The following is a 55,763-nucleotide window of genomic DNA, read 5'->3' on the forward strand; positions in this document are numbered from 1 at the left end:
ACGCCAGCACCAAGCCCGCATCAGCCACTACAAACGACGCGGACACAGTCCCTGAAACTGCCCAGCAATCAGAACAAGCACCGTTGCAGTACTAGTAGGCCCGACGCACGGCCATGTCACAACAGGGACACATGACCTCCAACCACCGCCCCATATGCGGTCATGATGCCCCGTAGTACGGATCGCCTTGGGGGGAACCATGCGCCGCACCATCACCGCCCTATCCGCCGCCCTGATGCTCACCCTGGCAGGCTGCGGCTCCAGCGACGACGGTAGGCCGGCTGCCAAGGCGAGCCCCAGCGTGAACAGGGCAGGCCAGTTCATCACCGCTTCGCAGGAGCTGGAGTTCACCACCATGCGGCCGTCGAACGACGAACTGCTGACGTACCCGCCGCGTTGGTGCAAGGAGTTGGAATCGGGGCACAGCGTGGAGTGGATGTTCGGGGGTGGCGGCTTGTATCCGATCAGCGAGGAGTGGGGCACGCAGAGGACGGATGCGAACGAGCTGCTGGTCGCTGGGGTGAAAGCATATTGTCCGAAGCGTCTGCCTGCGGTGCAGGACGAGTTGCGGGCCACCGTCTACACCAGCGACGACTGCGCAGAGCTGCTGGAGAGGAACTACCAAGAGGACAACGTCCAGGACGCATCGGACGACGTGGAGTGCCGTGGCCTCACGGAAGAGCAGTACCGGTCGGCGGTGAAGGACGTTCTGACCGGGCACGTGAACGACATCATGGACGACGCGACCGACGAGGTCATGTACGACGAGATCTGGGGCTCGCTGGACACAGAGACTCAGCAGACGGCGCGCGATTTGATGCTGGCTGACGGTCCAGAGCCTGTGGGGATTCTGTTGGAGAACATGGTGAACGATCCGTCAGTGGGTACGACGGAGATGGCGGAGTACTTCTACGACGAGAAGTGCTGAGCTGAACCGTTGCGGCCTGCTTCGGTGGGGCTGCGGCAGGCGTTCAGGCTGCACCCGGTGTGCGTGGCAGAGGTCGTGGGCCCGTTCCAGCCGAGCGAGTACGCATAGATCACGGCACTCGCCTACCCATGGGGGTGACCCATGAGGTAACAGGCTGGATGCGACACGCAGTTGTAGGAGACTGCCCGGATGGTTGATCCGATCAGCGCCGCTGGTCCATCCGCGGCGAAGGCCCTGGCCTCCGCGCTCACGAAGCGACTCCAGTCCCGGGCCGGGGTACGCCTCGGGAGCCGAGACGAACGGCGCCAGGTGTACGACCGGTTCCAGGCATCGGTGATGGACGCGAACCTTGTAGTCACCGCTGTGCTGCTGGAACAGCAGCTGTACACGACCTGGGTGGGCAAGCGGCGTTGGAGTTTCACGCTCCAGCCGTTCGAGGCGCAGCGAGCCGCCAAGGAAGGTCTGCACAAGCTGGCCCACGCCCAAGGCCAGGTTCTCCACGCCTACCTGGACCTGCGCCTCGTTGCCAACCCTGATCCTCTCCGCGCGGCAGACGCCGTACTGGAGCAGGTCATCGAACTGTTCGATCATGGCTCGTCCAGCACGGCCGACGAGGTGATGGAGGCGACGAACAAGGTCGTGGAAGCACAGCGCGAGTTCACAGACGTCTGCCGCGATGACCTCTGGTACCTGCCCCAGAAGTGGCAGATCTACCGTCGAGGATGGTGGGCAGCCCGCCAGTGGCGTCGGCGCCGGGCTACTTGATGGTGCCGGTCCAGTTCGGGTCTTCGCCGAGGAAGCTGCCGCGCTCCAGCCACGCATCGTCCGTGCGGCTCATGGTGAACAGGACCTCCTTGCCGTCGCTCTTGGCGAGGGAGTACTCGGAGGTGAACGTCGCGGAGCGGCCGGCGGCGAGGCGCCCGGTCGCCTGCTTGGAGCTGACCTCGACGTACAGGAACTCGGTCTGTCCGCCGGTAGTGGCGCCCTCGGCGTTGTAGCCGAAGCCGTCCAGGTCGTACGCCTTCTTCGTGCCGTTGGTGATGGTGAAGGTGACGCGGAACGGCGTCTGGTCGGCGTCGGGCTTCGTGTCGTACTCCCCCCACTTGGTGATGGTGCGGATGCTGTCGACCTACGTCGCCGACGTCTGGGAGTCCGAGGAGGCGTTCCGCCGGTTCAGTGAAGTCGTCCTGCCGCTTTTACGGGGGGCCGGTGCTCCGGAGGTGGAGCCGAAGATCTACCCGGTCTTCAACTTGGTGACCCCGTAGTCGTCGGTCTTCTGGTACACGACGGGCTGAGGCATGCCCCTCCGCCCCCGTCCTCAAGGAATGCTGCGACTCAACAAGGCGGATCGCCACTGGAGCGATCCACAAAATCACAGGTCAACGCAATTTCTGCGGTAGCCCTCCCGCGACCAGCGGCCACGCTGAAGGGCTCACTGACAGTTGGCATGTAGACCATCTGTGATCAGCGGGTGGGCACACCCGGTCGATGGGGAGAAGGCGATAGACGTCGTCATGGATTCCCCTGGGGCCCAATCAGGTAGGTGTGAGCCGACCAACCCGGTGTGGCTGCGGCTGCCTGGCTGGCTTCCGGTTACGTTCGCGGGGGCTAATACTCCAGCCGTAGTTCGTGATCTCGATCGTGAGGGGCGCCGAGGAGGCAGCTGGCAGCGTCGATCATCTGGACGAGACCGACCACGCTGTCGCGGGCGTTCGTTTCCTTTGCGCGCCAGAGGCCGGGCCAGGCACGGGGCCGGGGGCGCACGAAGATACCGAGCGGCAAGGCCGTATGCTGCAGTGGGCGAGGCAGGCGCTGCTCACGCGTCGTCTCCATTCTTTGCAGTTGGGTGACCCCATTTCGTATCAGGTACCCGACGAACGACCTGGAGGTTGACCGGTGATCACTCTGACCGCAGTCGGAGGAGTAGCACTGGTCGAACTGGGCATGGCTCTGACTCCGGGACCGAACATGGTCCACCTCGCCTCCCGCGCGATCACCCAAGGCCGCAGGGCTGGCCTGGTTAGCCTCAGTGGTACCGCCGTGGGATTCGTGTGCTATCTGCTGGCCGCGGCTGCGGGCCTGTCCGCGTTGTTCGCCGCCGTGCCGGTGGCATTCACGGTGGTCAAGCTTGCCTGGGCCGCCTACCTGGCCTACCTCGCCTGGGGCATGCTCAAGCCCGGCGGCCGCTCGCCCTTCGCCCCGGCCCAAGACCTGCCTCCGGTCTCCGATGCCCGCCTGTTCTCGATGGGGCTACTGACCAACCTGCTCAACCCCAAGATCGCTCTTATGTACGCCGCCCTACTGCCCCAGTTCTTGGACCCGCAGGCAGGTCCGGCCTGGGGACAACTCCTCCAGCTCGGTGGTGTGCAGATCCTCGTCGGCATCTCCGTGAACGCTCTGATCATGCTGGGCGCAGCACGGGTCTCCGGGTTTCTGGCCGCCCGGCCCCGCGCCATGACCGCCCAACGGTTCACAGCAGGCGGCCTGCTCGGCGCGTTCGCGCTGCGCACCGCCCTGTCCCGCACTGCTGTCTCCACCTGAGGTTCCCCCTCTGCGCGGGGGGTGGCTGACTAGGCCCTGTCCGGGCGCTTCAGCCGAGAGAGATGAAGCGGTCCAGCCGTGAGACGACCTGCCGCAATGCATCAACGGATCCCGCGGCGTCATCCGCGAGCTCCAGGGCGTGATCCGCTGAGCGGAACTGCGACTCGCTCAGGGGCACCGTCGAAGCGGGTGGGGACCGCGAACGGGGAGGGATCCGGCCGCAGGCTACTAGCCAGCCGATCATGTGACTGGCGTCCTGTCGGATCGCTGTTCGGGGCATGGGGCGAGGTGATCTGACGGATGCGGAGTGCGAGCGGCATGAGCTGTTCCTGCCGGTCAGCAATGGCCGTTGTCGCCCGGCGACGGGAGCACCGGCAGGCGATCGACGGCATTTCGCACCGGGTGCGGACCGGGGTGCAGCGGCGGGATGTGCCCGAGCGGCTCGGGCCGTGGAAGACGGTCTACGAGCGCCATCGACTGCCCGATCCGCGATGCCGCCAGGGCCGCCGCTACCGGCTCGGTGCACTGCTGGCCCTGTGCGCCCTCGCCGTGCTCGGCGGGGCCTCGACGCTGGTGGCGATCGCCCGATTCGCGACCGGGGCACCCGAGGAGGTCCGGACCCGCCTGGGTATGGCCGGGCGGGTGCCGCGCGCCTGTACGCTCGGCCCGCTGCTAGCTCGCATCGACGGCGACGCGCTCGATGCGGCCGTCGGCTCCCGGTTGGCCTGCCAGCTTGGTTCGTCGCCGGCAGTGCCGCCATCAGGCAGGCGATCCTCGACCGGCAGACGGAACAAGATCAGCCGGGGCTGCCATGACGTCAAGGCTCATCCTGCCGGCCTGTGCGTGCTCAGCGGACGAAGGACCGGACGGATGTGCAGACGTAGGCCAGCAGGACGAGCAGGAAACTGGCCCCCGCCAGTAGCCACTGGAGCACACCGGCCTCGTGCCCCAGCAGCGTCGGACTCCAGCCCCAGAACACCGCCACGGCCAGCGCGGCACGGACCGTCTGGACCGGCGCCGACCCGGCCAGCCGCTGCAGCACGTCGGCCTGCGGTGCGAGAGTGAAGACAGCGCCCGGAACGCCCCCGAAGAAGACCATGATGACGATGAAGGCGAGCAGGGATGCGACACCCAGCTCGTCGTCCGCGAAGGCGTTCCAGCGTGCTTCGGCGAGCACGCGCAGGTTCTTGCTCTCGTTGACGTAACCGCCCAGCCCCGGTGCCGATCTGGCCCACAGCACGTCGACCTCGGTGCCGGCACGGGGCCGGTCGTAGGTGTAGGCGCCACGCACGGGGAGCCGTCCGGGGCCGCCGGGCACGGAGACCACGAGCCGTGAGACATACCCCTTGACGGCATGCTCGTCGGTCAGCTCTTCGCGGATCGCCTGCGGCCCGCCCACGACGGTCGCCGTGCTGGCCTCGGCGCCCGCCGTGCGCAGGTCGTCGAGCTTCTCACCCGCGTTGGCCGACGTCAGCAGCGCGACGAAGAAGGCCCCCGAGGCGAACGCCACCAGCGCCCAGACAGCGCCGGTGCGCAGTTTGATCCACGCCCGGGCATCGTCGAGGTCGCTGAAGGAGAACCCGAGGGCCTCACTGAGCGACACGGATCCGGACACGGACCGCCGATCAGCCACCTTCGACAAGGACACCGGCTCTCCCGGCGTCCTGTTCTCCCGGGGCAGCACTCGCAGACCCCACAGCGCCAGCACGCGTACCACCGCACACGCCACGGCGACGGCTCCCCACACATACGCCTCGGTCCACGGCCGAGGCATGGCGGTGGCGCCCAGCAGCCAGAAGCATGCGACCGCGGTCGCGACCCAACCCACCAGCGCACACAGCCGAACTACCCAGGTCAGCAGGGAACGCATGAACCCTCCCCCGTCGTTCGGCGACCCGTTCCCCGCACCGCCGAGCGCCTCTCGCGGCATACAGGTGCCAACGCCACGACGCACACCGGGAGGAGGCTGGGATCCAGGCCGCCGGCTGCCCTCGAAGATACGGGCGCCCTCCAGCGGGGAGGCACCCGGGCGGAATTTCCGGACGACGTCGTTGAGCGAGGAGCCGCAGCCGGTCGACGCGTGACATCTGACGCGCGCTGGCGTGGAGCAGCACGAGTCGGAATGCCGGCCCCCGGGGACGTCTTCTCCCCGGTGCCCTTAGTACGCCACGCAGGCCAGGCCCCTGAGCACCTTCGGGGCGCGCCCGGGGACGGGGTCAGCAGCAGGGGCCAGCATGGCGGTTCCCTAGTCCAGGGCTTTGAGAGCCGCCAGGAGGCGTGGGACCAGGGGGTTTGAGTCGTTCTTGCGCCAAGCGACGGCGACTCGTGTGCGCGCTGCGTTGGGCTCGATCCTGCGAAAGGCAACGCCTTTGAGGCGGATACGGCGGATGCTCTCCGGGGCCAGTGACACGCCCAGGCCCGTTTCCACCAGGGCGCAGACGGTCTGCCATTCCACGGCGTGCTGAGTCACCTGGGGTGTGAAGCCTGCCGTGATGCACAAGTCGGTGATCTGGTCGTACAGCGAGGGGCCGACGGTGCGAGGCATGAGCACGAAGGGGCAGTTGGCCAACTGCTCGACTCGGACGGCTCGCTGTGTCGCGAGTGGGTGCGAGGAGGGCAGGACGGCCACGAAGGGTTCGTCCAGCACGGTCTCGAATCCGAGTTCCGTATCATGGGCAGGCGGTTCGCGCAACAGGCCGATGTCGATCGCCCTTTCGCGCAGAGCAGCCAGTTGCGGTGTGGTGGTCATCTCCCGGATATCCAGGTCCACGGCGGGAAGTCGTCCCCGGAAGGTTCGCAGCAGGCCGGGGAGGACAGTGAGGGCGACGGAGGCTGCGAAGCCGATCCGCAGGCGGCCGGCCCTGCCGCTACCGACCTCTCGGGCTGCGGTCAGGCCGTCCGCGAGGTCGGTCAGGGCATGCCGGGCGGCGGGGAGAAGCTCCCGGCCCGCCGGGGTGAGTCCGATGCGCCCGGGTTCGCGGCTGAACAGCGCGTAGCCGACCTTGTCCTCCAGACGGCGGATCTGCTGGCTCAGCGGCGGCTGGGCGATGCCCAAGCGGGTAGCGGCGTGGCCGAAGTGGAGTTCCTCGGCAAGAACGACGAAGGCGTGCAGTTGCGGAAGGGGAAGTTCAGGGCGCTCCATACGCTCAGAGATATCACTACATACGTGAGGCCGTATTAGACGTATCGGTCCTGGTCACCTAGCGTTCGGCGCATGACGGAGCGACGTTCAATACTCAGCGGCTCGACGTTCGAGGAACAAATCGGCTATGCCCGCGCTGTGGTCGACGGCGACTGGGTCCATGTGTCCGGAACGACCGGATTCGACTACACCACCATGACGATTTCCGACGACGTGGTGGAGCAGGCGGAGCAGTGCCTGCGCAACATCGAGGTCGCCCTTACCGAAGCGAAGTGCACCTTCGCTGACGTGGTGCGGGTGCGCTACCTGCTGCCCGACCGGGCGGACTTCGAGCCCTGCTGGCCGGTGCTACGTCGCACGTTCGGAGAGGTCCGGCCGGCCGCCACCATGCTCATGTGCGGCCTCGCCGACCCCCGCATGAAGATCGAGATCGAGGTGTACGCCCGGCGGATCACCGCGTAACCGCCCGCGTGATGCGATCTCTGCGCCAGCTCCCACAAATCGCGGAGGAGTTCAAGGAGTTTTTCCTTGGCGACGCGGATGCTAAGCGCGGACGCGTGCCGCGCACCCGGTCGGCCGGCCAGACATGCCGCGATGCCGGGGCTAGTGACTGACGGGGAATGCATCGCGGTGCCGGGCGCCAATACCTTTCCCTGGCTCGACCCGCAGGCATGGTCCGACCCAGTGCGGCGACTCACGGCACGAGTCGGGCCGCGCCGGTGAACGTCAGCCGGGTGGGCTCACAACCCGGGCCTGACCTCGAACCGGGACCCCGTGTCCGGGCTGTCGGATCCGGCCAGTTCAGTCGCGGTGCCGTGCACGGTGACCAGGTCGTCGAGCAGCCCAGAAGTCTCCTCGGGAGGCAGCCCAGAGGCACGCGCCACCTCGTCCAGGTGGACCGCTTCGCCCGTGTGCGGACCGCAGCCTCAGGTATAAGGCCGGGGATCGATCCGCCGGTCCGCTTCGGGGCCACTCAACGCCTGCCTGCCGGGGCACCGTGTTCGTGCAGTGCTTGCATGACCTCCTCGTCGCTGACCTGGTCGAAGTCGTCGTACCACTGTCCGACTGCGCGGAAGTCCGGCGGCTGGTGCAGACAGACGACGTCATCGGCTTCCGAGCGCATCGCTGCGGCGGTGTCGGGAGCCAGACGGCGACGGCAAGGATCAGCTGCGCCGGGCCCTGGCGGCGCAGGTGGGGCAGGGCGGCGCGTGCGGTGGCGCCGGTGGCGAGCCCCTCATCGATGAGGATCACGGCCCGGTCCTTGATTTCGGGCCTGGAGCGATCACCTCGGTACCGCAGTTCCCGACGGTGCAGCTCGGTCCGCTCGCGGGCCACGTCCGGGGCGAGTCGGTCCTCGCTCAGGCCGAGCATGTCCAGTGAATGCCGGTCGAACAGCGGCGGATCGTCACCCACGATCGCTCCGATGCCGGTCTCCGGGTGGCCTGGGACGCCGATCTCCCGTGCGACCAGCACATCCAGCGGTGCCTTTAAGGCTGGCGGCTTCGCGGCGTTGCTAAAACTCACCGACATTCTGGCGGCTGAGCACCCTCACTCGTTCCTAGAACTCACCGACACGTGTTGCTGCTTCTCACCGACACAATGAGCGTTCCTTATCTCGCTGAGCTTCGCGGTCGTCGCCGGGGTCCACTCCTTCGCCTGCTCACCGAGACGGAGGGCGTTCTCGATCTCGCTGAGTTTCGCGGAGGACAGGGCGCCCGCCCGCTCGATCAGGTCGTCCCGGGACACGGTGGTCAGCCACGTGCAAGGGGTAAAGCCCGGACGCGGGAACGCGAACCGAAGCACGCCTTCAAAGGGCAGTCCTTCCACGGCGCCTACTGCCACTTCGACGCCCAGACCGGTGATGTCGACACCCGCCCGAGCGACGACCTGCATCACCCGGATCCCGGACGCGTCGTCTCCCGACAGCAGCACGACCGGCCGCCGCTCGTCGAACTCCACCCACCAGACTTCGCCACGTTGCACATGTCCTCCTGACACAGGACGGCGGGCGGACGCTGCGCGACCCCGACGCGCTGTGGAGACGGGTGCCGCCACCCGTTGATCATCGGTGTGTGAAGACAAACGATGACGCGGTGGCCGCAGGTCACAGCGTAGACCCTGCCCGCTGGCAGGAGGCGTTCGAGGGCCTGATGAGCCGGACAGCGGGACGGTTCACACGGGTCGAACCCCGGTTCCGGGTCCGGAAGTTGGTGGGCGCCGACCGGGTCCGCGACGATGTGTGTGACTACGTGGTGGACCACCTGCACGACGACCAGGCGGTACTGGTGGTCGACGAGACGGGGACGTGAAGAAGGGCACCGGCACGGTCGGCGTCCAGCGCCAGGACACCGGTACCGCGGCCAGGATCGAAAATGCCCAAGTCGCCGTCTACCTGGTCTACGCCGGCCGGCGCGGGCACGCGGCATTGGACCGGGAACTGTACGTCCCGCGTTCATGGACCTCCGACCCTGACCGCTGCCGGGATGCCGGCCTCGACCAGGACACCGCCTTCGCCACCAAGCCGGAACTGGCCACTCGTATGGTTGCCCGGTTCCTGGACGCCGGCCACCAGGCCGCATGGGTCGCCGGCGACGAGGTCTACGGCGGCAACCCCAGGCTGCGAACCGCACTGGAGGAACGCGGCACCGGCTACGTCCTCGCGGTGGCCTGCTCGCACGAAGTCACCACCGGGGCGGGGAGGTTCCGTGCGGACACCCTGGCCAAGAAGGCGCCCAAGCGGGCCTGGCAGAAGCTCTCCGCAGGGGCCGGGGCCAAGGGCCACCGTTTCTACGACTGGGCCGTCATCGACCTCGCCGACCCCCGACCCGGGAGTCGTCAGCTGCTGATCCGCCGTAATCGCAGCACCAGCGAACTCGCCTACTACCGCTGCTACTCGCGCGCACCCGTGCCGCTGACCGTGCTGGTCAGAGTCGCTGGATCAAGATGGCGGGTAGAGGAGTTCTTCCAGTCGGGCAAGGGCCTGGCCGCATTCGACGAGCACCAGGTCCGCCGCTATGCCTCCTGGTCCCGCTGGGTCACCCTCGCCATGCTCGCGCACGCCTTCCTCGCCGTCGTACGCGCAGACGAGCACACCCGCCCCGCACCCGATGCCCTCGTTCCGCTCACCTGCAACGAGATCCAGCGCCTGTTCATCACACTCGTTGTCCGACCCGTCCACGATGCCGCCCACCGGCTCGGTTGGTCCCACTGGCGGCGCCGCCACCAGGCCCGATCCCAGGCCAGCCACTACTGTCGACAAGCCACTCAGGCATGAAGATCACGATCTACGGCTGGAGTACTAGTTGGAGGCTGATCAGCATCTCTCGCCGCACCCGCGAGTGGTTCATGGCCTGGCTGGGCCGTGAACACCCGCATCTGGTGCGCCGCTACGAGCGGCTGTACGCGGACGGCGCCTACGCGCCGAAGTGGTACCAGCGCCGGATCACCCGTCAGGTCCACGATCTGGCGCAGGAGTACGGCATCGGCCCCACACGCGCGGTGATGCCACGACGGATCCCCGAACCCCAGCCGGCCGAGCCCGCGGCAACCGAACCGACCCAGCTTTCGCTGATCTGAGCGCATCAGGGAGCAACAGGGAGTATCGGGGCGCATCGGGGAGCATTGGAGCGCATCCCTCGACCCGATCGGGTCATGTCCTGATGGAACGAGTTCTTCCGGGCACCCTCTCCGGGACTATGCGGCCAGGACCGTGACGCTCACGGTCCGATCCCTCCGTCCTGGGAGACCCGATGGGAAAACGCGCAGCCGTTCTCTGCGGCACCGCCGTCCTCATGGCCGGGACCGTGACGGCCGTCCCCGCACAGGCGCGCGCCGCACACCCCGCGGAATCCGTTCTATCCGCGTCCCTCACCTGGAAGCAGTGCGGCACCCAGAAGTATCCGACGCTCCAGTGCGCGTCCCTGAAGGTGCCGCTCGACCACACCGATCCGCACGGGCGGCAGATCACCATCGCGCTGTCCCGCGTCCCGCACACCGCGAAGAAATACCAGGGCCCCCTGCTGGTCAACCCCGGCGGCCCCGGAGCGAGCGGGCTCACGCTCGCCGGCTTCGTCGCCGCCGCGCTGCCCGAGGCGGTGGCGACCCAGTACGACGTCATCGGCTTCGACCCGCGCGGGGTCGGCAGGAGCAGGCCGGCCCTCGCCTGCAAGCCCGGCCACTTCGCCCCGGTGCGCCCCGACTCTCTGCCGAGCGACGCGCGGACCGAGCAGGCCAATCTCCTGCGCGCCAAGGCCTTCGCGCGCGCGTGCGCGAAGAAGTACCCGGATGTACTGCCCTACATCGACACGGTCAGTGCGGCGCGTGACATGGACCGGATCCGTACGGCACTCGGCGCACCGCGGATCAACTACTTCGGCTACTCGTACGGCACCTACCTCGGCGCGGTCTACGCCAAGCTCTTCCCCGAGCGGGTGCGGCGCGCGGCCCTGGACTCGGTCGTCGACCCGACCGGGGTCTGGTACGAGGACAACCTCGCGCAGGACGTCGCCTTCGACGACCGGCACCGCGCCTTCCTGGCCTGGGTGGCCAAGCACGACGCGACCTACCGGCTCGGCACCGATCCGGCGAGGGTCGAGGCCAAGTGGTACGCGATGCGGGCGGCGCTGGCCAGGAGGCCGGCCGGCGGGAAGGTCGGAGCGTCCGAACTGGAGGACACCTTCGTCCCCGGCGGTTACTACAACGGCTTCTGGCCCCATCTCGCCGAGGCCTTCGCGGCGTACGTGAACGAGGGGAAGGCCGCTGCGCTGATCGCGGCGTACGAGAACTTCGGCGCCTCCGACGCGTCCGACGACAACGGCTACAGCATCTACACCACCGTGCAGTGCCGGGACGCCGCCTGGCCGCGCGACTGGGACCGGTGGCGGGCGGACAACCGGGCCGTGTACGCGAAGGCGCCCTTCATGACCTGGAACAACGCCTGGTACAACGCGCCGTGCGCGTTCTGGCCGACGAACTCGCCGCGTTCGGTGGACATCGCGAACAAGAAGCTGCCGCCGGTCCTGCTGTTCCAGGCGACCGACGACGCCGCCACCCCGTACCAGGGCGCCGTCACGGTCCACCGGCAGCTGGCCCGCTCCAGTCTCGTGGTCGAGCGGGGCGGCGGCAATCACGCCATCACCCTGGGCGGGAACACCTGCCTGGACGAACACCTCGCGGCGTACCTGGCCGACGGCACGGTGCCGCGCGGCGCGGGGACGGTCGACGCGGTGTGCGGGGCACAGCCCGATCCGAAGCCGCTGAGCTCCAAGGCCACGGCGAAGGTGTCACGCGGTGCCGAACTGCACGGGCTGCTCGGGTTCCGCCCTTGAGTGCCTGAGCGACCTGACTGCCCGTCGGGGGCGTTGTCAGTGCCATGGTCCACGATGGACCCATGAGTGAGCTGACCAGGATTCCCGCCCCCGACGGGGTCGCCCCCGCCGCGCAGTACTCACACGTCGTGCTCGGCACGGGCCGTTTCGTCGCCGTCTCCGGCCAGCTCGCCCTGGACGAGGCCGGCGAGCTCGTCGGCGTGGGCGACCCCGCGGATCAGGCCCGCCAGGTCTTCGAGAACCTCAGGCGCTGCCTGGCCGCGGCCGGGGCGACCTTCGACGACGTCGTCAAACTCACCTATTTCGTCACGGACATGGCCCATATGCCGGCGATCCGCGCGGCCCGCGCGCGGCACATATCCGACGACCGCCTTCCGGCCTCGTCGGCGGTGCAGGTGGCAGGGCTGGTGCGGCCGGAGTTCCTGATGGAGGTGGAGGCGTACGCGGTGCTGCCGGGTTAATGGGACGCCGACCCCTGGCTGCCCGACCTAGGGTCCCCTCATGGACTACGACGGCATACGGATCCGCCCCATGGCCCAGGCCGACTGCGACCGCGTCGCCGAGATCCGCGTCGGCGGCTGGCGCAGCGCCTATCGGGGCCTGATCCCGCGGTCGTACCTGGATGCTCTGGACGTGGCGCAGGAAGCCGAGCGCCGACGCGGATACTTCTCGCAGGGCGACGGGAGCGTGGTGGACCTCGTCGCCGAGGAGGGCGGCGAGATCGTCGGCTGGGCCTGCCACGGCCCGTACCGCGACGGCGAAGTGCGCACCGAGGACGCCGAGTTGTACGCCGTCTACGTCGATCCCGGACGGTATGGCGCCGGCATAGGCCACGCCCTGCTCCAGGAGTCGGTACGCCACCGCACGGCCGCCGGACATGCCCGGATGCTCCTCTGGGTCCTCAAGGACAACGCCCGCGCACGGCGCTTCTACGAACGAGCGGGCTTCCGGGCCGACGGCGCCGAGGAGCCCTTCGAGGTGGACGGGGTCGAGGTGCCCGAGGTGCGGTACGCGCCGGAGCTGGCGGCTCACCGTTGACGGGGGATCCGTGCCAGCGCCCGCACCGCCGCCTCCGCCAGGGACGGGTGGGCCAGGGCCTCATTCAGGACCTGCCGGGCGCGGGCGTCGCCCAGGGCGCCAAGGCCCTCCACACAGGCGAGGGCCACGCGGCGGTAGGGGTCGTGGGGGCGCAGGCGTCGCTCCAGGGTGGTGATCAGGGCGGGGACGGCTTCGGGGGCGCGCAGTTCGACCAGGAGCCGGACCGGGTGCAGGGCGTAGGCGACGCGGAGTTCGTTGGTGGCGAGGGCGGCCGCCGCGCGGGCCGTGCGTGGGTCGCCGAGGTGGGCGAGGGCATGGGCGGCGGAGACACAGCGCTCCGGGTCGCGGTGGTTCAGCAGCAGGACGAGAGACTCGAAGGCCCGGCGGTCCCCGGCGAGGCCCAGCCGGAACGCGGCCAACTCCCTGGCCCACAGCGGCTGTCCGGGCGCGGTGAGCACGCCCGCCAGTTCGTCGAGGTCCTCGGTCGCCACGAGGCGGTCGTACGCGGCCGATGCTCCGGACTCCTGCCGTAAGCGCTCCGTGAGTGATCGCAACTCTTCGTCCATGGCACCGAGATTAGGGGGGCGGTCGGTTTCGCGGGACGTACATCACAAACACGAGGGCTGGCGCGCTCGTTACCCGGGAGTTAAGCTCAGACGAGCGAGTTACCCACTCGCACACCCCCTTGCGGCGGCCTGGTGACGCAGCCGCCGCGAGAGCAGTCGGTTCGGTACATCGCGTACCGCAGTACGACTCGGTCACGGGACAGGGCCGGTCGGTCATCACCGCTCCTCGGACGTGTGCACGTCCGCAGCGACGGCACCGGGCGTGTGCGCTTGCAGCCCGGCAACACCCGCACTTCTTCCGCACCCGGTGCGCTCACGGTTCGGCTCCGACTCCGGTCGGGCCCCCTTCGGCGCACCCGGGCGCATTTCCAGTCGTCACCCTCATCCCTGGAGTCCCGCGATGGCCACTCCCCTGTCCGACACCCCTCTGTCCCCGCTCAAGACCGTTGCCGTCGTCGGCCTCGGCACCATGGGCACCGGTATCGCCGAGGTCCTGGCCAAGGCCGGTCGCGAGGTCATCGGTATCGACATCAGCGAGGCCGCGACCGCCAAGGCCGTCGCCGCCCTGGAGTCCTCGACCGCCCGTGCCGTGGAGCGCGGCCGGCTCACCGAGGACGAGCGCACGGACGCTCTCGCCCGCGTCCGCACCTCCACCGACCTGCGGGCCGCTGCCGACGCCGACCTGGTCATCGAGGTGGCTCCGGAGTCGTACGAGATCAAGCAGCAGATCTTCCGCGAGCTGGACGGGATCGTGCGCCCCGAGACGATCCTGGCGACCGGCACCAACGCCCTGTCGGTCACGCGGCTGGCCGCCGACTCGGCCCGCCCCGAGCGGGTGCTCGGGCTGCACTTCTTCAACCCGGCGCCGGCGATGCGGCTGGTCGAGGTCGTCTCCTCCGTGCTGACCGCGCCGACGGCCGTCACCGCGGTCACCAACCTGGCCCTGGACCTCGGCAAGGAGCCCGTCGCGGTCGGCGACCGGCCCGGTTTCGTCGCCGACGGGCTGCTGTTCGGCTACCTCAACCAGGCGGCCGCGATGTACGAGGCCAAGTACGCCTCCCGCGAGGACATCGACGCGGCGATGCGGCTGGGCTGCGGACTGCCGATGGGCCCGCTGGCCCTGCTCGACCTGATCGGCGTCGACACGGCGCGCACGGTCCTGGAGGCCATGTACGCCGAGTCCCGCGACCGCCTGCACGCCCCCGCACCGATCCTCAAGCAGCTCAGCGAGGCCGGCCTGACGGGCCGTAAGTCGGGCCGCGGTTTCTACACCTACGAGGCTCCCGGCAGCGCCACCGTCGTGCGGGACGCGCTGACGCCGCTGGAGGGCGCCGCGCTCACGCCGGGCCGCGAGGTCCGCTCGGTCGGTGTCGCGGGCTCCGGCACGATGGCGTCCGGCATCGCGGAGGTCTTCGCCAAGGCAGGCTACGACGTCGTGCTGGCCGCCCGCAGCGAGGAGAAGGCGCAGACCGCGAAGGCCCGGATCGGCAAGTCGCTGTCCCGCTCGGTCGACAAGGGCCGGATGACGGCCGAGGCCGCCGCGCAGACCCTGGACCGGATCACCGCGGCGGGTACGTACGACGCGTTCGCCGACGTCGATCTGGCCGTCGAGGCGGTCGCCGAGGACCTGGAGATCAAGCGGCAGCTGTTCGCGACGCTCGACAAGGTCTGCAAGCCGGGCGCGGTGCTGGCCACCACCACCTCGTCGCTGCCCGTCGTCGCCTGTGCCCGCGCCACCTCGCGTCCGCAGGACGTGATCGGCATGCACTTCTTCAACCCGGCGCCGGCGATGAAGCTGGTCGAGGTCGTCCGTACGGTCCTGACGGCCGACGACGTCCACGCGACGGTCCGCGAGGTCTGCGGCAAGGTCAGGAAGCACGCCGTGGACTGCGGTGACCGGGCCGGTTTCATCGTGAACGCGCTGCTGTTCCCGTACCTGAACAACGCGATCAAGATGGTGCAGGAGCACTACGCCACGCTCGACGACATCGACGCTGCGATGAAGCTGGGCGGCGGCTACCCGATGGGCCCGTTCGAGCTGCTGGACGTCGTCGGACTCGATGTCTCCCTCGCGATCGAGAAGGTCCTGCACCGCGAGTTCCGCGACCCGGGCCTCGCTCCGGCGCCGCTCCTGGAGCACTTGGTGGCCGCGGGCTGCCTCGGCCGCAAGACGGGCCGCGGCTTCCGCGAATATGCCCGGCGCTAAGGGGCGTCCCGGCGACTGGTTCACCGACGGTCAGGAGTGGGGCGGGCTGCTGGACCCCGGCAGCTCTCCCCCGGCCTCCCGGCGCGGCCCGGTCCCGTCCGCCGAACCCGGCGCTCCCCCGTCCGCACCGGGCGGGGGAAACCCCGTACATGCGCATCAAGCTGCGCACATGCAGTACGTTCGGGTCATGTCCCAGCCCGCCAAGTCCTCACGTACCTCAGCCACGCCCGACGCGCCGGAAAGTGCCGCGGGCAGTCGCGCGGCCGCCCAACGGCTCAAGATGCGCCGCGAACTGGCGGCCGCGGCGATGGAGCTGTTCGCGACCAAGGGGTACGAGGCGACCACCGTCGACGAGATCGCGGCCGCGGCCGGGGTCGCCCGCCGCACCTTCTTCCGCCACTTCCGCTCCAAGGAAGAGGCGATCTTCCCGGACCACGACGACACGCTGATCCGTGCGGAGGCGGTGCTCAACGCGGCACCCGCGCACGAGCACCCGCTCGACACCGTGTGCCGTGGCATCAAGGAAGTCATGAGGATGTACGCGGCCCGGCCGGAGATCTCGGTCGCCCGCTACAAGCTCACACGCGAGGTACCCACGCTGCGCGAGGCGGAGATCGCCTCGGTGGCACGCTACGAGCGCCTCTTCACCCGCTACCTCCTCGGTCACTTCGACGAGCACGCGCACGACGACGACGCCAACGACGACCCGCTGCTCGCGGAGGTCGCCGCGTCCGCCGTGGTCACCGCGCACAACCACGTCCTGCGGCGCTGGCTGCGCGCGGGCGGCCAGGGTGACGTGGAATCACAGCTCGACCATGCCTTCGCGATCGTACGCAGGACGTTCGGGACCGGGATCGGGGCGGGCCGGGACACCACACCGCGCACGGCACCGGCGTCCGTGGCCGCGCAGGGCGAGGTGCTGGTGACGGTGGCCAGGACGGACGCACCGCTCGACGAGGTGATGCGCACGATCGAGCAGGCGTTGAAGGAGCGGGCGTAGGGCGGTCCGGTCCGGGGCCGCGGGGCGCTACGCAGGGTGCTCGCGAACGAAGCCCTCGGTGGGAAGCATCGCATCCGGCCCGCCGCCGGGCGGCGCATGACCCTCTCCCCGCCCTCCCCGAGCGCAGCCCGCTGGAGGTAGCGCTGCAGGGGCTGCTGGGGGCCTAGCCCCGGCCCCAACCGCGCCGCCGGCCCCGGCTCCGCCCTGCCCCCGTGAGCAGCCCGGCCACCATTCGGCCCGTCACCGGGGTCGGCATGTTGTGGCCCGCCGGGCGGAGTGTGGCTTTCAGCTCGTCAGGGCGGCGGCATGTCCGGCCGACGCCCTCTGGATGACCGGCAGGCGACCGATAGCGCCCGATTAGCACCTCCTCGCCGGTAGCTTTGATCGATCATCGCTCATTTGTTACGTAAAGATTTCATCTGAGGGCAACTTCTGGCACCCAGTGCCTTGCCGGATGACACGCCGTGCCATACGTTGAAAGTGTCCGGGCGGCCGGCGTGCAGAGACCTTTCGTACGTCGGCTGTCCCCGCAAGCCCCTCCAGGGGCCTGTGCGCCCGGACGCCTGCGTCACAGGCAACCTCCCGCGCCACAAAGCGCTGCCGAACAGCACAGATCGCCGAACCGACGGCAACCACCAAAAACCCTCAGCAGCACCGACGTAACCCTCAGCACCCCTCCCTCAGGGTGCGTACCGCCGGAGGCAACACCGTGACCGTGAAGGACATCCTGGACGCGATCCAGTCGCCGGAATCGACGCCGGCCGACTTCGCCGCCCTGCCGCTCCCCGAGTCGTACCGCGCGATCACCGTGCACAAGGACGAGACGGAGATGTTCGCGGGTCTGGAGACCCGCGACAAGGACCCGCGCAAGTCGATCCACCTCGACGAGGTGCCGCTGCCCGAACTGGGTCCGGGCGAGGCCCTGGTGGCCGTCATGGCCTCCTCGGTCAACTACAACTCCGTGTGGACGTCGATCTTCGAGCCGCTGTCGACCTTCGGGTTCCTGGAGCGCTACGGCCGCCTCAGCGAGCTGACCAAGCGGCACGACCTGCCGTACCACATCATCGGCTCCGACCTCGCGGGCGTCGTCCTGCGCACCGGCCCGGGCGTCAACGCCTGGAAGCCCGGTGACGAGGTCGTCGCGCACTGTCTGTCCGTCGAGCTGGAGTCCAGCGACGGCCACAACGACACCATGCTCGACCCCGAGCAGCGCATCTGGGGCTTCGAGACCAACTTCGGCGGCCTCGCCGAGATCGCCCTGGTCAAGTCCAACCAGCTGATGCCCAAGCCGGGTCACCTCAGCTGGGAGGAGGCCGCCGCTCCGGGCCTGGTCAACTCCACCGCGTACCGCCAGCTGGTGTCCCGCAACGGCGCCGGCATGAAGCAGGGCGACAACGTCCTGATCTGGGGCGCGAGCGGCGGACTCGGCAGTTACGCCACGCAGTTCGCGCTGGCCGGTGGCGCCAACCCGATCTGTGTCGTGTCCTCGCCGCAGAAGGCGGACATCTGCCGGGCGATGGGCGCCGAGGCGATCATCGACCGCAACGCCGAGGACTACAAGTTCTGGAAGGACGAGAACACCCAGGACCCGAAGGAGTGGAAGCGCTTCGGCAAGCGCATCCGCGAGCTCACCGGCGGCGAGGACATCGACATCGTCTTCGAGCACCCCGGCCGCGAGACCTTCGGCGCGAGCGTCTTCGTCACCCGCAAGGGCGGCACCATCACCACCTGCGCCTCGACCTCTGGCTACATGCACGAGTACGACAACCGCTACCTGTGGATGTCGCTGAAGCGGATCATCGGCTCGCACTTCGCCAACTACCGCGAGGCCTGGGAGGCCAACCGGCTCATCGCGAAGGGCAAGATCCACCCGACCCTGTCGAAGGTCTACTCCCTGGAGGAGACCGGCCAGGCCGCGTTCGACGTGCACCGCAACCTCCACCAGGGCAAGGTCGGCGTTCTGTGCCTGGCCCCCGAGGAGGGCCTCGGCGTGCGCGACGAGGAGATGCGCGCCAAGCACATCGACGGCATCAACCGCTTCCGCAACATCTGAGACACCCGGGGTCATAGATGACTGAGCGTCAGAACGCCGACGGGGCAAGGGAGAAGGACCGGCCGTGGCTCATGCGCACGTATGCCGGTCACTCCACGGCCGAGGCGTCCAACGAGCTGTACCGGCGTAACCTCGCCAAGGGCCAGACCGGTCTGTCGGTGGCGTTCGACCTGCCGACGCAGACCGGCTACGACTCCGACCACATCCTCGCCCGCGGCGAGGTCGGCCGGGTCGGCGTGCCGATCGCGCACCTCGGTGACATGCGCCGGCTGTTCCAGGACATCCCCCTGGAGCAGATGAACACCTCGATGACGATCAACGCCACCGCCATGTGGCTGCTGGCGCTCTACCAGGTCGTCGCCGAGGAGCAGGGCGCGGACATCACCAAGCTCCAGGGCACGACCCAGAACGACATCGTCAAGGAGTACCTGTCGCGGGGGACCCATGTCTTCCCGCCGGTGCCCTCACTCCGGCTGACGACGGACATGATCGCGTACACGGTCTCCCACATCCCGAAGTGGAACCCGATCAACATCTGCAGCTACCACCTGCAGGAGGCGGGCGCCACGCCGGTCCAGGAGATCGCGTACGCGATGTCCACCGCGATAGCGGTTCTCGATGCCGTACGCGATTCAGGGCAGGTCCCCGCCGAGAAGTTCGGGGACGTCGTGGCCCGTATCTCCTTCTTCGTGAACGCGGGCGTCCGCTTCATCGAGGAGATGTGCAAGATGCGGGCGTTCGGGCGGATCTGGGACCAGGTCACGCGCGAGCGCTACGGCATCGAGAACCCCAAGCAGCGCCGCTTCCGGTACGGCGTCCAGGTCAACTCCCTCGGTCTGACCGAGGCGCAGCCGGAGAACAACGTCCAGCGGATCGTCCTCGAGATGCTGGCCGTGACCCTGTCGAAGGACGCACGCGCGCGTGCCGTGCAACTGCCCGCCTGGAACGAGGCGCTGGGCCTGCCCCGGCCCTGGGACCAGCAGTGGTCGCTGCGCATCCAGCAGGTGCTCGCCCATGAGAGCGACCTGCTGGAGTACGAGGACATCTTCGAGGGCTCGCACGTCATCGAGGCGAAGGTGGGCAAGCTGGTCGAGGAGTCGCTCGCCGAGATCGAGCGGATCCAGGAGATGGGCGGCGCGATGGCCGCCGTCGAGTCCGGCTACCTCAAGTCGCAGCTCGTCTCCTCGCACGCCGAGCGCCGCGCCCGGATCGAGTCCGGCCAGGAGAAGATCATCGGCGTCAACATCTTCGAGACGACCGAGCCGAACCCCCTGACCGCCGACCTCGACACGGCGATCCAGACGGTCGATCCGGCCGTCGAGGCCCGTGTCATCGCCTCTCTCCAGCACTGGCGCGACACCCGCTACCAGCCGCCCTTCAACCACCCGCGCCCGTGCAAGGCGCTGGAGCGGCTGAAGGAGGCCGCGAAGGGCACCGCCAACCTCATGGAGGCCACCCTGGAGTGCGCCCGCGCCGGGGTCACGACCGGTGAGTGGGCCGGGGCGCTGCGTGAGGTGTTCGGCGAGTTCCGGGCGCCGACGGGTGTCTCGTCCGCGCCGGTGGCGGTGCCGGCGGAGGAGGGCTCGGCCATGGCCGACGTCCGCCGCAAGGTCGACGTGACGGCCAAGGACCTCGGCGTCGGCAAGCTGCGCTTCCTGGTCGGCAAGCCGGGCCTGGACGGGCACTCCAACGGTGCCGAGCAGATCGCCGTGCGCGCGCGTGACGCCGGCTTCGAGGTGGTCTACCAGGGCATCCGGCTGACGCCGGAACAGATCGTGGACGCCGCCCTCGCGGAGGACGTGCACGCGGTCGGCCTGTCGATCCTGTCCGGTTCGCACGCGCAGCTGGTGCCGGACGTGCTGGAGCGGCTCCGTGTGGCCGGTGCCACAGATATACCTGTGATCGCCGGTGGCATCATCCCCAATGGTGATGCCGAGCTGCTCAGGACCGCCGGTGTGGCCGCCGTCTTCACCCCGAAGGACTTCGACATCACCGGAATCATCGGCCGCATCGTCGACGAGATCCGGAAAGCGAACAAGCTCGACCCCCTGGAGGTCCCCGCATGACCACGGTCAACCGCCTTCGCCCCCGGCGTTCCTGCCTGGCGGTACCGGGCTCGAACCCGCGCTTCCTGGAGAAGGCCCAGGGCCTCCCCGCCGACCAGGTCTTCCTCGACCTGGAGGACGCGTGCGCGCCGCTCGCCAAGCCCGAGGCACGGCACACCATCGTCAAGTTCCTCAACGAGGGCGACTGGACGGGCAAGACGAGGGTCGTGCGCGTCAACGACTGGACGACCGAGTGGACGTACCGCGATGTCGTCACGGTGGTCGAGGGTGCCGGCCAGAACCTCGACTGCATCATGCTGCCGAAGGTGCAGACCGCCCAGCAGGTCGTCGCCCTCGACCTCCTGCTGACCCAGATCGAGAAGACGATGGGCTTCGAGGTCGGCAAGATCGGCATCGAGGCGCAGATCGAGAACGCCCAGGGCCTGAACAACGTCAACGAGATCGCGACCGCGTCCCAGCGCGTCGAGACCATCATCTTCGGCCCGGCCGACTTCATGGCGTCCATCAACATGAAGTCGCTGGTCGTGGGCGAGCAGCCGCCCGGCTACCCGGCGGACGCCTACCACTACATCCTGATGAAGATCCTGATGGCCGCCCGCGCCAACAACCTCCAGGCGATCGACGGCCCCTACCTCCAGATCCGCAACATCGACGGCTACCGCGAGGTCGCCCAGCGCGCCGCCGCCCTCGGCTTCGACGGCAAGTGGGTGCTGCACCCGGGTCAGGTCGAGGCGTCCAACGAGATCTTCTCGCCCTCCCAGGAGGACTACGACCACGCCGAGCTGATCCTGGACGCGTACGACTACTACACGTCCGAGGCGGGCGGCAAGAAGGGCTCCGCGATGCTCGGCGACGAGATGATCGACGAGGCCAGCCGCAAGATGGCGCTGGTCATCTCCGGCAAGGGACGCGCCGCCGGCATGCAGCGCACCAGCAAGTTCGAGATCCCGGAGGCGTGACGGCCATGCAGTTCGGACGTACGTACGAGGAGTTCGAGGTCGGGGCGGTCTACAAGCACTGGCCCGGGAAGACGGTCACGGAGTACGACGACCACCTCTTCTGTCTCCTCACCATGAACCACCACCCGCTCCACATGGACACCAACTATGCGGAGAAGACGACGGACTTCGGCAAGAACGTCGTCGTCGGGAACTACATCTACTCGCTGCTGCTCGGCATGAGCGTGCCGGACATCTCCGGCAAGGCGATCGCCAACCTGGAGATCGAGTCGCTCAAGCACGTGGCGCCGACCTTCCACGGCGACACCATCTACGGCGAGACGACCGTGCTGGACAAGTGGCCGTCGAGGTCGAAGAACGACCGCGGCATCGTCTACGTCGAGACCAAGGGCTACAAGCAGGACGGCACGCTGGTCTGCGTGTTCCGCCGCAAGGTGATGGTGCCGACCGAGACGTACATCAAGGAGCGCGGCGGCGAGCAGCCGGGCCGCCCGGAACTCAAGCAGCAGGAGAAGTAGGCCATGGCCCGTCTCGCCCAGACCGCCGGTCTGACCGACATCCAGCAGGAGATCCTCTCCACCGTCCGCGACTTCGTGGACAAGGAGATCCTCCCGGTCGCGACCGAGCTGGAGCACCGCGACGAGTACCCGCAGCAGATCGTCGACGGCCTCAAGGAACTGGGCCTGTTCGGCCTGATGATCCCCGAGGAGTACGGCGGTCTGGGCGAGTCGCTCCTGACGTACGCCCTCTGCGTCGAGGAGATCGCCCGCGGCTGGATGTCGGTGTCCGGCATCATCAACACCCACTTCATCGTGGCGTACATGCTCAAGCAGCACGGCACGCAGGAGCAGAAGGACCACTTCCTGCCGAGGATGGCGGCCGGCGACATCCGCGGCGCCTTCTCGATGTCGGAGCCGGGCCTGGGCTCCGATGTGTCGGCCATCACGTCGAAGGCGGTCAAGGACGGCGAGGAGTACGTCCTGAACGGCCAGAAGATGTGGCTGACGAACGGTGGAACGTCAAGTCTGGTCGCCGTCCTCGTCCGAAGTGACGAAGGACACTCCCCTGAAGAGGCGGCCGCCAAGCCCCACAAGTCGATGACGACCTTCCTCGTGGAGAAGGAGCCCGGCTTCGGAGAGGTCCGCCCCGGCCTCACCATCCCCGGCAAGATCGACAAGATGGGCTACAAGGGCGTCGACACGACCGAGCTCATCATGGACGGCCTGCGCATTCCGGCCAATCGGGTGCTCGGCGGCGTCACCGGCCGAGGTTTTTACCAGATGATGGACGGCGTCGAGGTCGGCCGCGTCAATGTGGCGGCGCGTGGCTGTGGCGTCGCTCAGCGTGCCTTCGAACTCGGCGTCCAGTACGCCCAGCAGCGACACACCTTCGGCAAGCCGATCGCCCAGCACCAGGCCATCCAGTTCAAGCTGGCCGAGATGGCTACCAAGGTCGAGGCCGCGCATGCGATGATGGTGAACGCGGCACGCAAAAAGGACTCCGGCGAACGAAACGACCTTGAGGCTGGGATGGCGAAGTACCTCGCCTCCGAGTACTGCAAGGAGGTCGTGGAGGATGCCTTCCGGATCCACGGCGGCTACGGCTTCTCCAAGGAGTACGAGATCGAGCGCCTCTACCGTGAGGCTCCGATGCTGCTGATCGGTGAAGGTACCGCCGAGATCCAGAAAATGATCATTGGTCGCAGGTTGCTCGAAGAGTATCGGTTCCAGGGCTGAATATCCGGATACGGGGTGTTTTCTTGGAGAAGAAGATCACACCCCGTCAGCGGTCTTCAGCCGCCGACTCGGCTTCCTGGCTTGCCCAGTTGTGGCCCGCGACCGGTACGATCCCGGGAAAGCCGCCGTCCCCTGATACCGCGCGGCATCATCCGCTACGAAGGTCATCCATGCCCCACAGCCAAACCTCTGCACCACGCGACAGCCAGGTCGGCGGCGTACGCCTCGCGCGCGGAGCATCGCCGTGGCTTCTCCCGACCGTCGCCACCGCAGCCGTCAGCCTGCTGCGCGCACGCCGCTCCGGCGTCGCCAAGGCCGTCGCCGTGCCCGCCACCGCTCTCGCGGCGGGCATGCTGTGGTTCTTCCGCGACCCCGAGCGCGAGATCGCCCAGGGCCGGGTCATCTCGCCCGCCGACGGTGTGGTGCAGAGCATCATGCCGTGGAAGGACGGCCGCACCCGCGTCGCGATCTTCATGAGCCCGCTCAACGTCCACGTCAACCGCGCGCCGCTGTCCGGCACGGTGACCTCGGTCGAGCACATCCCGGGCGGGTTCGTTCCGGCGTTCAACAAGGAGAGCGAGAACAACGAGCGCGTTGTCTGGCACTTCGACACCGAGCTCGGCGACATCGAGATGATCCAGATCGCCGGCGCGGTGGCCCGTCGCATCGTCCCCTACATCCCGCAGGGCACGAAGGTCGAGCAGGGCGACCGTATCGGTCTGATCCGCTTCGGCTCGCGTGTCGACATCTACCTGCCCGAGGGCGTGGAGGTCGCGGTCGAGGTCGGGCAGAAGACCGTGGCTGGGGTGACTCGCATTGACCGTGATTGATCCTGAGACCCAGCCGGGCTGGGTGCCCGAGGCCGACGTGGTCGACGAAGAGGAGGAGATGCCTCTTTCTCTCCGCCTGTCGATAGCGGACACCCTCACTCTCGGCAACGCCACGTGTGGCTTCATGGCGGTGTACTTCACCACCACCGGCATCCTGATCCCGCACCTCACCGGCAGCCAGGAAACCGGCATGGCCCGCCACAGCGCGGCCACCGCGGTCATCCTGATGCTGTGCGCGGCGGTCTTCGACCTGTTCGACGGCCTGGTCGCACGCAAGCTGCGCTCCTCCCCCATGGGCGCGGAGCTGGACAACCTGTCCGACCTGATCAGCTTCGGCCTGGCGCCGGCGTACTTCGTCCTGGTCTACGGCATGGTCGCCGACGACGCGCACCAGCGGGTGGCGGCGGTCGGCGCGATCGTGGTTCTGCTGGCGGTGGTGCTGAGACTCGCCCGCTTCTCGTGCGTGACGCCGCCGAACGGCATGTTCCAGGGCATGCCCTCCCCGTTCGGCGCGCTGACGGTCGTCTCGATCGTCCTGCTGGAGCTGCCGTTCGTGGCGACGCTGCTGGCGATCCTGGGCACCGCGTGGCTGATGGTCAGCCGGGTCGAGTACCCGAAGCCGCGGGGCCGCCTCGCCGTGGCGATGCTCGGCTGGATCGTCCTGTCGATGGGTCTCCTGGCCGCGTGGGCCCTCGACGCCCCGAGCGGCCAGCTGCTGCTCCAGACGGGTTGCGCGCTCCAGCTGGTGATGGGCGCGGTGATCCCCCTGTTCGCCACGGCTCGCCGGGTGAACAACTTCCGCGACAACCGGCGGGAGGCGCGGGCGGCGCAGCTGCCGTAGCGCTCCGCTGGGTGGGGCCCCGGACCGGGTTGGTTCGGGGCCCTTCGCATGTCCGGCGTCCGGCGTTGGAGCGGGCCTGGGTAGTGCGGACCGGCGCTGAAAGGTTCGAGTCCGGCCTCTTGGTTGGACAGAACCCCTGTCGGTTTGGACAGCGCCCCTGTCGGTCTAGATCAGGAAGTCGCGGGCGATCCGCTCCGCCACCCGCTCGAGGATCGGGCCCGCCTCCGCGATGCACTTCGCCACGTCCGGCTCGGCCTCCGTCAGGGGATACGCCCGTCGGATCCCGGCCCGGCCCAGCGCCTCCGGTAGCAGGGCGACGCGGCCGCATACCGCGATGACCTCCTTGTCGGCCGCGCGGGCCGCTGCGGCGACGCCCGCGGGGGCCTTGCCGTGGAGGGTCTGCTCGTCGAGGGAGCCCTCGCCGGTGATCACCAGCGTGGCCCGCTCCAGCGCCGGCGCGAAGCCCAGGACGTCCAGCATGACCTCGATGCCGGGGCGGAAGCGGGCGCCGAGGAGGAGGGCGCCGTAGCCGATACCGCCCGCCGCGCCCGCGCCGGGGGCCGCGGCGTGCTCGGCGGCTCTGGCGCCGGCCGACTCCTCCAGCACCTTGGCGAAGTGCCCGAGCGCCGCGTCCAGCGTCGTCACGTCGTCCGGCGAGGCGCCCTTCTGCGGGCCGTACACCGCGGGCGCGCCCTTCGGGCCGGTCAGCGGGTTGTCGACGTCGCTGGCCAGGACCAGGTCGACGGAGGCGAGCCTCGGGTCCAGACCGGAGAGGTCGGCCGTGGCCAGGTCGCCCAGGCCGCCGCCGCCCGGCGCCACCGGCTCCCCGTCCGCGTCCAGGAAGCGCGCGCCCAGCGCGGTCAGCATGCCGGCGCCGCCGTCCGTCGTGGCGCTGCCGCCGACGCCGAACACGATCGTGCGGGCACCGGCGTCCAGCGCGGCCCGCAGCAGCTCCCCGGAGCCGTAGGTGGACGCCGTGAGCGGCGCGAAGACTCCCGCGGGCAGCCGCTGGAGGCCGCTCGCCTCCGCCATCTCCACGACCGCCGTGTCGCCGCGCAGCGCGAACGCCGCCGTCACCTCATGCCCGAGGGGCCCGGCGACCCGGATCTCCCGCCGCTCGAATCCGGCCGCGACCGCCGCGTCCACCGTCCCGTCGCCGCCGTCGGCCACGGGCATGGCCTCCACTTCGAGGTCCGGCACGACCCGGCGCAGACCGGCGGTCACGCGCTCGGCGACCTGCACGGCCGTGAGCGACCCCTTGAACTTGTCCGCGGCGATGAGCACGCGCTGTGTCACCTGTTTTTCCCCTTGCTCTCCGGGCCTCGCGCACGTCAAGGCCAGTCGCGCCGCTGCGACCTTAACCGGAGTCCGCCCCCGCCGTCATTCGGTGACCGGAGCTTGAGAACTCCGCAGGAACCCCGTGGGCGTGCCCCGCGAACTCCCTGTGGCCGGCTCCCGAACCCCGAGCGGATGCCCCCGGAATTGGGTAAACCGGTCCTATGACCCCTGTGGGCACTGAGCCAGAGCTCGCCGACCGCGTCCTAGGGGGCTGGCTGGGCCGGATCGCGGGCAACATGCTCGGCAAGCCGGTCGAGCAGGGCGACCTGTGGACGCGGGACCGTATCGACCGCTATCTGCGGCAGGCCGCGGCCCTGCCCCTCACCGACTATCTGCCGGAGCCCGTGGACGAGAGCGACGGCTTCGAGCTGCGGCCCGAGTGGCGCCAGTGCGTACGGGGCCGCATCCACGGCAGCTGCCGCGACGACGACGTCGACTACGCGATCCTCGGCCTCGACCTGCTGGAGACCCACGGCTTCGGCTTCAGCACCGAGCAGGTCGGCGACCTGTGGCTGCTGCGGCTGCCGTATCTGCAGACCTTCACGGCGGAGCGGGCGGCGTACCGCAACCTCGCCAATGGTCTGAAGCCGCCGCTCACGGCCACGTACGACAACCCGTACCAGGAGTGGATCGGCGCTCTCATCCGCGCCGACATCTACGGCTGGACCTCTCCCGGCCTCCCGCGCCGCGCCTCCTCCCTCGCCCGCCGGGACGCGGTCCTGTCGCACACCGGCAACGGCGTGTACGGCGCGATGTGGGCGGCGGCGCTGATCTCGGCCGCGTTCACGGCGCCCACGATCCGCAAGGCGGTCGACGAGGCGCTCGCGGTCATCCCGGCGAGCTGCCGCCTCGCCCGCACCGTACGCCGGGTCGTCTCGCTCCACGACACCCGGATGACCTGGGAGGACACGCTCACCACGGTCGCCGAGGAGACCGCCGGGCTCGGCTGGATCCACACCATCCCGAACGCGGCCGTGCTCACCGCAGGGCTGCTGTACGGCGACGGCGACTTCACTCGGACCATCACGCTCACCGTCCGCGGCGGTCTGGACACCGACTCCAACGGGGCCACGGCCGGATCGGTGGCCGGGGTGCTGTCCGGGGCGGAGGCGATCCCGGACCAGTGGACGGCTCCGCTGGAGGACACGATCCGCAGCGCGGTGTTCGGTTTCGACGGGGTGCGGATCAGCGAGCTGGCGGAGCGGACGGTGCGGCTGGCGGAGGCGGAGGTCTGACCGACCGGGCGGTCACGGACTGTCGCTACCCTTCCCTCCATGACCTCCACGCCAGACTTCGCCACGTACATCGCGGGCCTCCCCCGTGTCCTCGCCGGTGCCGCCGCCCTCTTCCGTGACGGCGAGGGCCGGGTGCTGCTCGTGGAGCCCAACTACCGTGAGGGGTGGGCGCTGCCGGGCGGTACGGTCGAGTCGGACGACGGTGAGACGCCTCGGCAGGGCGCGCGTCGTGAGACGGCCGAGGAGATCGGGCTGGACCGTGAGTTGGGTCCGCTGCTCGCGGTGGACTGGGCGCACGGGACGGGGCGGCCGCCGGTGGTGGCGTATCTGTACGACGGTGGCGTCCTCGGCGAGGACGACTTCAAGGCGATCCGGCTGCAGGAGGAGGAACTGCTGTCCTGGCGGCTGGTTGCGCGCGAGGAGCTCACCGCGTATCTGCCGGGGGCCCTGGGCCGCCGTGTCCTGGCCGCGCTGGACGTCCTCGCGGACGGCGGCGGGACGGTGGAGCTGGAGAACGGGCACCGGGTGGACTCCGGCGCCGTGTGAGTGCCCCGTGCTTGGTGCGCCGGGGTTTCCCGGGCGCTGTGGAGTCCACTGCGGTCGGCTGACGAGGCGAGTTCTGAGGAGACCCACCGCCGGGCGCCGGCGCTCGGATATCCGTTCGCCGCTCCCACCACGCCCGTCCTACTCTCGGTGCCATGACCAAGCCGCCTCTCGTCGCCATCCTCAGTGGCGCCGGTATCAGCACGGACTCCGGGATCCCCGACTACCGCGGGCCGAACGGGCTGTGGCGCCGGGACCCGGAGGCCGAGAAGCTCGTGACGTACGAGTACTACATGGGCGATCCGGAGATCCGGCGGCGCTCGTGGCAGATGCGCCGCAAGAACCGGACGCTCAAGGCCGAGCCGAACGCGGCGCACCGGGCGGTGGCCGAGCTGGCGCGGTCCGGGGTGCCGGTCCGGGTGATCACGCAGAACGTGGACGGGCTGCACCAGCTCGCCGGGATGCCCGATCGCAAGGTGCTCGAACTGCACGGCAGCGCGCGGAGTGTGATCTGCACGAAGTGCCACGCGCGCGGGCCGATGGAGGACGCCCTGGCCCGAGTCGAGGCCGGCGAGGCCGATCCGCCGTGTCTGGAGTGCGGCGGGATCCTGAAGTCGGCCACGGTGATGTTCGGGGAGCGGCTCGACCCGGCGGTCCTCGGTGAGGCGGCCGCCATCACCAAGGCCTGCCAGGTGTTCATCGCCGTCGGCACCAGTCTCCAGGTGCAGCCCGCCGCCGGCCTCGCGGGCGTCGCCGCAGACCACGGCGCCCGGCTCGTCATCGTCAACGCCGAGCCGACGCCGTACGACGAGCTCGCCGACGAGGTGATCCGCGAACCGATCGGCACCGCACTGCCGAAGCTGCTGCACGGGCTGGGCGAATAGAGCAAGGCCCCGGCAGGTATGCGGGCTTGCCGGGACCTGTTGTGCTCTCAGAATCCCCTTTGGGAGACGGTCTCCGCCTTGCCGCTTTTCACAGGAACGACGTGGCTCAGGAGTTGGCCCGCGAATCTGGTGACGAACTCTTCTTCCGGCCTCATTTCATCCTCGCCGAACTCGTCGGCCGCGCCGCCCGTACCGTTGGCGATCGGCTCGGGCTTGGCGATGGGGCCCTCTGCGGTGGACGTTTGCGGAGTGGCCGCGGACGCACCGGTCATTCCGATGGTGGCGAGCAGGAAAGGGGTGGTGATCGCGATGGCCAGGGCTCTACGTGCACGCATGGCTTCCGCCTTTTCTGGGACAACAGGTCGCCGCCAAGGTTCCCTGGCATTCCTTCTGAAAAACCGCAAACCGAACCAACCATTCGTACGGCCGAACGGTCTAGAACAGCGCCGCCGCGCTCTCGAAGTCCAGCAGCCGCTGCTTGCGCGCCAGGCCGCCGCCGTAGCCGGTGAGGCTTCCGTTCGCGCCGACGACGCGATGGCAGGGGACGATGATGCCGATCGGGTTCTTGCCGTTGGCCAGGCCGACCGCGCGGGAGGCGCCGGAGTTGCCGAGGGTGTCGGCGAGTTGGCCGTAGGAGCGGGTCTCGCCGTACGGGATCTTGCGCAGTTGCTCCCAGACGCGGCGCTGGAACGGCGTTCCGAACAGGCTCAGTTCGAGTGTGAAGTCCTTCAACTCGCCCTCGAAATAGGCCTCCAGCTGCTCCTCGGCCGCTGCGAACAGGGACTCGTCACGGGTGCCGAAGGTCTCCTCGGGTGGGCGGTGGCGTTGGTCGGTCATATAGAGGCCGCACAGGACGCCGTCCTCGGCGACGAGGGTGAGCGCGCCGTACGGGCTGTCGATGACGGTGTGCTGTTTCACGGGGATTTCCTTATACGGGAAGGAAGTTGATCGGGTGGCTGTCCGTCGCCCACAGGTACTGCACGGCGTACGCCCGCCAGGGACGCCAGGCCGCCGCGCGGGCCGTGAGGGCCGCCGGAGTGGACGGCAGGCCCAACTCCTGGGCAGCGCGGCGGATTCCGAGGTCGGTGGGGAGGAAGGCGTCTGGGTCGCCGAGGGCGCGCATCGCGATGACGTCGACCGTCCAGGGGCCGAAGCCGGGCAATTCCAGCAACCGGGCCCTGGTCTCCGGCCAGTCGCTGTCCGGACCCAGGCGCACCTGGCCGTCGGCGAGCCGGCGTACCAGTGTCGTGAACGTCGTCCGGCGCGTGCGCGGCATCGCCAGTGACTCCGGGTTCACGGAGGCCAGCGCCTCGGGGGACGGGAAGAGGTGGGTGAGGCCGCCCTCGGGGTCGTCGATCCGCTCGCCGTGGGCGGTGACCAGACGGGCCGCGTGAGTGCGTGCGGCGGCGGTGGAGACCTGCTGGCCGAGCACGGCCCGTACGGCGAACTCCGCCTCGTCGACCGTGCGCGGCACCCGTCGGCCGGGCGCCTTGTCGACCAGCGGCGCGAGCAGCGGATCCGTACGCAACTGGTCGTCGATCGCGACCGGGTCGGCGTCCAGGTCGAGCATCCGGCGGCATCGGCTGATCGCGACGGTCAGGTCGCGCAGGTCGCCGAGGGTGAGGCGGCAGGCGATGTGGTCGGGCCGCGGGGTCAGGGACACGATGCCGTGGCCGTAGGGCAGTCTGAGCGTGCGCCGGTACGCCCCGTCCCGCCACTCCTCGACGCCGGGTACGGCGGTCGCCGCGAGGTGGCCGAAGAGGTTGTCGGGGTTGAGGGGGGCGCGGAACGGCAGGCGCAGGGTGAGGGCGCCGGTGGTGTTGCCCGGGGTGCTGCGGGGTGCGCGGGAGCGCAGGTCGGTCGGCGAGAGGGCGAAGACCTCGCGGACGGTGTCGTTGAAGGTGCGAATGGAGGCGAAGCCGGCCGCGAAGGCGATGTCCGCCATGGGCAGGAGCGTCGTCTCGATGAGGAGGCGGGCCGCCTGGGCGCGCTGGGCGCGGGCCAGGGCGAGCGGGCCCGCGCCGAGTTCGGCGAGGAGCTGGCGTTCGGTCTGCCGGGTGCTGTAGCCGAGCCGGGTGGCGAGGCCGGGCACGCCCTCGCGGTCCACGACGCCGTCGGCGATCAGCCGCATCGCGCGGGCGACGAGGTCGGCGCGCTGGTTCCACTCCGGGGAGCCGGGGCTGGTGTCCGGGCGGCAGCGCTTGCAGGCTCGGAACCCGGCTTGCTGACAGGCGGCAGCGCTCGGGAAGAACCGCATGTTCTCCGGCTTGGGCGGGACCACTGGGCAGCTGGGCCGGCAGTAGATCCCGGTCGTGACGACCGCCGTGAAGAACCATCCGTCGAAGCGGGCGTCCTTGGACTGCACGGCGCGCACGCAGCGCTCCGTGTCGGTGTGCATCCCCTTCTGCATACGTCCAGCATCGGCCACGGGAGCGGCGAGGGCTGGCGAGAATCCGACATCAACCTCGTCTGTCCTGGGAGCTGCCGGATCACCTCGGACGGGGACAGTTCACATGAACAACCATTCATGCGTTCATGTACGATGGGTAAGATACCCCTCATGGGTCATGGAGCCGTCACCACCGCGCAGGACGCCCCCGAGCGCGTACGCCTGGACGCGGCCAACGCGGCCAAGGTGGCCACCACCCTCCAGGCCCTCTCCACCCCCTCCCGCCTGCTGATCCTGGCGCGGCTGCGCGAGGGGCCGCTGCCGGCCACGGAGTTGGCGGCCGAGGTGGGAATGGAGCAGTCCGCCTGCTCGCACCAGCTGCGGCTGCTGCGCAATCTGGGTCTTGTGGTGGGCGAGCGGCGCGGCCGGTCGGTGGTGTACGCGCTGCACGACCACCATGTCGCCGAGTTGCTCGACCAGGCCGTGTACCACGTGGAGCATCTGCGCCTGGGCATCAGCGACGCGACCGAGTGAGCCCGCGCCGCCAGCTCGGCGGCGCCTGCGTCACGACGCGTTCGGACCCGGGGTCGGCCCCACGCCCCGCAACTGCTGGACGGTCCCGCCCAGTCGAGGCCGGAGCTTCTCCAGCAGTGCCGGTTTGGCGCTGACCACCCAGCGGGTGCCGACGAGGTACTTGCCACCGTAGACGGCGGCCGAGTCCAGCCAGGTCAGCTTGTACTTCTCCGCCGGGAACGTCGTGATGAGGTAGTCGCCCTCCTCGGTGTGGCAGACCCCCTCGCGCAGTTCGTCCGCGTCGGTCCGGATCTTGACCTTGCAGCCGGTCAGGTCGGCGATCACCTCGACCTTCGCCGGTGCCACGACGCCGGCCACGGTGGCGGAGACGTTCGTCGGGCTGCTCTGCGCGGAGGCTCCTTCGTCGTCACCGCCGCCGCACGCGGTGGCGGTGAGCAGGAGAACCAGACCGCCGGCTGCCGCGACGAAAGCGGTGCTTGCTCTGCTTCCTCGGTGTAACTGCACGAAGAGGGGTACGGATCAAGGCCGGGCGCTGTTCACCTCGGGTGTCAGGCGGGCCCGGCCGGCAGCCAGCGGGCGACGTAGGCCAGCAGCCCGTCGAGTCCGGCGCCGCGTGCGACATAGCCGAGGTGGCCGTCGGGCCGTACGAGTCCCTGGGCGACGCCCGGCCAGGGACTCCGGTCGCCGAGACGGTGCACGGTGATCAGGTCGGCCCGGCCGGCCAGGACCGGGGTGAGCCGCTCGTCCGGCCAGAGGTGCGGCGGGCCGGCCAGGAGGAGATGCCAGCCGGGGGCGGCGATCCGTGCCTGGAGCCCGCGGGGCAGGTCGGGCAGCCGGTCACCGGCGCGTGGCCCGCGGCGGGGTGGTCGGGTGCCCGTCGTCGAGGCGGGGCTGCGGTGGTAGTGGATGCCGAGTTCGGAGACGGTGCGGAAGACCCTGCGGCGGGGTGCCGTCGCGTGCTTCACCAGCGGGGCGATGCGCGGGACGAGATGCTCGCGGGCGAACCGGAGGACAGGATTCGGGCTGGTGGCGATGACGAAGGCACGGTCGGTGAACCGCCGTACGGCACGGCCGACCGGCACGCGCTCGGCCCCGTAGGTGTCCAGCAGTTCCTCCGGCGCGGCGCCCCGGCACACGAGGGCGAGCTTCCAGCCGAGGTTGAGGGCGTCCTGGATGCCGGTGTTCATGCCCTGCGCCCCGGCGGGGCTGTGAATGTGGGCCGCGTCGCCGGCGAGGAAGAAGGGGCCGGAGCGGTAGCGGGCGGCGCCGCGGTTGTGAAGCCGGAACTCGGTCATCCAGTCGGGATCCCGCAGGACCAGGCCTTTTGCGCCGTACCGTTCGGCGATCCGTTGCAGCATCGGCACCGTCACCTTGCTGTCGGGGGCGTCGGACGGCCGCATCGCCAGCATGCGCCAGGGGGCGGGCGAGCCGAGCGGGAAGAAGAACACCATCCCGCCCCCGGTCATGTACGAGTGCACGGCACCGGGCTCCAGGCCGTCCACCTCCAGGTCGGCGAGCAGATACGTCTGCGGATAGGCGTATCCCTCGAATCCGATGCCGGCCTGCGTGCGCACGGTGCTGTGCGCGCCGTCGCAGCCCACGACATAACGGGCCGTCACGCTCTCCTCGGCGCCGTCACGACTCCGCAGCAGGCAGTCGACGTGCGAGCCCTGCCGCTCCAGCCGGACCACCTCGGTGCCGCGCTCGACCGTCACGTCCCGGGCGGCGAGATGCTCACCGAGCACGCTCTCCGTCTCGGCCTGCGAGAGGAACAGCAGGAAGGGGTACGGCGTGTCGGTCGCTCCGATGTCGAACAGCGGCACCGACACCGTGCGCCGCCTCAAGTGCAGCCGCAGCCCCATCGCGGGGTTGCCGCGCGCCACGAGCTCCTCGGTCACCCCGAATCCCGCCAGCGCCTCCAGGGTGCGGGGCTGGATGCCGAGCGCCCGGGACTCGCGCACCCGGTCCAGGGAGCGGTCGACGATACGGAACCGGGTTCCGTAGGCACGCAGTTGAGCCGCGAGCGCGAGCCCGGTGGGCCCGGCGCCCACGATCAGCACGTCCAGGGGCGGTGTCATGGGTCCACCGTAGGCACAGGGCGGCGAACGGTGCCCGACCGCGGCGCACCGGCCAGGACCTGCGCGATGGCAACTCCTGGCGCCACCAGTTCGGCCCGCTGGCCGACGTGGGCTTCCGGGTGGTCGCCCCGGACCAGCGCGGATACGGAAGCAGCGACCACCCCGACGCCGTCGACGCGTACACCATCCTCCATCTGGTCGGTGATGTCGTGGGCCTCATCCAGGCCCTGGGCGAGGAGAAGGCGTTCGTCGTCGGCCACGACTGGGGAGCGCCGGTCGCCTGGCACACCGCGCTGCTGCGACCGGACGTGGTGCGTGGCGTGGCAGGTCTGAGCGTGCCGCCCCCGTTCCGGGGGACGCGGCCTCCGCTGACCGCCATGGAGCGGTTCGACGGGCGGTTCTACTGGAACTACCTGGCCCGCCGCGGTGTCGCCGACGCCGGCTCGCACCCTGCCGGACCCCGAGGTGCTGCCGGACTGGTTCACCGAGGACGACCTCGACGCACTGACCGAGAGTTTCTCCCAGGGCTTCACCGGGGCCCTGAACTGGTATCGCAACCTCGACCGCAACTGGGAACTGACCGCCCCCTGGCACAACGCGGTCGTCACCCCGCCCGCCCTGTACAGCTACGGCGACCGCGACCTCGTCCCCGCCTTCCCCGGAACTCCCGAACTCATCGAGCGACTGCCGGCCCTGATGCCCAACCTGTGGCGCGGGCCCGTCGAGCTGGCCGGCTGCGGACACTGGACCCAGCAGGAACGCCCGGACGAGGTCAACGAGGCGCTCGTCGAGTTCCTGACGGCCTGCTCCGGCTAGGTTCTGTTCAGGATGGGGCCTGCCCGACCTGCCGGTCGAACGCCCCATACGCCACCTCGTCGAAGAGAACGAACCTGACCTCCTCCACCGACGTCCGCGCCCCCCGTACCGTCGCCACCGCGATCCGGGCGCCGTCGTCCATCGGCCAGCCGTAGATGCCGGTGGAGATGGCCGGGAAGGCGAGGGACCGCGCGCCCAGTTCGTCGGCGATTCGCAGCGACTCCCGGTAACAGGAGGCCAGTAGGTCCGAGCGGTCCTCGGAGGCCGACCAGACCGGGCCCACCGTATGGATCACCCAACGCGCGTCCAGGTCCCCCGCCGTCGTGGCGACCGCCTGCCCCGTCGGCAGGCCCTTGCCGTACCGGGAGGCGCGCAGATCTCGGCACTCGGAGAGGATCGCGGGGCCGCCGCGGCGGTGGATGGCGCCGTCGACTCCTCCCCCGCCGAGGAGGGAGGAGTTCGCGGCGTTGACGATCGCGTCCACGGACTCTCGAGTGATGTCGCCCTGGACGAGCCTGATGGTGGTCATGACTGCCTCTATAGCAGGGCAGTGGGGCCGCCGCAGGTCACCGCCAGGCGACCGGCAGCGAGCGCACTCCGTGGACCGTGCTCGTCGACAGGGCGAGCGACTCGGGCGGGACCGTCATGCTCAGCGTCGGCAGCCTGCGGAACAGGGCGGCCAGGCCCAGGCGGAGCTCGGCGCGGGCCAGGGACTGGCCGAGGCACTGGTGCGGTCCGTGGCCGAAGGCCAGGTGGCCGGACGCGTCGCGGCGGACGTCCAGGGAGTCGGGGTCGGCGTACGTCGACGGGTCGCGGTTGGCCGACTGCAACGCCACCACCACGCCCTCCCCGGCGCGGATGCGGACCCCGGACAGCTCCACGTCCGCCGTGGCGATCCGCCGTATCCCCGAGTGGATGACGGTCAGATGGCGCAGGAGTTCCTCCACCGCCCCCGGCCACAGGGAGTCGTCGACGCGCAGGGCGTCCAGTTGGGCGGGGTTGTGCAGCAGGGCGATCACGGCCAGCGGGAACATGTTCGCCGTCGTCTCATGGCCCGCCAGCAGGAGCAGGGAGACCATGCCGGTGGCCTCGTCGAGGCCGGCCTCGCCGGTCGCCACGCGCTCGGTGGCCAGCCGGGAGATCAGGTCGTCGGCGGGGTCGTGCGTGCGGCGCTCGATGAGGGCGCGGAGGTAGCCGTAGAGCGCCACGCGGGCGCTCATCGCCTCGGCCGGGTCGCCGGCGACGCTGGTGAGGGCGTTGGACTTCTCACGGAAGAAGCCGTGGTCCTCGTAGGGGACGCCGAGCAGTTCGCAGATGGCGAGGGTGGGCAGCGGCAGCGCGTACGACGCCACCAGGTCCGCTTCCGTGGCGCCGTCCGCCGTCATCGCGTCCAGCAGGTCGTCGCAGATCCGCTGGATCGCGCCCTCCATCTGCTCGACGCGCCGGAAGGTGAAGTCGGGGATGAGCATGCGGCGCAGCCGGGTGTGGTCCGGCGGGTCCATCTGGTGGAAGAGGCCCGGGGCCTGCGGGGGCGCGCCCGGGCGGGTGTGGGGGAAGTCCGGGTGGTTGGCGTCGGCGCTGAAGCGGGGGTCCGCGAGGACCGTGCGGGCGTCCTCGTGGCCGGTGATCAGCCAGGGGCTGTTGTCGCCCCAGACGGTCACCCGGCGGATCGGCTCCTCGGACTGCCACTTGGCGTATTCGGGTGCCGGGTCGAGCAGGGGGCGCATCGTGGGGAGGGAGGGGTGGTTCGTCATTTGTCGGTTCCTTCGGTACGCAGGCCCGCGAGGCCCAGCAGCAGGGACTTGACCTCCGTGGCCGCGTAGGCCTCCCGTGCCCGGTCCGGCTGCGAGCACAGCAGTACGGGGCCGTCGGCGGGGTCGGCGGGCAGGCGGCCGTGGCTGCCGCGGACGCCGGAGGGGTTCAGCGGGACGGTCCTGAGGCGGTAGCGGAAGCCGAGTTTCTTGCGGGCGACCTGGCCGACGGCGCGCAGCTTCACGGCGGGGACCGTGTCGTCGTAGAGGAGCTCGGCGGGGTCGTAGCCGGGCTTGCGGTGGATCTCGACCTGGCGGGCGAAGTCGGGGGCGCGGTCGTCGTCCAGCCAGTAGTAGTACGTGAACCAGGCTTCGGGGTCGGCCATGGCGACCAGTTCGCCGGAGCGCTCGTGGTCCAGGCCGTGCGCCGTCTTACCGTCGGCGTCCAACACCCGCTCCACGCCGTCGAGTTCGGCGACGATCTTCGCGACCGCCTCGGTGTCGGCGGGGGCGCGGACGTACACATGGGCGATCTGGTGGTCGGCGACCGCGAAGGCGCGGGACGTCCATGGGTCGAGGTACTCCATGCCGTCCTGCGTGTACACCTCCAGCAGGCCCGCCCGGCGCAGCGCACGGTTGATGTCGACGGGGCGGGACACGGGCGTGATGCCGTACTCGCTGAGCGCCACGACGGTCGCGCCCTCGCTCAGGAAGTGGTCGAGCAACGGGCGCAGGGCGTCGTCGAGCCCCCGGGCGGCGCGGATGGTCGCCGGCGAGTCCGGGCCGGAGCGCTGCGGCTCGTAGTCCATCTGCGGGATGTAGACGAGTGTGAGGTCGGGGCGGTGCTCGTCGAAGATCTGGCGGGCGGCGGCGAGGATCCACTGGGTGGAGGGCATGCCCGCGTTCGGGCCCCAGTAGGTGAAGAGGGGGAACGGGCCGAGGCGGTCGGTGAGTTCGTCGTGGAGGGCTGGTGGCCAGGTGTAGCAGTCGGGTTCCTTGCGGCCGTCGGAGTAGTAGACGGGGCGCGGGGTGACCGTCCAGTCGACGTCGGCGCCCATCGCGTACCACCAGCAGATGTTGGCGACCTTGTAGTCCGGGTTCGTCCTCCGGGCCGTCTCCCAGATCTTCTCGCCGCCGACGAGCGCGTTGTGCTGGCGCCACAGCATGACTTCCCCGAGGTCGCGGAAGTACCAGCCGTTGGCCACCGCGCCGTGGGTGGAGGGGGGTTCGCCGGTGAGGAGGGTGGACTGGACGGTGCAGGTGACGGCGGGGAGCACGGTGTCGAGCCGGGACTGGAAGCCGCGTTCGGCGAGGGCGGCGACGGCCGGCATGTGCTTCAGGAGCTTCGGGGTCAGGCCGACGATGTCGAGTACGACCACACGGTTCATGAGGGGTCCTCCTTGAGGCCGAGACCGGTCAACCGGTCGCGGGCCCAGGCCAGTTCGGCGGCGATGCCACCGGGCAGGTCGGCGGGCGGTTCGGGGAGGACGGACCAGGTGTAGGTCTCGACCTCGATGTGGTCGCAGTCGGCCGACGCGCCGCCCAGCAGCCCGGCGAGGACCTGGTCGAGCTGGTCGGCGGTGGTACGCAGCGGGGGTTCGGGCCGGGTGTGCAGCGGGGCGTGGAAGTGGACGCGCCAGGGCCCGCCGTCGTCGGGAAGGCCGCCGTCGAGGGCGTCCGGCAGATCGTCCACGCCGAGGACGTCGCCGTCGCTCACCGTGCGGGTCTGGTGCAGGAACCGGGGTTCGGCGAGCCGGCGCAGTGCCCCGCGGGCGGCGGGGTCGGCCGGGCGGTCGGCCTCCACGGCGCAGGACGCCTGGAGCTTGACCACGGGCAGCCCGGCCTCCGCGAGCCGGCGCAGGGCCTCGGCGGGCCGCTCGAACTGGACGGCGAGATGGCAGGCGTCGAGGCAGACGCCGAGCCGGTCGGGGTCCAGTCCGCCCAGTTCCCGTACCGCCTGTGTGGTGGTCTCGACGAGGCACCCGGGTTCCGGTTCGAAGCCGACGCGGATACGGCGGCCCGTCCATGATTCGAGGGCGGAGAGCCCGGTGGCGAGCCGGTCCAGGGCGTGGCGGGCCTCTTCGGCGCAGGCGCGGTGCCACGGTGTGCGCCAGGCGAGCGGCAGGGTGGAGACGCTGCCGTGGCCGACGTCGTCCGGGAGGAGGGCGGCGAGGACGCGGGCGCAGTCCAGGGTGTACTTCAGCCGGGCCTCGTCGGCCCAGTCGGGCCGGTACACGTCCTTCTTGACGACCTCGCGGTGGAAGCCGGCGTACGGGAAGGCGTTGAGGGTGACGGTCTCCAGGCCGCGCGCCCGCAGCTCGGCCTTCAGTCGTGCCAACGCGGCCTCGTCGTCGGCGAGTTCGGTGACCACGGGGCGGGCCAGCCACAGCCCGATGCCGAGCAGGTCGGCCCCGAGGCGTTCACGTACGGGCTCGGCGTACTCGGCGAGCTGGGCGATCACGCCCTCCAGGTCCTCCGCCTGGTGGACGTTGCTGCAGTAGCCGAGATGGACGGTGGTGCCGTCGGGGTGCAGGAAGCGCATGGAGCCTCACGCTCCCCCGCGACGTATGGAGTTGCCCTGGAAGGTGGCCTCTTCGTCCGGCTTGGGCTCCTCCAGTTCCAGCCGCCCGCTCTGGCCGTAGAAGGCGACGGGGTTGCGCCACAGCACCTTGTCGACGTCGTCCTCGTCGAACCCGGCGGCGAGCATGGCGTCGGCGGTCCTGCGGGTCTTCAGTGGATCCGAACGGCCCCAGTCGGCGGCCGAGTTGACCAGTACCCGCTCGGTCCCGTGCTCCTTGAGGATCTCCACCATCCGGTCCTCGCTCATCTTGGTCCTCGGGTAGATCGAGAACCCGGCCCAGCAGCCGCTGTCGAGGACCATGCCGACGGTGAGCTCGTTGAGGTGGTCGAGGACGACGCGTTCGGGGGCGATGCCCGACTCCCGTACGACGTCCAGGGTGCGGCGGGTGCCGGTGGCCTTGTCGCGGTGCGGGGTGTGCACCAGGGCGGGCAGTTCGTGCCGGATGGCGAGCCGGAGCTGACGGGCGAGCGCCTCGTCCTCCTCCGGGGTCATCGAGTCGTAGCCGATCTCGCCGACGGCGACGACCCGGTCCTTGGCGAGGTAGCGGTCCAGTTCGTCGAGGACCGGGAGGCAGCGGGGGTCGTTCGCCTCCTTCGGGTTGAGCGCGATCGTGCAGTAGTGCTGGATGCCGAACTGCGCGGCCCGGTGCGGCTCCCAGCCCAGCAGCCCGTCGAAGTAGTCGTAGAAGCTCTCGGGCGAGGTGCGGGGCTGGCCCAGCCAGAAGGCGGGTTCGACGACGGCGCGCACCCCGGCGGCGTACATCGCCTCGTAGTCGTCGGTCGTCCGGGAGGTCATGTGGATATGGGGGTCGAAGATGCGCACGGTCAGCCCTCTTCCTTGAGTACGTCCGCGAGTACGTCCGTGAGTGCGGGCGCGAGTTCTGCGTCGATGACGTCCGGGAAGGCACGGACGACGGGCCGGATGTCCTGGGGTACGTCACGTCCCGCGACGATCCGCTCATGGGCGAAGTCGGCGAGCATCCGGGCCAGTTCACGGTCGGCGCGGGTGTCGAGGCCGCTGACGCGGTCGAGCGGGATCTCGCAGAAGACGCACTTCAGTACGGCATGGCGGTACTCGGCGGCGGGGAGGTGCACGGCGGCGTACGGGCCGAGGGCGGCCTCGATCAGGGTCGTGTCGTTGCCGCGCAGAGCGTCCCGTACGACGGGCAGGGCGAGGTCGCCGAGGTCGAGCAGCGGCAGGGTCCGAAGGACCGCACGTTGTTCGGCCGGGTCGCCATGCCGGTACAGGCGGGTGACCTCGTCGGCGAGGGCCCGGCCGCGCAGGGGCAGTGCGGCGAGCAGGACGGCGCGGGCGGCCTCGTCCACGGACCAGTGCTCGGTGAGGCGGCCGTGTCCGCAGCGCCTTCGGGCGGCGGGGAAGAGGCGCCGTACGGCGGCGGGTTCGGCGGCGATCTCGGCGGCGCTCTCGTCCAGCCAGGCGCGGGCCGTGGGGTCCAGTGCGGTGTTCAGGGCGGGGTGGGGGTCCGGTGGAGCCGAGGGGGAGGCGGACGTGACGGCCATGGGGGAACAACTTCCGCTGAGGTGGGAGGAGTTGGGTGGGGCGGGGCGGCGAGGGCGACCCGCGGCGGGCGCGCCCGTCGACTATCCGGCCGCGGCGGTCCGTTCGGCCGCGCGCAGGAACTCGATCGAGCGGCGGGCGACTTCGGGCGCGTCGAGCGAGCCGCCCTGGATCTCCACGGAGACCAGGCCGCGGTGCCCGAGCGCGCGCAGGGCGGCCAGCACCGGCGGGAAGTCGATCTCGCCGGCGCCGAATTCGAGATGCTGGTGGACGCCGCGCCGCATGTCCTCGATCTGCGTGTTGCGCAGGATCGGCGCCGCCCGGCGCACGCAGTCCAGCAGGGGGCGTTCCTCCACGCAGTGGGCGTGGCCGACATCGAAGGTGACCCCGAACAGCTCGTGCCCGCCGACCAGTTGAGCGAGCCGCAGACAGCGTTCCACGGTGTCGACGAACATGTACGGCTCCGGCTCGAAGGCCAGCGCCACCCCGTACTTCTCCGCCGTCTCCAGCACCGCCTCCACGCCCTCCGCGAGCCGCTTCCACGCGTCCCGCTCCGGCATCCGGTCCGGCGCCGGGCCGCTGCACAGATGGACGGTGGGCGAGCCGAGGTCGGCGGCGATGCGCAGGGCGCGGCGCAGCAGGTCGATCCGGAGTTCGCAGCCGTCCGACATCAGCGTGGGCAGGTGCTTGTTCCAGGGGTCGAGGAAGTAGGGCGCGCCGGTCTCCACCGTGATGTCGAGGCCGTGTCTGCCCAGTTGCCGGGCGAGGGCGGTGACGCGGCGGGGCAGGTCTTCGGCGTACGGGTCGAGGTGGTTGTGGTCGAGGGTGAGCGCGACGCCGTCGTAGCCGAGGTCGGCGAGGACGACGAGGACGTCGCTCAGCCGGTGGTGGGTGAAGCCGTTGGTGCCGTAGCCGAACTTCAGTGGGGTGGGGGGAGGTCTCATGGTGCCGGTTCCTCACACGGAGGTGGTGGGTCTCAGGTGGGGGATATGCGCCGGGCCAGCCGTCGCGCGAGGGGGTGGAAGACGCCGAGCGCGGCGGCGACGGCGGGTGCTCCGCCGCGCGCGGTCAGCGCCGCCTGAAGGGGCATCAGACCGAGAATCCCGGCCCCGACGGCCCGCCGCACGTTCTCCCCCGAGGGCTCCCGAACGGCACGGATCTGGGCGTTGCCGTAGGTGCCGAGGTAGGCGAGGGCACCGGCGGCGGTGGCGGCGGTACGGATCTTCGCGGAGGGGGTGGCGGCAGCGCCCCCAAGGGGCGCGGGGAACCGCGCGACCAGCCACGACGACGCGGCAGACGACAGACGATCCCGCGCGGCACTGCCCGCATCGGCTCGGGCCACCGGAACCGTCGTGGCGACCGCCGTCGCCGCCGACACGGCAAGAGTCCCGATCGGAACCCGCACCGGCGCACCGCCGATCTCGTGCCGACTGAGCGCCATCAACGTGCCCGTATGGGCGCCGACCAGCGCGGCAGGCACGGCGGCACGGCGAAGCGCGACGCCGACCGATGGCGCACCGGGCCCAGGCACGACCGCTCCGGCCAGCACATCCAGAATCCGAGCCCCCGCCATGGCGAAGCCACCCGCCGCGGTGGACTTGAGCTTCAGGTCGTACGCCCACACCAGCCCGGCCAGTGGCAGCGCGGCGGCCACGCTGCGACGGCCACCCGCGGCGGCGGCGAGACCTAGGCCCGCAGCGGTGAGCCCGCCGGCCACGGCGAGGGCGGTACGGCGGGGAACTCGCCCCGACGGCACCGGCCGTTCGGGACGCTCGACGGCGTCCACCGTGGCGTCGGCGTAGTCGTTGAGAGCCATGCCGGCCCAGTAGAGGCAGACGGAGGAGCCGATCACTCCGAGGGTACGGGCGCCCAGGGGGCGTCCGGCGGCGGCCGCTCCCGCGATCACATCACCGGGGACACTCAGCGCGGCCGGCGCTCTGACGAGCAGGGCGAGGTCGGCGAGGCGCACGGCAGACCGGGATCCGAAGCGGACAACCGCTTTCCGATCTTTCATGGCCGCACCCTACTCGGGGGCAGTTGAGCATTCAGCTACCTACCCCCCGGTAAGAGGAGTGACAAAGAAGACACAGATTTCCCTTACCGCGAGGCCCGAACTACCGGTAAACGTAGGTCGTTTGAGCCGTCTCACGGCTCCTGGCGCAGGCGCCGCCATACGGCCTTGGCCGCGTTGTGTCCCGACATGCCGTGCACGCCGGGTCCGGGCGGGGTCGCCGACGAGCAGATGAAGACGGCCGGGTGCGGGGTGGTGTAGGGGAAGAGCGACAGCTTTGGGCGCAGCAGGAGTTGCAGTCCGGAGGTCGCGCCGGAGCCGATGTCACCGCCGACGTAGTTGGCGTTGCGAGCGACGAGTTCGGCGGGGCCGGCGGTCGCGCGGGCGAGGACACGGTCGCGGAACCCCGGGGCGTAACGCTCCAGTTGACGCTCTATGGCGTCCGTGAGGTCTCCGGTCCAGCCGTGGGACACATGCCCGTACGCCCAGAAGACCTGCTTGCCCTCGGGGGCCCGGGTGGGGTCGGCGACGCCGGGCTGCACCGTGATCATGAACGGCTTGTCGGGCGCCCGGCCCTCCCTGGACACCGCACGCAGCGCGGCGCCGATCTCCGCGCTGTTCCCGCCGATCTGCACGGTGCCGGCCCGCCGGGCCTCCGGCGCGGTCCACGGGACCGGGCCGTCCAGCGCGTAGTCGATCTTGAAAACGCCGGGGCCGTAGCGAAAGCCCTCGTAGTACCGGCCGAAGCCGGCGATGCGGGCCAGGGCGGTCGGTGAGGTGTCGAAGATATAGGCGCGCGCGGGCGGCAGATCGTCGAGCCGCTTGACCTCGTAGTCGGTGTGGACGCCGCCGCCGAGGTCCTCCAGATACGCGGTGAGGGCGTCGGAGATGGACTGGGAGCCGCCGCGGGCCACGGGCCAGCCGCGGGCGTGGGCCGCGAGGGCGAAGACCAGGCCGACGGCGCCGGTGGCGAAGCCGCCGAGCGGGGCCATGACGTGCGCGACGAGGCCGGAGAACAGGGTCCTGGCCCGCTCGTCCTTGAAGCGCCGCATCAGCCAGGTGGACGGAGGCAGCCCGACCAGGCCGAACCGGGCGAGGGTGACCGGGTCGCGGGGCAGCGCCGTCAGCGGCAGGGACATGAAGTCGCGGGCGAGTGTGTCCCACTTCGCCAGGAACGGCTCGACCAGCCTGCGGTACGGCCCGGCGTCGCGCGGACCGAAGGAGGCTGCGGTCTCGGCGACGGACCGGGCCAGCACGGCGGCGGTGCCGTCGGCGAACGGATGTGCCATCGGCAGGTCGGCGTGCAGCCACTGAAGGCCATAGCGGTCCAGCGGCATCGCGCGGAACGCGGGTGAGTTGATGCCGAGGGGGTGCGCGGCGGAGCACGGGTCGTGCCGGAAGCCGGGCAGGGTCAGCTCCTCCGTGCGGGCTCCCCCGCCGACGGTGTCACGCGCCTCGAACACGGCCACGGAGAAGCCGCGGCGGGCCAGCTCCACGGCAGCGGTCAGTCCGTTCGGCCCCGCTCCCACCACGACCGCATCGAGCATCGACGGCACCTTCGGACCCCTTCGTCAGCCGATGGCCATTGAGGTCAGGATATGCCGGAGCACTGACAACACCGGGGCGCGGGTAAAGTCCGCCACGTGACGCACCGCTTCCGTTTCCATGTGCCCGAGGACGACGCATGGCACTGGTTAGAGGTGGCGGACGGGGGCCGGGTGGTGCGGCAGATCTCCTTCCAGGGACCCGCCGGTGTGCCGGTGGTCGCCGCCGAAGCGGCCACCGCCGGTGTGCCGGTGGTCGCCGTCGAAGCGGCCGAGCTCGCGCTGACCCGGCAGGCGTGCGGGGACTGGGGCGTTCAGCTGTACGAGGTCGTGTACGGGGTGCCGGCGCGGGAACCGGTCGTGGAGCCTCCGGACGCGCGGACGGTGGACCGGCGGGCATTCGACCTCGCGTGGGGCCGCGCCCGTTCGTACCGCCAGTGCGAGGTGCGCCACGACACCGGTCCGCTGCCCGTCGGCACCCGCCTGACCGGCACTTTCACCGTCTCGCCCTGGGGACCCGGCGTGACCGGTGTGTTCGTCGACGTCGGCCTGCCCGCCCCGGGCTTCGTGGACGCCCTGGTCCTTCTGAGAGCGGAGTGCCAGTGGCCCGAGGAGGGCACACCCGCGGAATTCGAGGTGGTCGACCTGCGTGTCGGCCGCTCCCACCCGCAGATCAGACTCCGCCCGACAGCAGTCCCACCACCCGCCGAGCCGTGGCCTCGTCACGGGCCGCGGTGAACGGCAGGGCATTGCCACCGGTGACACGGAACGGCTCGCCCAAGTGGGTCAGGTGGGTGCCGCCGGCCTCCTCGACCAGCAGGATGCCCGCGGCGTGGTCCCAGGCGGCCTCCCAGCTGAACGCGATCGCGTCCAACTCGCCGCGGGCGATGGCGAGATACTCCAGGCCGGCCGAGCCGCAGGGACGCGGGGCGACACCATCGGTCCACAGGGCGAGGAGCGCGCGCTTCTGCTCGTCGGTGGTGTAGTCCGGGTGGGACGTGGCGATGTGGAGGTCGCGGCCGGGCTCCGCCGCGCCGGAACGCAGCCGCTCGCCGTTGAGGAAGGCGCCCTGGCCCCGTATCGCCGTGGCCAGTTGACCGCGGGCGGGGGCGTAGGTCCAGGAGGCGAGGAGCACGCCGCGCTGCGCGAGCGCGACCAGGGTGCAGAAGCCGTCGTCCCCGTTGACGAACTGCCGGGTCCCGTCGACGGGGTCGACGATCCAGACCGGGGCGTCGCCGCACACCGCCTCGTAGGTCGCCGGGTTGGCGTGCACCGCCTCCTCGCCGACCACGACCGAGCCGGGCAGGAGCGCGCCGAGCGCCTCGGTGAGGTACTTCTCGGCGAGCCGGTCGGCGTCGGTCACCAGGTCGTGCGGTCCGCCCTTCTGGTCGACCTCGTGCTCGGCGAGCTGCCGGAAACGAGGCATGATCTCGGCCGCGGCCGCCCTGCGGACCGCTTCCTCGACGTCGGCCGAGTGCTGTGCGAGAAACTCTTCGATGGTTTCGTTGGTTCGGATCACGTGTCAATAAGAACATGCCCCACTGACAATCCCCGCCCGCCGAGTGGCTGCCGGATGGCATCGGCGTGAACTCCAGGGGCGCGAATCGGCAGGTCAAGGGCATGTTCTCAGGGCGGGTCCGCTGAGCGGGGCTTCAGAGGTGCGCCTCAGCGCCCGACCGCGTACCCCTGCATCCCCCGCGGATTCGCCGCCGCCGACAGGACCCCCGTCTCCGGGTCCCTCGCGACCGCGCACAGCCTGCCCTCCGACCACGCGTCACCGACGGTCACCTCATGACCACGGCGCCGCAGCTCCTCCACCACCTCGGCGTCCGTCCGGGACTCCACGGTCACGCTTCCGGGCCGCATCCCGCGCGGATAGAAGGAACCGGGGAAGCTGTCGTTGTGCCAGTTCGGGGCGTCGATCGCGCCCTGGAGGTCGAGGCCGCCGCGGACCTGCTCGCGCAGGGCGACCGCGAGGAGGAAGTGCAGCTGCCACTGGTCCTGCTGGTCCCCGCCGGGCGTACCGAAGGCCATGACGGGCACTCCGTCGCGCAGCGCGATCGAGGGGGTGAGCGTGGTCCGCGGGCGCCGTCCCGGTGTCAGGGAGTTCGGCAGGCCCTCTTCCAGCCAGGTCATCTGGAGCCTGGTGCCCAGCGGGAAGCCCAGCTCGGGCACGACGGGGTTGGACTGCAGCCAGCCGCCGCTGGGGGTGGCCGCGATCATGTTGCCCCAGCGGTCGACGATGTCGAGATGGCAGGTGTCGCCCCGGGTGCCGCCGTCGGCGCGGACATCGGGCTCGCCCGGCACCGGGGACGTCGGCGACTTGGCGACCGTCGGCTCCCCCGCGCCCAGCGCGTCGAAGCCCGGCGCCTCGGTGGCCGCCACGCGCGCGTGCGCGCTCAGCCGCGGGACGCGCCCGCCCGGACTGCCGGGCCGCAGCTCGTGGGACGCCTTCTCGTCGACCAGCTCCCGCCGGGCCGCGTTGTACTCGTCCGACAGCAGATCGGCCAGCGGCACCTCGGCCGCGTCGCCGTACCAGGCCTCCCGGTCGGCCATGGCCAGCTTGCAGCCCTCGACCAGCAGATGGACGTACTCGGCGGACCCGTACCGCGGCAGCTCGGGCGGGAGCAGCGCGAGCTGCTGGAGCAGGACCGGGCCCTGGCTCCAGGGGCCGGCCTTGCACACGGTCCAGCCGTTCCAGTCGTACGTCGTCGGCGCCTCGTAGGTCGCGGACCAGCCGGCGAGGTCGGCGGCCGTGAGCGTGCTGGAGTGCCGCTCGCCGCTGGTGTCCATCGTCGGGCGCCCGGCCTGCCGTACGAGGGCCTCGGCGATGAAGCCGGACCGCCACACCTCCCGCGCCGCCTCGATCTGCGCGACCCGGTCCCCGGCCCCCGAGACCTCGGCGAGCAGTCGCTTCCAGGTGGCGGCGAGGGCGGGGTTGCGCAGCAGCGCACCGGGCCGAGGCGACCTCCCGTCCGGCAGATACACCTCGGCCGACGAGGTCCACTCCGTCTCGAACAGCTCCCGCACCGTTTCGACCGTCTCGCCGACCCGCTCCACGGGCGCGTGGCCGTGCTCCGCGTACCCGATGGCGTACTCGAGCACCTCGGCGAGCGTCCTGGTCCCGTGGTCCCGCAGCAGAAGCATCCAGGCGTCGAAGGCACCGGGCACCGCGGCGGCCAGCGGCCCCGTCCCCGGCACCAGCTCCAGTCCGAGCTCCCGGTAGTGCGCGACGGTCGCCCCGCGCGGCGCCACCCCCTGCCCGCACACCACCCGCACCTCGCCGCCCGCCGGGGCGATGAGGATCGGCACCTCACCGGCCGGACCGTTGAGGTGCGGCTCGACGACATGCAGCACGAACGCGCCCGCCACGGCGGCGTCGTAGGCATTGCCGCCGCGCTCCAGCACGGCCATCGCGGACTGCGAGGCGAGCCAGTGGGTGGAGGACACCATGCCGAAGGTGCCCTGGAGGGTGGGGCGGGTGGTGAACATGTGGGCTCTCACCTCGCTGTTTACGTGCGTCGGCCGGTCGAATCTGCGCTGAGGATCGGGCCTGGGGAGAATCTGGGGGTTCGGGCCGGAGCTCTCCTCCGCTCGCTCCCCCAGCAGGCTATCGATCGCCCTGCGCCCCTTCTTCCCCGCCTCGGGCATGAAGTGTGCGTAGTGGTCGAGAGGGATGGTCGGCGACGGATACGTGTGCCTCACACCGCGTTTGAGATCTGCCGTACCTGTGCGCTGGAGCGGTCGTTGAGCTCCGGCACGTCCACGACGTCCTCCGCGGCCGGGTCCGAGCGGCTGACAGCCGAAGCCCAGGGCTGATCGACTCGCAGTCTGTCCGCACCGCCGACACCGTCCCGGCGGCGACCAGGGGCTTCGATGCGGGCAAGAAGGTCATGGGCAGCAAGAGCTTGCTGGTCACCGACACCCTCGGTCTGCTCGTCGCGATCCATGCCGTCGCGGCCGGCATCCACGGTCGGGATGGCGCGAAGCGGCCGCCATCTCAAACGCGGTCTCAGCGCCAAGAGCCAGCTGGACGACGCGGCGCGGACTCTGCGGTCCTTGAGGTATGTGCGTACCAACGCGAAGGGGGCAGTGGCATCGAGACCGCCACCGACGACGAGCGGCATCCACTCACGGGAGAAGGCGGAATCGTCGGCCGTGCCGCGGTTCACAGGCGACGCCCTGCCTCACTCAACTTCCGTACGCCGTCCGGCACATCGGGGTGTACGTCCAGGTGGGCGAAGCCGTCGAGAATGTGCCGGGCTGCCTCTTCGCCATCTCCCGTCCAGTCCGCCAGCCCGGACAGCATCGCCTGTGCCCCGTCGTGGGCGATGGATGCGAAGTCCGCATACACGCCGACGGCTGTCAGCGCGGCCGTCCCGCACTACCCCGGCGAACCAGGTGGGCAGCACATGCCCGCGGGCGCCGGTGTCCTCGAAGCGGGTGGGCAGTGGCGTGACGTCGCTGAGCGTCTCGTGGACGTCGAAGACGAGGATCTGCGGCCGGTCGGCGGGTATACGTTCCTCCTCTTGGCGTCCGAAAGTCCGATGCCGGACGGAAGGCCCATCAGGCTGCGAGTACCCGCCCTGCTGACAAGTGCTGCGGCAGCCTGGTCTCTTCGTCGGCCTCGGAGTGCTGCTGCCGGGGCATGGGCAGCCGGAATCCACGGATGGTCCGAGTCTCCAGTCGTACGGCGGCATCGCGGCTGCGGCCGTGTTCCAGCAGGCGGCCCAGGGCCTGGCGGATACGGCTCGCGGGTTCGTCGATGCAGATACGTTCCTCCGCGTAGGCGTGGACGAGGGGGTGGAGTCGGAAGCGGTCCGGTGCGGTGCGCTCGAGCAGGTGTGCTGCCGTCAGGGTGGCGATGTGACGTTCGGCCACGACGGACGGTTCGCCCAGGAGCGCGGCGGCCGTGGCGGGGTCGGTCTCCTGCGACGACTGGAGGGCCATCAGGCGCAGGAGGCGCCGCGCGTCCTTCTGCAGCCGTGCGTCGGAAGCAGTCAGTGCGGTCCGTACGCCGTCCTCCAGGGCCAAGGTGATCACGGGCTCGCGGTAGTAGTCGCTGAGCGCCCAGGCGGGGTGGTTGCGCATGTGGCGGCCGATGACCGACAGCGCCAGCGGGAGGTGGCCCAGCATGTCCGCGATCTGCCGTACAGCTGGGATGTCCGGGGCGATACGGTCGGCTCCCGCCGCAGCCCGCAGCAGTTCGACAGAGTCGTCCGGCTCAAGGAGCGGCACCGGCAGACGGGTGGCTCCGCCGAGGCGGGTGAGTGCGCGCCGGCTGGTGATCACAGTGCGGCATCCTGGGGTCCCGGGTAACAGGGGACGCAGCTGTTCCGTATCTGCGGCATCGTCCAGGACGATCAGCGCGCCGGTTCCCGCCAGCAGCTGCCGGTAGAGAGACGCGCGTGCGTCGAGGTCGTACGGGATGCGGTCGCCGGTTGCGCCGAGCAGGCGAAGGAAGGTCTCAAGTACGGCTGCCGGGTCGGCGGGCGGGCCCTGCGGGGCGGAGCCGCGCAGGTTTGCGAACAGGACGGGCGCTGCGGTGCGTTCCTTGGCGAGCAGCCGGTGAGCGATGTGCAGGGCCAGTGACGTCTTGCCCACGCCGGGCATGCCCTCCAGCGCCAGCGTCGTGACGTCCCGGCCGCAGCCGAGTAAGAATTCCGCCCGGGCCACCAGGTCCGTCCTGCCGACGAACACGGAGAGCCCTGCGGGCAGTCGGTCATAGGCGCTCACCCGTGCAGCGGCCTCGGCCTCGCCGAGCACGGCTCGAAGCGACTGCCGCCACACGGAGAGGATGGCTTCGTCGGCGCCGACGAGGGCCTGCACCACGGCCAGTAGCAGGTCGGAGTTGGGGCGGCGGCGGCCGACCTGGAAGCAGTTGCCCACGGTCGAGCGGGCCGGCCATTCACCGCGCGGGCGGCCTGTCCGCTGCCAGTCCCGGTGGATGCGCCGCGTGATCTCGGTGATCGACGGGTTGCCCGCCCACGCTTTCAGCAGTCTCAGTTCCGCGATGAATTCGTCCATTGTGCGGGCTTTTCCCGGATCCAGTACCTGCGGCACGAACATCCTCCCCCATGGGACACCTGGGCCACGACCAACTTGGAACAGTCGTTTCAAGTTAGCCGTCATGGGGCTGTACCTGTCAACCGGTTTCCATCTGTTGAGCTCCGGCCACGGAGCGCATCCAGGATCATCCACGATCCGTCCGGAAGCCCGTATTCCGTCCCGATGCTGAGGCCCGTTCCCGCTCACCGGCACCCCGGGAATCCCGCCGAGTCCCTCGTGCCCCCGTTCCAGGACAGGAGTCCGTGCATCGCCATGCCCGAAATCGGTGTGTCCCTACGCCCCGTCGGCGGCAGCGTCGTCGTGGGTCAGGCCAGAGACCACACGGTCACCATCGACCGGCCCAAGGAGAAGGAGGGGACCGACGCCGGCCCCATGGGCGGTGAGCTGCTGCTTCTGGCCCTCGGTGGTTGCTATGTGAGCACCTTCCTCGCGGCCCTGAGGGCCGAGGACCCGGGGGCCGACGCCTCCGAGATCAGCTTCCAGGCCGACGGAAGCCTCGTGAGCGCGCCGACTCGCTTCTCAGAGATCACCGTGCAGGTGTCGGCGCCGGCCGTCCTCCAGGACCTGATCTCCAAGCCCCTGCTCAAGGCCGAGCGGGGCTGCATCGTCCACAACTCGATCCGTGACGCCGTGACGGTCCGCTTCACCCACGAGTGGCGCTGACTCTTCCCCCCACTGAAGGAGACAAGACCGTGGAAACGCAGCACAGCACGATGCAGGACAGCCACAGCCAGGACCGCGGCATGGCGGACATGGCAATGCACGCGAGCAGCATGCAGCAGATGGGCAGTGCGGCTCCCGGCACCCGGCGCGTCACGATCGTCGGCGCCGGGTTCTCCGGCACGCTCACCGCCATCCGGCTGCTCCACTTCGCCGATACACCCCTGGAGATATGCCTGATAGAGCGGGAGGAGGGCTACCGCTACGGCGGTATCGCCTTCGGCTGGGCGTCCACCAACTGGGAGCACATGCTCAACATCCAGGCCGGCCGCATCACCCTGCGCCGCGAGCGGCCGGAGGACTTCCTGGAGTGGGCCAACGAGGAGGCGGACCGCTCCGAGTGGCCGCAGAAGTGGCAGTACCACAGCTTCGGCGTGGCCTGCGTCGTACCGCGACGGATCTTCCGGCAGTACCTGGCCGAGCGGCTGCGCGACGCGGCCGCCGACGCCCACGCCGAGGTGACACTGCGGGAGCTGACCGGTGAGGTCATCGACGTACGCGGCGAGGGCGGCGGCTACGTCGTCAAGTACGCCGACGCCGGAGAGCAGGGTGGTGTGCACGACCTGCCGTCGGATCAGGTGATACTCGCGACCGGCCATCTCTCGCCGGTCCAGGCGCCCTTCTACCACCGCATCAAGGACTCCGACCGCTTCATCGCCGACCCCTACGCCCCCGGAGCTCAGGAGCGGTTCCAGGAGTTCGGCCCCGGGGAGACCGTCCTTGTCACCGGTTCCGCGTTGTCGGCCTTCGACACGGTGATCTCCCTCGTGCACGCCGGCCACCGGGGACAGATCGTGATCTGCTCGCGCGGCGGCCACATGCACGGCACCTACCCCGTCGACCACGAGCACGACATCTGGCAGGCCCGCCGACCGCCGTTCCTCGACGCCGAGGAGCTCACCCCCGAGTCGGTGGTCGAGGGGATCAAGGCGGAGTACGCGCACTTGCGTGACGAGCAGGGAGTGGAGCCGGGCAGCGCGCTCGACGCCGTCTTCCCCGAGCGCGTCATGAAGGCGTGGGAGCCGTACGTCATCGAGTTGATCTCCCGCATGGACGCCCGCGACGTGCGGATGCTGCTCGACCGGTACAAGAGCCTGATCGTCACCAACCGCACCAGCACCGTGCGGGAGATCGGCGGAGTCGTACGCAGCCGGATGCGCGGATTCAACGGCGCACCGAAGACCGTCGACGTCCTGTCCGCCGGCATCCAGGACATGCGCCTGGTCGAGGACGGCACGAAGATCCGGGTGGTCTTCGCCGACCAGCCGGACCTCGTCGTCGACCGCGTCGTCAACTGCCTGGGCAACAAGACCGACTACGAGCACACCGACCACCCCCTGTGGAACGGCCTGGTCAACGGACACGGATATGCACGACCGCAGACCAAGACCCACCGGGGTATCGAGGTCGGCGCACACGGACAACTCATCGCCGCGGACGGCGAGATGGCACCGGGCCTGTACGGCGTGGGCCCCATGCGCCAGGGCGACGAAACCACCCGCCGCGGCCGGCTCGGCGCATTCGTGTTCAGCATCGGCACCCTGCGCAACCAGTGCTTCGACACGGCGATGGAGGTGCTGCGCCGCCTGAAGCCCGCGAGCGACGAGGAGCAGATGGACATCCCCGACGGCATCCACCACTGCCTGATCCGCAGCAGCGACTGGATCGCCGCCGACCTCACCGCCGAGAGCCGCAGGCCACCCGCCTCCGGGAGCGCCTGCAGAGCTACGCCCGCGAGAGCGCCTACCCCAACGCCGTCAACTACCTGCAGGCCCAGGACCGCACCGAGCGCCGCAAGTACCGCGGCATCCTCGACGACGACCTGGCGGACTTCGGCGCCTCCCTCGCCCGCGAGTTCGACCTCACCACGCAGCAGGCCCGGCGGACCGTCTCCCTGCTGGCCACCCTGGTGGAGAAGCACGCGGTCCACAACCTGTGCGACATCACCAAGCTTGCGGGCTGGGACTCCCAGTACGGCGACCAGGTCAAGCACGCCCCGAAGAAGGCCATGTGATGGCAGGCCACGACGAGCAGGAGCTGCTCAGCCGCCTGTTCATGGTCCGGCACGGCGAATCGACCTGCAATTCCGTCCACCGCATCGCCGGTCAGCGCGACGCACCCCTGACCTTCCTCGGCCGGATCCAGGCCGAGAAAGTCGCCAAGGGCCACCGCGACCAGCAATTCGACCGCGTCTACGTCTCCCCGCTGACCCGCGCCTACGAGACCGCCGACACCATCTTCGGCATTGACACCCCCGACGCGAACGCCCCCGAGGTCGTGGTCGACGAGCGCCTGATGGAACGCGACTTCGGCAGCTACACGCTGGAGAGCAAGTCCATCCTCCAGCGCCGCCACGGCATCGCCGAGTACGAGCGGGCCATGAACGCCGACAGCCCGACCATGCACGGCGGCGAGACCTTCCAGCAGTTCAACGACCGCGTCCACGCCTTCTACGAGGAGGAGTTGCTACCCGCTCTGCGCCGCGGCGAAGTGGTCTGCGTGGTCTCCCACAAGTACGTCGTCGAGCTGATCTGCCGGTTCATCCTGGACCGCCCGGCCGACGAGTCGTACGACCTGCGCCTGCCCAACTCCCAGATGCTGCAGGGCGATCGGATCCACAGCTATGTGAAGAACGAGAACAAGACCATGAACATGGTCTACGAGTGGATCGTCGTCAACCATCCCGTGGTCTTCTGCGGGGGACTGGCGGCGGGTCTTCTCGCCAATGTCGCGGGGCTGCGGCTTTCCACCTCGCCTTACCTGCTGCTCCTGCTCCTTGTGCTGGCCAGCGTCATCACCATGTGCCGTATCGAGTTGGAGAACGCGCGAGCGTTCGTGACCGACCGTGGCATCCTTCGGTCCGTTGCCCTCCGCTACCTCGCCCTGCCGATTGCCTTCGCGGCCCTGGTGCACTGGTGGGACGTGGGCAGTTCGAGTACGGCGGCGATCGCCGCCGTGTTCCTCGCGACCCCCAGCTCCGTGGTGGCGATGACGGTCAGCCGCTGCCTCGGCGGCATGATCATGCCGACGTTCGCACAGGTCCTGCTCTCCTCACTGGCGGCGACGCTGTCGTTCTCGGCCGTCCTGGCTCTGACTCTGCACGAGGACGTGGCACCGGCCGTCGCCATCAGCGCCGCCACTTCGACCGGTGTCGTCACGGCGGCCTACGTCCTGGTCAAACGCCTGCGGGAGCGCTCTCCCATCCGTACGGCCAAGTACGGTGAGCGCAACGGATACGTGGCCGTACTGCTGCTCACCGCGTTCATCGTGCTCGTCTGCCTCAAGCTCGACCTGGACGGCTTCACCACCTACGCGCCGACCGCCGTGGGCGTCGCCGTCGGCCTGCGACTGGTCGCCGCCCTGCTCAAGCGCCGCCGTCACGTCCAGACGCTCGACGACTACACCGCCATGACCTACCCGAACGTGTTCGTGGTGGTCATCATCGCCGCGCTCACCGGCAACGGGCCGCTGGAGCAGGTGGCGATCTGGACTCTGCTGCCGATGTTCGTCCTGTCCTTCTTCGACAGCTGGTACGCCCGCTTCCTCGTCGTGGCCCCCGACGACGCGCGCTGGCCGACCGTCCTCCAACTTCCCGCGCATCTCCCCGTGCGCGGCCGTCCGGCCACCGAGGACCCGCGCGAGTCCTCCGTCCCCGCACGTTCCTGATGACCATGGGAGTCGATGTGCAACCCACGTACCCCACGGCCTATCTGGCCGCCACGACCGACAAGAACCTCGAACTCGTCCTCCACGTCCTGCCCGCGATCGTCGTCATCCTGGCCGCCTCGGCCCTCTGCGGACGCCTCGCACTCCTGGTGAAGCAGCCGCGGGTGCTGGGAGAGATGGTCGCCGGCGTGCTGCTCGGCCCCACCCTGTTCGGCGCGCTGTTCCCCGAGGCGCAGAAGGCGATCTTCACCGCCGATGTGAAGCCGATCCTGTACGTCCTGAGCACTATCGGCCTGACGGTCTTCATGTTCCTGGTCGGCGCCGGCCTCGACCGCGGTGGCGGCACCGGCGGGAAGGACACCAGGAACGCCGCCGTCCTGGCCGTCTCCGGCATCGTTCCCTCCCTGCTGCTCGGCGCAGGCGCCGGCTACCTCCTCTACGACCGGCTGTCCCGCCCCGATGTCTCGTCCTTCGAGTTCGCCCTCTTCATGGGCGGCGCCCTGTCGATCACAGCCTTCCCGATGCTGGCCCGCATCCTCTACGAGCGCCGGCTGGAGAACACCCCGCTCGGCCGGATGACCCTCCTGGGCGCCTCCATCGATGACGCTGCGGCCTGGTGCTTCCTCGCCGTGCTGTCGGCCATGCACTCCGGGGGCGGCCCCATGCAGGTCCTGCGCATGATCGGATTCACCGCCCTGTTCGCCCTCGTCATGCTGACCGTCGTGGCCCGGCTGCTGCGCCCGATGGGCGCCAAGGTCGAACGCACCGGCCACTTCGGCTTCGACCAGATGTACATCGTCGTGGGCATCGTCCTGCTGTCGGGACTGTTCACCGACTTCATCGGCATCTACTC

General features: G+C 70.1%; 49 protein-coding genes and 7 pseudogenes (1 of these 56 running past the window's edge). 31 read left to right on the forward strand and 25 right to left on the reverse strand.

Annotation, left to right across the window (positions count from 1 at the left end; genetic code table 11):
- The first annotated feature begins 199 nt into the window (after positions 1–199).
- From ACZ7NC_RS37360 to ACZ7NC_RS37380, 5 genes and pseudogenes are all read left to right on the forward strand, one after another.
- Positions 200–928, forward strand: coding sequence for a hypothetical protein (locus ACZ7NC_RS37360; protein ID WP_471495232.1), 729 nt, complete (start codon positions 200–202; stop codon positions 926–928).
- A gap of 189 nt (positions 929–1,117) precedes the next feature.
- Positions 1,118–1,693, forward strand: a complete 576-nt coding sequence (locus ACZ7NC_RS37365; RefSeq protein ID WP_471495234.1) for a hypothetical protein — start codon at positions 1,118–1,120, stop codon at positions 1,691–1,693.
- A gap of 263 nt (positions 1,694–1,956) precedes the next feature.
- Positions 1,957–2,193 carry a hypothetical protein gene (locus ACZ7NC_RS37370; RefSeq protein ID WP_471495236.1) on the forward strand — a complete coding sequence of 79 codons (237 nt, stop codon included), beginning with the start codon at positions 1,957–1,959 and terminating at the stop codon, positions 2,191–2,193.
- Between the two features lie 631 nt (positions 2,194–2,824).
- Positions 2,825–3,469, forward strand: a complete 645-nt coding sequence (locus ACZ7NC_RS37375; protein ID WP_471495238.1) for a LysE family translocator — start codon at positions 2,825–2,827, stop codon at positions 3,467–3,469.
- Between the two features lie 342 nt (positions 3,470–3,811).
- Positions 3,812–4,171: pseudogene (locus ACZ7NC_RS37380) on the forward strand (transposase family protein); the annotation flags it as partial.
- A gap of 145 nt (positions 4,172–4,316) precedes the next feature.
- Here ACZ7NC_RS37380 and ACZ7NC_RS37385 read toward each other — a convergent pair.
- Positions 4,317–5,339, reverse strand: a complete 1,023-nt coding sequence (locus ACZ7NC_RS37385; protein WP_471495240.1) for a hypothetical protein — start codon at positions 5,337–5,339, stop codon at positions 4,317–4,319.
- Positions 5,340–5,714: 375 nt separating this feature from the next.
- Positions 5,715–6,611: a LysR family transcriptional regulator gene (locus ACZ7NC_RS37390; RefSeq protein ID WP_471495242.1), complete on the reverse strand. Its 897-nt coding sequence runs from the start codon at positions 6,609–6,611 to the stop codon at positions 5,715–5,717.
- A gap of 72 nt (positions 6,612–6,683) precedes the next feature.
- Here ACZ7NC_RS37390 and ACZ7NC_RS37395 point away from each other — a divergent pair, with 72 nt between their 5' ends.
- Positions 6,684–7,073, forward strand: coding sequence for a RidA family protein (locus tag ACZ7NC_RS37395; protein ID WP_471495244.1), 390 nt, complete (start codon positions 6,684–6,686; stop codon positions 7,071–7,073).
- A gap of 511 nt (positions 7,074–7,584) precedes the next feature.
- On the opposite strand, the gene ACZ7NC_RS37400 is transcribed toward ACZ7NC_RS37395, so the two are convergent.
- From ACZ7NC_RS37400 to ACZ7NC_RS37410, 3 genes and pseudogenes are all read right to left on the reverse strand, one after another.
- Positions 7,585–7,734: a hypothetical protein gene (locus ACZ7NC_RS37400; protein ID WP_471495335.1), complete on the reverse strand. Its 150-nt coding sequence runs from the start codon at positions 7,732–7,734 to the stop codon at positions 7,585–7,587.
- 59 nt (positions 7,735–7,793) lie between these two features.
- Positions 7,794–8,141 (reverse strand): annotated as a pseudogene (locus ACZ7NC_RS37405) (hypothetical protein); the annotation flags it as partial.
- An 18-nt stretch (positions 8,142–8,159) separates the two neighbouring features.
- Positions 8,160–8,594 (reverse strand): type II toxin-antitoxin system PemK/MazF family toxin, encoded by a 435-nt coding sequence (locus ACZ7NC_RS37410; RefSeq protein ID WP_471495246.1) that lies wholly within the window; start codon positions 8,592–8,594, stop codon positions 8,160–8,162.
- A gap of 167 nt (positions 8,595–8,761) precedes the next feature.
- On the opposite strand from ACZ7NC_RS37410, the pseudogene ACZ7NC_RS37415 reads away from it, so the two are divergent.
- The 5 genes and pseudogenes from ACZ7NC_RS37415 to ACZ7NC_RS37435 all read left to right on the forward strand — a co-directional run bounded on the left by ACZ7NC_RS37415 (position 8,762) and on the right by ACZ7NC_RS37435 (position 12,976).
- Positions 8,762–9,885, forward strand: a pseudogene (locus ACZ7NC_RS37415) (IS701 family transposase).
- A 59-nt stretch (positions 9,886–9,944) separates the two neighbouring features.
- Positions 9,945–10,187 (forward strand): annotated as a pseudogene (locus ACZ7NC_RS37420) (Rv2578c family radical SAM protein); the annotation flags it as partial.
- Between the two features lie 173 nt (positions 10,188–10,360).
- Positions 10,361–11,938: an alpha/beta hydrolase gene (locus ACZ7NC_RS37425; protein WP_471495248.1), complete on the forward strand. Its 1,578-nt coding sequence runs from the start codon at positions 10,361–10,363 to the stop codon at positions 11,936–11,938.
- A gap of 62 nt (positions 11,939–12,000) precedes the next feature.
- Positions 12,001–12,399 (forward strand): RidA family protein, encoded by a 399-nt coding sequence (locus ACZ7NC_RS37430; protein WP_471495250.1) that lies wholly within the window; start codon positions 12,001–12,003, stop codon positions 12,397–12,399.
- 40 nt (positions 12,400–12,439) lie between these two features.
- On the forward strand, positions 12,440–12,976 hold the full coding sequence (locus ACZ7NC_RS37435; RefSeq protein ID WP_471495252.1) for a GNAT family N-acetyltransferase: 537 nt from the start codon (positions 12,440–12,442) through the stop codon (positions 12,974–12,976).
- On the opposite strand, the gene ACZ7NC_RS37440 is transcribed toward ACZ7NC_RS37435, so the two are convergent.
- Complete coding sequence (locus tag ACZ7NC_RS37440) at positions 12,967–13,542, reverse strand: adenylosuccinate lyase (RefSeq protein ID WP_471495254.1); 576 nt, start codon at positions 13,540–13,542, stop codon at positions 12,967–12,969. The genes ACZ7NC_RS37435 and ACZ7NC_RS37440 overlap by 10 nt on opposite strands.
- Positions 13,543–13,942: 400 nt before the next feature.
- Here ACZ7NC_RS37440 and ACZ7NC_RS37445 point away from each other — a divergent pair, with 400 nt between their 5' ends.
- The 9 genes from ACZ7NC_RS37445 (at position 13,943) to pssA (ending at position 25,233) form a co-directional block, all read left to right on the forward strand.
- Positions 13,943–15,748 (forward strand): 3-hydroxyacyl-CoA dehydrogenase family protein, encoded by a 1,806-nt coding sequence (locus ACZ7NC_RS37445; RefSeq protein WP_471495256.1) that lies wholly within the window; start codon positions 13,943–13,945, stop codon positions 15,746–15,748.
- Positions 15,749–15,935: 187 nt separating this feature from the next.
- Positions 15,936–16,748: a TetR family transcriptional regulator gene (locus ACZ7NC_RS37450; RefSeq protein WP_471495258.1), complete on the forward strand. Its 813-nt coding sequence runs from the start codon at positions 15,936–15,938 to the stop codon at positions 16,746–16,748.
- Between the two features lie 709 nt (positions 16,749–17,457).
- On the forward strand, positions 17,458–18,801 hold the full coding sequence (ccrA, locus tag ACZ7NC_RS37455) for a crotonyl-CoA carboxylase/reductase (RefSeq protein ID WP_471495260.1): 1,344 nt from the start codon (positions 17,458–17,460) through the stop codon (positions 18,799–18,801).
- A 17-nt stretch (positions 18,802–18,818) separates the two neighbouring features.
- Positions 18,819–20,867, forward strand: coding sequence for a protein meaA (locus tag ACZ7NC_RS37460; RefSeq protein ID WP_471495262.1), 2,049 nt, complete (start codon positions 18,819–18,821; stop codon positions 20,865–20,867).
- Positions 20,864–21,826: an HpcH/HpaI aldolase/citrate lyase family protein gene (locus ACZ7NC_RS37465; RefSeq protein ID WP_048579464.1), complete on the forward strand. Its 963-nt coding sequence runs from the start codon at positions 20,864–20,866 to the stop codon at positions 21,824–21,826. The genes ACZ7NC_RS37460 and ACZ7NC_RS37465 overlap by 4 nt, the downstream gene beginning before the upstream one ends.
- A gap of 5 nt (positions 21,827–21,831) precedes the next feature.
- Entirely contained in the window at positions 21,832–22,344 is a 513-nt protein-coding gene (locus tag ACZ7NC_RS37470) for a MaoC family dehydratase (protein ID WP_471495264.1), read from the forward strand.
- Between the two features lie 3 nt (positions 22,345–22,347).
- A complete protein-coding gene (locus tag ACZ7NC_RS37475; RefSeq protein WP_471495266.1) occupies positions 22,348–23,562 on the forward strand; it encodes an acyl-CoA dehydrogenase family protein in 1,215 nt (404 codons plus the stop codon).
- Positions 23,563–23,732: 170 nt separating this feature from the next.
- The gene (locus ACZ7NC_RS37480; RefSeq protein ID WP_003996602.1) at positions 23,733–24,392 is read left to right on the forward strand and encodes a phosphatidylserine decarboxylase; all 660 of its coding nucleotides are present in this window, start codon (positions 23,733–23,735) and stop codon (positions 24,390–24,392) included.
- 22 nt (positions 24,393–24,414) lie between these two features.
- Entirely contained in the window at positions 24,415–25,233 is an 819-nt protein-coding gene (gene pssA / locus ACZ7NC_RS37485) for a CDP-diacylglycerol--serine O-phosphatidyltransferase (RefSeq protein WP_471495329.1), read from the forward strand.
- A gap of 165 nt (positions 25,234–25,398) precedes the next feature.
- On the opposite strand, the gene ACZ7NC_RS37490 is transcribed toward pssA, so the two are convergent.
- Positions 25,399–26,517 (reverse strand): glycerate kinase, encoded by a 1,119-nt coding sequence (locus ACZ7NC_RS37490; protein WP_471495331.1) that lies wholly within the window; start codon positions 26,515–26,517, stop codon positions 25,399–25,401.
- 215 nt (positions 26,518–26,732) lie between these two features.
- Here ACZ7NC_RS37490 and ACZ7NC_RS37495 point away from each other — a divergent pair, with 215 nt between their 5' ends.
- From ACZ7NC_RS37495 to ACZ7NC_RS37505, 3 genes are all read left to right on the forward strand, one after another.
- Positions 26,733–27,806, forward strand: a complete 1,074-nt coding sequence (locus ACZ7NC_RS37495; RefSeq protein WP_471495268.1) for an ADP-ribosylglycohydrolase family protein — start codon at positions 26,733–26,735, stop codon at positions 27,804–27,806.
- 39 nt (positions 27,807–27,845) lie between these two features.
- Positions 27,846–28,352: an NUDIX domain-containing protein gene (locus ACZ7NC_RS37500; RefSeq protein WP_471495270.1), complete on the forward strand. Its 507-nt coding sequence runs from the start codon at positions 27,846–27,848 to the stop codon at positions 28,350–28,352.
- Positions 28,353–28,504: 152 nt separating this feature from the next.
- Positions 28,505–29,233 carry an SIR2 family NAD-dependent protein deacylase gene (locus ACZ7NC_RS37505; protein WP_471495272.1) on the forward strand — a complete coding sequence of 243 codons (729 nt, stop codon included), beginning with the start codon at positions 28,505–28,507 and terminating at the stop codon, positions 29,231–29,233.
- Between the two features lie 47 nt (positions 29,234–29,280).
- Here the strand turns inward: ACZ7NC_RS37505 and ACZ7NC_RS37510 are convergent, their stop codons facing one another.
- The 3 genes from ACZ7NC_RS37510 to ACZ7NC_RS37520 all read right to left on the reverse strand — a co-directional run bounded on the left by ACZ7NC_RS37510 (position 29,281) and on the right by ACZ7NC_RS37520 (position 31,631).
- The gene (locus ACZ7NC_RS37510) at positions 29,281–29,568 is read right to left on the reverse strand and encodes a hypothetical protein (RefSeq protein ID WP_471495274.1); all 288 of its coding nucleotides are present in this window, start codon (positions 29,566–29,568) and stop codon (positions 29,281–29,283) included.
- 100 nt (positions 29,569–29,668) lie between these two features.
- Positions 29,669–30,151, reverse strand: coding sequence for a methylated-DNA--[protein]-cysteine S-methyltransferase (locus ACZ7NC_RS37515; protein ID WP_471495276.1), 483 nt, complete (start codon positions 30,149–30,151; stop codon positions 29,669–29,671).
- Positions 30,152–30,161: 10 nt separating this feature from the next.
- The gene (locus ACZ7NC_RS37520; RefSeq protein WP_471495333.1) at positions 30,162–31,631 is read right to left on the reverse strand and encodes a DNA-3-methyladenine glycosylase 2 family protein; all 1,470 of its coding nucleotides are present in this window, start codon (positions 31,629–31,631) and stop codon (positions 30,162–30,164) included.
- A 162-nt stretch (positions 31,632–31,793) separates the two neighbouring features.
- Between ACZ7NC_RS37520 and ACZ7NC_RS37525 the strand changes: the two genes are divergently transcribed.
- Positions 31,794–32,156 (forward strand): ArsR/SmtB family transcription factor, encoded by a 363-nt coding sequence (locus tag ACZ7NC_RS37525; RefSeq protein ID WP_471495278.1) that lies wholly within the window; start codon positions 31,794–31,796, stop codon positions 32,154–32,156.
- A gap of 30 nt (positions 32,157–32,186) precedes the next feature.
- On the opposite strand, the gene ACZ7NC_RS37530 is transcribed toward ACZ7NC_RS37525, so the two are convergent.
- The gene (locus ACZ7NC_RS37530; protein WP_471495280.1) at positions 32,187–32,660 is read right to left on the reverse strand and encodes a hypothetical protein; all 474 of its coding nucleotides are present in this window, start codon (positions 32,658–32,660) and stop codon (positions 32,187–32,189) included.
- A 44-nt stretch (positions 32,661–32,704) separates the two neighbouring features.
- Complete coding sequence (locus ACZ7NC_RS37535) at positions 32,705–34,234, reverse strand: FAD-dependent monooxygenase (RefSeq protein WP_471495282.1); 1,530 nt, start codon at positions 34,232–34,234, stop codon at positions 32,705–32,707.
- Positions 34,235–34,353: 119 nt separating this feature from the next.
- On the opposite strand from ACZ7NC_RS37535, the pseudogene ACZ7NC_RS37540 reads away from it, so the two are divergent.
- A pseudogene (locus ACZ7NC_RS37540) lies at positions 34,354–34,929 on the forward strand (alpha/beta hydrolase); the annotation flags it as partial.
- A 128-nt stretch (positions 34,930–35,057) separates the two neighbouring features.
- On the opposite strand, the gene ACZ7NC_RS37545 reads toward ACZ7NC_RS37540, so the two are convergent.
- From ACZ7NC_RS37545 to ACZ7NC_RS37585, 9 genes are all read right to left on the reverse strand, one after another.
- Positions 35,058–35,579 carry an O-acetyl-ADP-ribose deacetylase gene (locus ACZ7NC_RS37545; protein ID WP_471495284.1) on the reverse strand — a complete coding sequence of 174 codons (522 nt, stop codon included), beginning with the start codon at positions 35,577–35,579 and terminating at the stop codon, positions 35,058–35,060.
- Between the two features lie 37 nt (positions 35,580–35,616).
- On the reverse strand, positions 35,617–36,804 hold the full coding sequence (locus tag ACZ7NC_RS37550; protein WP_471495286.1) for a cytochrome P450: 1,188 nt from the start codon (positions 36,802–36,804) through the stop codon (positions 35,617–35,619).
- Positions 36,801–38,189, reverse strand: coding sequence for an alkaline phosphatase family protein (locus tag ACZ7NC_RS37555; RefSeq protein ID WP_471495288.1), 1,389 nt, complete (start codon positions 38,187–38,189; stop codon positions 36,801–36,803). Before ACZ7NC_RS37555 ends, ACZ7NC_RS37550 begins: the two co-directional genes overlap by 4 nt.
- Entirely contained in the window at positions 38,186–39,343 is a 1,158-nt protein-coding gene (gene eboE / locus ACZ7NC_RS37560) for a metabolite traffic protein EboE (RefSeq protein WP_471495290.1), read from the reverse strand. Before eboE ends, ACZ7NC_RS37555 begins: the two co-directional genes overlap by 4 nt.
- A gap of 6 nt (positions 39,344–39,349) precedes the next feature.
- Positions 39,350–40,204: a TatD family hydrolase gene (locus ACZ7NC_RS37565; protein WP_471495291.1), complete on the reverse strand. Its 855-nt coding sequence runs from the start codon at positions 40,202–40,204 to the stop codon at positions 39,350–39,352.
- 2 nt (positions 40,205–40,206) lie between these two features.
- The gene (locus ACZ7NC_RS37570) at positions 40,207–40,902 is read right to left on the reverse strand and encodes an EboA domain-containing protein (RefSeq protein ID WP_471495293.1); all 696 of its coding nucleotides are present in this window, start codon (positions 40,900–40,902) and stop codon (positions 40,207–40,209) included.
- Positions 40,903–40,983: 81 nt separating this feature from the next.
- On the reverse strand, positions 40,984–41,844 hold the full coding sequence (locus ACZ7NC_RS37575; RefSeq protein WP_471495295.1) for a sugar phosphate isomerase/epimerase family protein: 861 nt from the start codon (positions 41,842–41,844) through the stop codon (positions 40,984–40,986).
- 32 nt (positions 41,845–41,876) lie between these two features.
- Positions 41,877–42,914 carry an SCO3242 family prenyltransferase gene (locus tag ACZ7NC_RS37580; protein WP_471495297.1) on the reverse strand — a complete coding sequence of 346 codons (1,038 nt, stop codon included), beginning with the start codon at positions 42,912–42,914 and terminating at the stop codon, positions 41,877–41,879.
- A gap of 131 nt (positions 42,915–43,045) precedes the next feature.
- The gene (locus ACZ7NC_RS37585; protein WP_471495299.1) at positions 43,046–44,458 is read right to left on the reverse strand and encodes a phytoene desaturase family protein; all 1,413 of its coding nucleotides are present in this window, start codon (positions 44,456–44,458) and stop codon (positions 43,046–43,048) included.
- A gap of 96 nt (positions 44,459–44,554) precedes the next feature.
- Here ACZ7NC_RS37585 and ACZ7NC_RS37590 point away from each other — a divergent pair, with 96 nt between their 5' ends.
- The gene (locus tag ACZ7NC_RS37590; RefSeq protein WP_471495301.1) at positions 44,555–45,193 is read left to right on the forward strand and encodes a hypothetical protein; all 639 of its coding nucleotides are present in this window, start codon (positions 44,555–44,557) and stop codon (positions 45,191–45,193) included.
- On the opposite strand, the gene ACZ7NC_RS37595 is transcribed toward ACZ7NC_RS37590, so the two are convergent.
- Positions 45,129–45,974 carry an inositol monophosphatase family protein gene (locus ACZ7NC_RS37595; protein ID WP_471495303.1) on the reverse strand — a complete coding sequence of 282 codons (846 nt, stop codon included), beginning with the start codon at positions 45,972–45,974 and terminating at the stop codon, positions 45,129–45,131. The genes ACZ7NC_RS37590 and ACZ7NC_RS37595 overlap by 65 nt on opposite strands.
- 146 nt (positions 45,975–46,120) lie before the next feature.
- Complete coding sequence (locus ACZ7NC_RS37600; protein WP_471495305.1) at positions 46,121–47,947, reverse strand: gamma-glutamyltransferase family protein; 1,827 nt, start codon at positions 47,945–47,947, stop codon at positions 46,121–46,123.
- 326 nt (positions 47,948–48,273) lie between these two features.
- Here ACZ7NC_RS37600 and ACZ7NC_RS37605 point away from each other — a divergent pair.
- A pseudogene (locus ACZ7NC_RS37605) lies at positions 48,274–48,384 on the forward strand (IS5-like element ISFal3A family transposase); the annotation flags it as partial.
- A 239-nt stretch (positions 48,385–48,623) separates the two neighbouring features.
- Here the strand turns inward: ACZ7NC_RS37605 and ACZ7NC_RS37610 are convergent.
- A complete protein-coding gene (locus ACZ7NC_RS37610) occupies positions 48,624–48,809 on the reverse strand; it encodes a hypothetical protein (RefSeq protein WP_471495307.1) in 186 nt (61 codons plus the stop codon).
- A gap of 212 nt (positions 48,810–49,021) precedes the next feature.
- On the reverse strand, positions 49,022–50,482 hold the full coding sequence (locus ACZ7NC_RS37615) for an NB-ARC domain-containing protein (protein WP_471495309.1): 1,461 nt from the start codon (positions 50,480–50,482) through the stop codon (positions 49,022–49,024).
- 294 nt (positions 50,483–50,776) lie between these two features.
- On the opposite strand from ACZ7NC_RS37615, the gene ACZ7NC_RS37620 reads away from it, so the two are divergent.
- From ACZ7NC_RS37620 to ACZ7NC_RS37635, 4 genes and pseudogenes are all read left to right on the forward strand, one after another.
- The gene (locus ACZ7NC_RS37620) at positions 50,777–51,187 is read left to right on the forward strand and encodes an OsmC family protein (protein ID WP_471495311.1); all 411 of its coding nucleotides are present in this window, start codon (positions 50,777–50,779) and stop codon (positions 51,185–51,187) included.
- Positions 51,188–51,306: 119 nt separating this feature from the next.
- A pseudogene (locus tag ACZ7NC_RS37625) lies at positions 51,307–51,831 on the forward strand (FAD/NAD(P)-binding protein); the annotation flags it as partial.
- Between the two features lie 1,426 nt (positions 51,832–53,257).
- The gene (locus tag ACZ7NC_RS37630; protein WP_471495313.1) at positions 53,258–54,910 is read left to right on the forward strand and encodes a histidine phosphatase family protein; all 1,653 of its coding nucleotides are present in this window, start codon (positions 53,258–53,260) and stop codon (positions 54,908–54,910) included.
- A 17-nt stretch (positions 54,911–54,927) separates the two neighbouring features.
- Positions 54,928–55,763, forward strand: the 5' portion of a protein-coding gene (locus ACZ7NC_RS37635; RefSeq protein ID WP_471495315.1) for a cation:proton antiporter. It continues 523 nt past the right edge of the window; 836 of the gene's 1,359 nt are visible here — the first part of the coding sequence; the start codon lies at positions 54,928–54,930; the stop codon falls past the right edge of the window.

Source organism: Streptomyces sp. NPDC111802 (genome assembly GCF_055634335.1).

What these genes read in the sequence shown, in the direction of transcription:
- ACZ7NC_RS37365 (WP_471495234.1), top strand. Translation starts at nt 1,118, where the DNA reads ATGGTTGATCCGATCAGCGCCGCTGGTCCATCCGCGGCGAAGGCCCTG.
- ACZ7NC_RS37570 (WP_471495293.1), bottom strand. Translation starts at nt 40,902, where the DNA reads ATGGCCGTCACGTCCGCCTCCCCCTCGGCTCCACCGGACCCCCACCCC.
- ACZ7NC_RS37470 (WP_471495264.1), top strand. Translation starts at nt 21,832, where the DNA reads ATGCAGTTCGGACGTACGTACGAGGAGTTCGAGGTCGGGGCGGTCTAC.
- ACZ7NC_RS37550 (WP_471495286.1), bottom strand. Translation starts at nt 36,804, where the DNA reads ATGACGAACCACCCCTCCCTCCCCACGATGCGCCCCCTGCTCGACCCG.
- ACZ7NC_RS37545 (WP_471495284.1), bottom strand. Translation starts at nt 35,579, where the DNA reads ATGACCACCATCAGGCTCGTCCAGGGCGACATCACTCGAGAGTCCGTG.
- ACZ7NC_RS37580 (WP_471495297.1), bottom strand. Translation starts at nt 42,914, where the DNA reads ATGAAAGATCGGAAAGCGGTTGTCCGCTTCGGATCCCGGTCTGCCGTG.
- ACZ7NC_RS37425 (WP_471495248.1), top strand. Translation starts at nt 10,361, where the DNA reads ATGGGAAAACGCGCAGCCGTTCTCTGCGGCACCGCCGTCCTCATGGCC.
- ACZ7NC_RS37630 (WP_471495313.1), top strand. Translation starts at nt 53,258, where the DNA reads ATGGCAGGCCACGACGAGCAGGAGCTGCTCAGCCGCCTGTTCATGGTC.
- ACZ7NC_RS37585 (WP_471495299.1), bottom strand. Translation starts at nt 44,458, where the DNA reads ATGCTCGATGCGGTCGTGGTGGGAGCGGGGCCGAACGGACTGACCGCT.
- ACZ7NC_RS37360 (WP_471495232.1), top strand. Translation starts at nt 200, where the DNA reads ATGCGCCGCACCATCACCGCCCTATCCGCCGCCCTGATGCTCACCCTG.
- ACZ7NC_RS37460 (WP_471495262.1), top strand. Translation starts at nt 18,819, where the DNA reads ATGACTGAGCGTCAGAACGCCGACGGGGCAAGGGAGAAGGACCGGCCG.
- ACZ7NC_RS37400 (WP_471495335.1), bottom strand. Translation starts at nt 7,734, where the DNA reads ATGCGCTCGGAAGCCGATGACGTCGTCTGTCTGCACCAGCCGCCGGAC.
- ACZ7NC_RS37395 (WP_471495244.1), top strand. Translation starts at nt 6,684, where the DNA reads ATGACGGAGCGACGTTCAATACTCAGCGGCTCGACGTTCGAGGAACAA.
- ACZ7NC_RS37390 (WP_471495242.1), bottom strand. Translation starts at nt 6,611, where the DNA reads ATGGAGCGCCCTGAACTTCCCCTTCCGCAACTGCACGCCTTCGTCGTT.
- ACZ7NC_RS37555 (WP_471495288.1), bottom strand. Translation starts at nt 38,189, where the DNA reads ATGAACCGTGTGGTCGTACTCGACATCGTCGGCCTGACCCCGAAGCTC.
- ACZ7NC_RS37505 (WP_471495272.1), top strand. Translation starts at nt 28,505, where the DNA reads ATGACCAAGCCGCCTCTCGTCGCCATCCTCAGTGGCGCCGGTATCAGC.
- ACZ7NC_RS37600 (WP_471495305.1), bottom strand. Translation starts at nt 47,947, where the DNA reads ATGTTCACCACCCGCCCCACCCTCCAGGGCACCTTCGGCATGGTGTCC.
- ACZ7NC_RS37475 (WP_471495266.1), top strand. Translation starts at nt 22,348, where the DNA reads ATGGCCCGTCTCGCCCAGACCGCCGGTCTGACCGACATCCAGCAGGAG.
- ACZ7NC_RS37450 (WP_471495258.1), top strand. Translation starts at nt 15,936, where the DNA reads ATGTCCCAGCCCGCCAAGTCCTCACGTACCTCAGCCACGCCCGACGCG.
- ACZ7NC_RS37465 (WP_048579464.1), top strand. Translation starts at nt 20,864, where the DNA reads ATGACCACGGTCAACCGCCTTCGCCCCCGGCGTTCCTGCCTGGCGGTA.
- ACZ7NC_RS37525 (WP_471495278.1), top strand. Translation starts at nt 31,794, where the DNA reads ATGGGTCATGGAGCCGTCACCACCGCGCAGGACGCCCCCGAGCGCGTA.
- ACZ7NC_RS37615 (WP_471495309.1), bottom strand. Translation starts at nt 50,482, where the DNA reads ATGGACGAATTCATCGCGGAACTGAGACTGCTGAAAGCGTGGGCGGGC.
- ACZ7NC_RS37520 (WP_471495333.1), bottom strand. Translation starts at nt 31,631, where the DNA reads ATGCACACCGACACGGAGCGCTGCGTGCGCGCCGTGCAGTCCAAGGAC.
- ACZ7NC_RS37440 (WP_471495254.1), bottom strand. Translation starts at nt 13,542, where the DNA reads ATGGACGAAGAGTTGCGATCACTCACGGAGCGCTTACGGCAGGAGTCC.
- ACZ7NC_RS37445 (WP_471495256.1), top strand. Translation starts at nt 13,943, where the DNA reads ATGGCCACTCCCCTGTCCGACACCCCTCTGTCCCCGCTCAAGACCGTT.
- eboE (WP_471495290.1), bottom strand. Translation starts at nt 39,343, where the DNA reads ATGCGCTTCCTGCACCCCGACGGCACCACCGTCCATCTCGGCTACTGC.
- ACZ7NC_RS37435 (WP_471495252.1), top strand. Translation starts at nt 12,440, where the DNA reads ATGGACTACGACGGCATACGGATCCGCCCCATGGCCCAGGCCGACTGC.
- ACZ7NC_RS37480 (WP_003996602.1), top strand. Translation starts at nt 23,733, where the DNA reads ATGCCCCACAGCCAAACCTCTGCACCACGCGACAGCCAGGTCGGCGGC.
- ACZ7NC_RS37510 (WP_471495274.1), bottom strand. Translation starts at nt 29,568, where the DNA reads ATGCGTGCACGTAGAGCCCTGGCCATCGCGATCACCACCCCTTTCCTG.
- ACZ7NC_RS37535 (WP_471495282.1), bottom strand. Translation starts at nt 34,234, where the DNA reads ATGACACCGCCCCTGGACGTGCTGATCGTGGGCGCCGGGCCCACCGGG.
- ACZ7NC_RS37495 (WP_471495268.1), top strand. Translation starts at nt 26,733, where the DNA reads ATGACCCCTGTGGGCACTGAGCCAGAGCTCGCCGACCGCGTCCTAGGG.
- ACZ7NC_RS37575 (WP_471495295.1), bottom strand. Translation starts at nt 41,844, where the DNA reads ATGAGACCTCCCCCCACCCCACTGAAGTTCGGCTACGGCACCAACGGC.
- ACZ7NC_RS37620 (WP_471495311.1), top strand. Translation starts at nt 50,777, where the DNA reads ATGCCCGAAATCGGTGTGTCCCTACGCCCCGTCGGCGGCAGCGTCGTC.
- ACZ7NC_RS37385 (WP_471495240.1), bottom strand. Translation starts at nt 5,339, where the DNA reads ATGCGTTCCCTGCTGACCTGGGTAGTTCGGCTGTGTGCGCTGGTGGGT.
- ACZ7NC_RS37430 (WP_471495250.1), top strand. Translation starts at nt 12,001, where the DNA reads ATGAGTGAGCTGACCAGGATTCCCGCCCCCGACGGGGTCGCCCCCGCC.
- ACZ7NC_RS37500 (WP_471495270.1), top strand. Translation starts at nt 27,846, where the DNA reads ATGACCTCCACGCCAGACTTCGCCACGTACATCGCGGGCCTCCCCCGT.